Below are 57,671 nucleotides of genomic sequence, written 5' to 3'. Positions count from 1 at the left end.
ACATTTAAAATTTTCATCTGCTATTTTTTATATATTGTTAAGTTAGTTACTTAAAGTTCAGTTTCTGATATCTAAAAAAACTATAAATACGAAAATCTCATCATTATTTGTTACGATGAGTTTAAAAATGACGACGTTAAATAATGTACCTTCCCCACGCCCCAGTTCTATTACGAGAAAAGTCGCTTGGCTTAATATTTTTATACAATTAGCATTTCCTATTGTGACAACCATGCCTACGCAGACTTTTGCCAATGAGAATAATTTTAAAAAACATAATATTAGCGATATAAATCAACAAAATACTTATCAAGTCAAAGCGGGTGATACCCCAGAATCTATCGCAAAAAAATTTAATATAAAATTATTTAAATTGATTGAAGCTAATCCACAACATGTATCGTTAACGGGTGAGCTAAAAATAAATGATGGAACTATTCTTAATATTCCTAATGAATATTTATTAAAAAAAAAGTGGCTCAATAATCAAGATGAGGCAATCCCCTCAACAGAGGGCGAAGAGCTCGCTAAAATTATTGTTGATAATTCATTTTTACTCAATAAAGATATCGATGTAACACAATATGCAATTAGCCAAATCTCCAGTAAATCCAATCAGAAAATAGAACAATGGCTTAATCAATTTGGGCATGCGCGAGTTTCACTTTCAGCAGATAAAAATCTCACCTTAAAAAATAGCTCAGCGGAATTGTTAATTCCATTATATGAACAAAAAGAGAAGCTGATCTTTGCTCAAACTAACTATCATCGCAAAGATCTTCGTAGCCAATTTAATTATGGTATTGGTTATCGCTATTTTACTGAAAAATTTATGGTCGGCATTAATGGCTTTTATGATCATGATTTAACGCATCATCATAATCGTTTGGGAATTGGCGCCGAAATTTGGCGAGACTATTTCAAATTAAGTTCTAACCATTATCACCGTCTATCAAGTTGGCGAGCCTCTAATAATATCTTAGATTATAGTGAACGTCCTGCGAATGGTTGGGACATTCGAACAGAAGGCTATTTTCCAGCTTATCCACAATTAGGCACTAAATTAATCTTTGAACAATACTACGGTAAAGAAGTTGGTCTATTTGGCAAAGATAAACGGGACAAAAATCCACATACCTACACATTAGGGATTAATTATACTCCGATACCATTAGTCACATTAAATGCCGAGCGTCGTATTGGCTTACATGATCGTGCTGATAATAACTTGAATATCAACTTGTCCTACCGCATAGGAGAATCACTCGCTTCACAACTTAATCCTGATAATGTCAAAGCAATACGTACATTAGCAGGAAGTCGTTATGACTTTGTTAATCGTAATAACGATATGATTTTAGAATATAAAAAGGAAACTTTAGTTTTCCTTTCTATGGTTGATTCAATAAATGGTTATGCTAAAGAGGAGCGCGATTTACAAGTTCAAGTAAAAACAAAATATCCGTTAGCCAATATTGAATGGTCCGCAAGTAAGTTAAATGCCCAAGGCGGGCAAATAAAACATCATGGTGGAACTCACTACACCGTGATTTTGCCTCAATATCAAATTGGTGCAATTGAGAAAAATAGCTATATCATTAGTGCTGTTGCCATTGATACCCATGGCAATCGTTCAGCGCCTGTTCAAACAACGGTTATTGTAGATAAATCGTTAATCAATACGCGTAATAGCCTATTTTCACCTAAACAGAGCCAACTATTCGCTAACGGTGAAGCTACCCAAAGGTTAATATTATCCATCGTTGATAATGATAATTTACCCGTTGATATTGATAGTAAAGAAATTACTTTACAGCAACAGTCTGATACAGAAAAAGGCAATAGCCGTATTTCTACTTTCTCTCGTTTAGCTGCTGGGAAATATCAATTAACGGTTACAGCAGGAAGCATACCGGAAAAATTAACCCTAACCCCCGTATTCCGTGATAATACCTTCAACTCAGCAACCGTGACACTTATTGCCGATAATCAAACTGCCCATATTGCAAAAGGCAACTTAACGGTTACAAAAGATAACGCGCCAGCCGACGGTAAAAGTCAAAATAAAATCAAAGTACGAGTCACTGATAGCAACCACAATCCATTGGCTCATTATCCAGTCAACTTTACTGCCAGTAATGGTGCTAATGTCATTAGCTCAAGAAAAACGGATGAACAAGGTGAGATTATTGCTTCAGTGACTAATACTCAAGTAGGGAGTTCGCAGATTGGTGTACAAGTAAAAGGGATAACCTATTCGACTGAAGTCCATTTTAGTGTGGATAATGACAGCGCCTATATTCCACAACAAAACTTCACGATCACACCACCACTTTCTCTAGCCGATGGTAAAACAGAAAAAACCATTTCATTACAAGTCGTTGATAAGCAAAATAATCCTATACCCGCTACTCATGTGACATTATCGGCAGATAACCAAGCACAATTAAAACAAACCATATTAACCACAGACGAGCAAGGTAAGGCGACCACCACCATGATAAGTAAAGTCGCCGGTACGGTCACCGTGAGGGCCAAAATAAACGACAAGATGACTCACGCGACAACCCAATTTATCGCCAACCAAGCTAAGGGGGTTATTGTCTCCATAACCCCATCCTCTACAACTCATGTCGCAGATGGTCAAACCCCGGTCATCCTTACTGCATTAGTACAAGATCAGTTTGGTAAGCCGCTCCCTCATGCACAAATTAGCTGGGAAACTGAGCACGATAAAAGTATTGTTAACATTGAACATACCACAATGACTAATGAGCAAGGGATCACCACCAACAAGTTAACCTGTACACAAGCACTCAGTGTGCGGGTAACTGCGCGTATAAATAACAATGCCTTTACTGCTGAGCCAATTACTTTTATTGCTAATGGGCAACAAGCTTTGATTAGTGAATTATTGGTTAATAAAAATCAGATTGTTGCAGATAAGCAAGATCCCGCAGAACTTACTGCAATAGTAACAGATAAACTGGGTAATCAACTTCCTGATACTATTGTTAATTGGCAAGGGAGTGCTGGTACTCAATTTGCTCAGCAACAAACTAAGACCGATGCTCAAGGTATCGCCAAAAATACGCTAACAACATCACAATCAGGTATCACAACCATCACCGCGCGATTAAATAATGGTCAACATGCACAAACTAACTTAGTTGCCGTTGCAGATCTCAAAAGTGCCACTCTCACATTAACGACATTAAATAATAAGCAATCTGCCATAGCAGATAACCAAGATAGCATTACCGTAGTAGCAAACTTAACTGATGCTTATCATAACCCATTGAAAAATATCCCTGTCTATTGGCAATCAAGTATTAATCATATTGATGAAACTACTACTCAAACAGATGAAAAAGGCAGAACGCAAGTTGTCATTTCAGGAACCAAAGCACAGCCAACAACAATTACCGCCTATTTATCAAATAAAGAGAAAAAAAGCATTCAAGTAACCTTTGTTGCGGGGGCGCCAGTGCAACAAAATAGTTATTTGACGATTGAACCACAATCTATCATTGCCGATGGCAATGCCTTTGCTGTGGGTAAAATAGACCTGCGTGATAAATTTGATAATCCGGTAATAGGTCGTAGTAACGATATTGCGTTAATTGGGGATAACAGCACCATCCAATTCAGTAAAATCACAGAAACGGCTAACGGCAATTATCAAGCACATATTAGAGGTACAAAAGCGGGACTCAGTCAAATTACCGCCACTATTGATAGTATTACGGTAACGCAATCTTTAGGATTTTTAACAGATAATAAAACAGTCAAGATCCACTCCGTTAAGGTTATGGCACCTTATACCGTAACAGCGAATGGTAAAGACAAAGTCATTATTCAAGCACAAATCACCGATAAACATAACAATCCAGTATCAAAAGGCGTTACTGTCGGTTGGATAAGTGATCTCGGTAAGCTTGCAGCACCATTAAGCATGACCAATAAGCAAGGAATAGCTGAAATTACCCTCTCAAGTACTCAGGCAGGAAAAGCGAAAGTAACGGCAGTGCTCAATAACCAACAATCTGTCAATGCTGATCACATTGTCACCTTTACGGAAGGTGATATTTCGGCCTCTCTTTCTACTGTTGCCATATTCCCTGACACTATTGTCGCAGGGGCAAATAAAGCGACCGTAACAATAACCTTAAAGGATAAAGAAGGTAATTTATTGCCCAACTTAGCCAATAAAATCACCTTAACGCCACAGGCTAATTTACAAACAACGATTACGCCCTTTAAAGAGAAACAAAAAGGCATTTATCAAGCCCAAGTGAGCGCATTAAAAACCGGAAAAACCTCGTTATCGGCTCACGTTGCTCCATTAGCAATAAAACAATCCGTTTCTTTAACGGTGCTCCCTAATAACACAACAGCAAAGGTGAAAAACTTTACTATTAGCAATATGCAACCACATGCTGGGGAGTCCATTACTTATAAAGCCTATTTGGTTGATAACCACGATAATCCTGTCGGTATAGGTGTACCTGTCGCTTGGTCAACGAATGAAGGTAGTCAACTCGAAACACCATTAACTTTTACAGATGATAATGGTGTAGCAATAGTTGGATTATCTCGACGCTCTGTCGGTGTTGCCAAAGTCAGCGCAATATTAGAAACAGGTACTTATATAGCAGATGATGTTCACTTTTTAACGGGTCACATTGATGAAACGATGTCAGAACTGTCGTTGAACCCGAGTCAAATCATTGCTAATGGCAAAGATAAGGCATTATTGACATTTGTTATTAAAGATAAAAATGGAAATATCATCCCCAACCAACAAGTAAGCGGATTTTCTAAAAATCCAACCATCAAATTTAGTCAAGCACAACAAATATCACCGGGACGCTATGAGATTGAAATAACAGGAACTCAATCGGGCACAGCACAGATTGGTGTTATGGTAAATGGCACCCATTTCAAAAAACAAAAAATATTACAACTTAATGCCGATGTGACGACATGGAAAATACGCGCTGTTGAGGTTGATAGAACAACCATAACCGCAGGAGATAAAGGTGTTAACTACCAAGCAACTGTCGTTGATGCCAATAATAATGTATTACCTAATGTTATTGTGTCATGGAAATTACTCGGATCAGCAGATGATTATCATTACAGCACTTATACTAATGATAAGGGGATAGCAACGAATCGAGTGACTAGTCATGTCGCGGGACGCTTGAAGATGAGCGCTTATCTTGATTCTAATAATTATAAATCAACACAAGATATTACTGTAATACCGGCTGAAATAGATATTCATAAATCAACCTTTAATAGTCATCGTCGTTCTATAAATGCTGATAATAAAGATAGTACGTTATTAAGCGTAAAATTAATGGATAAATACGGTAATACCATTGATGGTAAGAATGTTGAGATTAAAACTATCAGTGGTAAGCCTAATTTTAGTGACAATCCATTAAAGTCAGTGGGCAATGGTGAATATCAAACAAATGTTACAGCAAATACGATGTCCGATATTATCTTAACCGCTCAAGCTGAAACAATAACTATCGCAGAGCCATTGACGATTAAAGTGGCTATCCCTAAATCTGAAATTACCTTTGAGAAACCTATCCAACAGGAAATCTACAAATCAACTGTGATTGATGCGTTAAGTTATAAAGGTGTACCACAAAATATGCAGGTAATATGGTCAAGCTCTGATCCTACTGTTGCTTCCATTGATACAACAAGTGGGCAAATCTCCATGAAAAAGGCTGGTACTACAATTATTACCTTACAAACCTTAGGTAATGAGCAATATCCATCAGCTAAAAATAGCTATCCTTTAGTGATAGAAAAAGCGCCACCCAAACTGAAAGTGATTTCTCCTCACACCATACAATCGATCTGGAATGATGGCATTACCCATCAAATAGCAGCGGAATTTGATAATCCAGAGGCTAAAAATATCCCCATTCATTTCTCTAGTAGCGATACCTTGGTAGCCACCATTGATAGTAAAGGTAACTTAACCGCCATTAAACCAGGAAAAACAAAAATAGTAATACAAAGTGATGCTACAGATAAATTCCTAGCGGATAGCCAAACTGTAGACTATCAGCAAGAAAAAGCCGCACTAAGTTATTATTTTAAAAAGAATTATATTGTATTAACACCTGATTCTGCTGCAGATAAATTATTGATGGCTCAAAGCCCTACGCCAGATGTCCCCGTTGAAGCGAATGCAACTTGGTATAGTAGTCAACCTAACATAGTTGAAATCACCCCAGATGGGATTATCAAAAACCTTAATATTGGGCAAACAACATTAACACTTGAGGTGAAAAATAATAATTATTTTCAAGATCATGAGCAAAGCTATAACGTCATTATACAAGCATCGCCTCGCATCAAAATTAACTCATTTGAGTTTCTATCTGCGGGAGAGAGCAAATCAAATACACATTTGGATGATTTAACTTGGCAACCTTTATACACTTCAGACGATCAGTTTATTGTTAAATGGTCTTCATCAGACACACCTAAAGCGATTAACTTCGAGTTATTTGATGAAAACGGCACTTCTATCGCCTTAGAAGAAAGACAAAACTATGCACCTAAATATAATATACATGACCCAGTAAAAATTCAGGTACCGAAACAATATCTAACCAGTCCAAAACAATTAACACTAGAAGTCACAACCTTTGATAGTAATAATCAGCCTTATGTCGATCCTAAAAAGTATAAAATTAATATTGACTATTTTCCTGCCAATAACGCATATAAAATAATCTCTCTTGATTATAATTCTAAATTTATCTATACAGATACAGGTACCCTTGCTTCATCTTGTCAAAATGGTTGGTCAACCACTACAACACATCTTATTTTAACGCCAAGATTAGTATTTAAAGGTGAGCCGAAAAAGTTACTTTATCCCATTTATATTACTACGGAATTATATGATGTAACATTAAATCCATCGGATAAACTCATCGGACATATTAATGAGAAATTAACTTATCCAGATAAGATTATATTTAGCGAGCATTCTAAAAAAATAGCTGAAATATCGCCGACATCAGCACACTACGCATTAGACGAAGAATGTAGAATTAATGATTCTGGTCATGGTACGTTAAAAGCAAATATAACCATAGGTAACAGATCCAGTTATCTTAAAAAAGAATTTCATTGGGATGGCCAAATAGGGGGATATTTTTAAAGACCGAGTGCTTGTACCACATATCTCACAACTTGAACAAAAATTGGGGGGAGGAAACCTCCCCCATCAAGCTATTGATGACACATCAAAATAGCTTGAACGACCATGTTTCCGTTACTAATGTTAAGCGAACATAATCGTTCACCGACAATTAAAGCAAACATAAGTACCGTCACACAGACAACCGTAATGCCAAATAAGGTTATTTTCGTCAATTTGATTGACTCCTTTTAATAAAGGAGGCAGAATCAAGTTGTTGAGCTTTGAGACTGCCTCGGATTTTATGAAAATAAAATTCGGGGCTTTTGTCTTTTTGGCTCTAGCGCAATGCTTGAACCAAAACGATCCAAGCACCCACCGCTATAGTAGCAGAATTTTCCCTCACCTCTATACCTTACTGGTAGTATTTTTTAAAATTAATCAAATTAAAACAACACGTTACATGAATAACTAATAAATATTCTTGTTGACACTGACATCTAAAAAAGACAAAATCAATCCGCTAAAACAAAGAAATTTACTTATTTTATTTTCTTGCCTCCATTCTTGAAAAAAGATCTGCACCCACCTCTTTGTTTTGCACTCGCCCTACATGTCGTTATGTGGGGCTTTCTTTTTTCTATTACATCGAAAAAAGAAAAATCCCGAATAGGTAATTAATACCTATTCGGGATTGGTATAACAACCACTAAAAAGTTAAGATTTTTTTATCTTTGCATGCATCTCTTGGACTGAAATAACATCAATAGTAGGATCAGCACTCAATGACAGTGTTGTCGCAAATCCCCCATTTAATGTAGTGTCATAGTGAACTTTATATTGTAATGCACTACGGCGGATCAGTTTTGAATCCTCAATAGCTTGGCGACCGGCAGTCGTATTGACAATATAGTCATACTCACCATTTTTAATTCTATCTTGAATATGAGGTCGCCCTTCATGCACTTTATTCACTAGGCGAGGATTGATACCGGCTTCCCCCAAGACAATGGCAGTACCATGTGTTGCATCTAACTCAAAACCATTTTTCAATAGCTTAGTTGCTAAATCAACGACACGTTTTTTATCACCTTCACGAACCGAAAGTAGCGCTCTTCCTTTTTTCTTCATGGTGGAATTGCTACCTAACATCGCTTTAGCAAAAGCTTGTGCAAAAGTAGCACCAACCCCCATCACTTCACCGGTAGATCGCATTTCAGGCCCTAAAATAGGGTCGACACCTGAGAATTTATTAAAGGGAAGTACCACCTCTTTAACCGAGTAGTAAGGAGGGATCACTTCTTTGGTAACGCCTTGCTGTTCAAGACTTTGTCCTATCATCACTCGAGCAGCAACTTTTGCTAATGGCACACCGGTTGCTTTAGAGACAAAAGGCACTGTACGTGCGGCGCGAGGATTCACTTCGATAAGATAAACATCATTACCTTTCACCGCAAACTGTACGTTCATCAACCCTTTAACGCCTAATTCAAAAGCAAGTTCACGTACTTGCTTGCGCATTATATCTTGAATATCTTGGCTTAAAGTATAAGCAGGTAGAGAGCAAGCAGAGTCTCCAGAGTGAACACCCGCTTGTTCGATATGCTCCATAATACCGCCTATCACCACTTGCTGACCGTCACAAATCGCATCAACATCTACTTCAATGGCATCATCTAGGAATCGGTCTAACAGTACGGGTGCATCATTAGAAACACTGACCGCCGTTTGGAAATAACGACGTAAATCAATTTCATCGTAAACAATTTCCATTGCTCGCCCACCAAGGACATAAGATGGACGTACCACCAGCGGGTAACCAATAGATTTTGCCTTCTCTACCGCTTCTTCTAATGTCGTCACTGTGGCATTTTCTGGTTGTTTTAACCCTAACTTATCCACGGCTTTTTGGAAACGTTCTCTGTCTTCTGCTTTATCGATTGCATCAGGACTGGTACCGATAACAGGCACCCCTTCAGCTTCTAAAGCTCTTGCTAATTTTAATGGTGTTTGACCACCATATTGCACAATCACGCCTTGTGGTTTTTCGATCCGTACAATTTCTAATACATCTTCAAGGGTGACTGGCTCAAAATAAAGTCTATCGGAGGTATCATAATCCGTTGAAACCGTTTCTGGATTACAATTGACCATAATGGTTTCATACCCATCTTCCCGTAATGCTAGAGCGGCATGAACACAACAATAATCAAACTCTATCCCCTGACCGATACGATTTGGCCCACCACCTAAGACCATCACTTTAGGTTTGTCTTGATTTGGATCCGACTCACACTCTTCTTCATAAGTGGAGTACATATAAGCGGTATCCGTAGCAAATTCTGCCGCACAAGTATCAACCCGTTTATAAACTGGGTGTAATTGATATTGTTCTCTTAATTGGCGAATGGTTTGCTCTTTCACATTCAAGATATTAGCTAGGCGCGCATCAGCAAAACCTTTACGTTTTAATTGACGCAAGAAATCAGCATTTAGACCAGCTAAACCAAGTTGTGCCACTTGCTCTTCTAGGCGAACAATCTCTTCTATTTGCACTAAGAACCAACGATCGATATTGGTGAGATTAAACACCCCATCAACCGACATTCCAGCGCGGAAAGCATCCGCGATATACCAAATGCGATCCGATCCAGCTTCTTTTAATTCACGACGAATTTTGGTGAGCGCTTCGGGATCGTCGAGGTTTACTTTAGGATCAAACCCAGTTGCACCAACCTCTAGTCCGCGTAATGCTTTTTGCATTGACTCTTGTTGAGTGCGCCCAATAGCCATCACCTCACCAACAGATTTCATTTGCGTGGTTAAACGGTCATTGGTACCAGCAAATTTTTCAAAGTTAAAGCGAGGGATTTTAGTCACTACATAATCAATAGAAGGTTCAAAAGAAGCAGGAGTTCTTCCTCCAGTGATATCATTCATCAACTCATCGAGGGTATAACCTACTGCAAGTTTTGCCGCGACTTTTGCAATTGGGAAACCTGTTGCTTTTGACGCTAATGCTGATGAGCGAGAAACACGGGGGTTCATTTCAATAACAATTAAACGCCCTGTTTTAGGATCAACGGCAAATTGCACATTGGAGCCACCGGTTTCAACCCCAATCTCGCGTAATACGGCCATCGAGGCATTACGCATAATTTGATATTCTTTGTCTGTTAGCGTTTGCGCTGGAGCAACCGTGATAGAGTCACCAGTATGAATACCCATCGCATCAAAGTTTTCAATGGAGCAAACGATAATACAGTTATCATTTTTATCGCGCACCACTTCCATTTCATACTCTTTCCAGCCAATTAATGATTCATCAATTAATAGTTCATTGGTCGGTGATAAATCTAAACCTCGAGTACAAATTTCTTCAAATTCTTCACGATTATAGGCGATCCCCCCCCCTGTTCCCCCCATAGTAAATGAAGGGCGAATAATACAAGGGAAACCCACTTGCTCAGCCACTGCAAATGCTTCGTCCATAGTATGAGCGATGCCTGAACGAGCCGTATCCAGACCAATTTTTTTCATCGCTTTATCAAAGCGTTGTCTATCTTCCGCTTTATCAATAGCATCAGCCGTTGCACCTATCATTGTTACGCCAAATTCAGCTAACACCCCTTGACGCTCTAATTCTAAGGCACAGTTTAATGCCGTTTGTCCGCCCATTGTCGGTAATATGGCATCAGGGCGCTCTTTCTCAATAATTTTTCTGACCACTTGCCAATGAATAGGCTCAATATAAGTGGCATCTGCCATTTCAGGATCTGTCATAATGGTAGCAGGATTTGAATTTACCAAAACAACACGATATCCCTCTTCGCGCAGTGCCTTACACGCTTGTGCGCCTGAATAGTCAAATTCACACGCTTGACCAATCACAATCGGGCCTGCACCTAAAATCAGGATTGTTTTAATATCTGTTCTTTTAGCCATTTTTTTCACTCCTGATTTATTTGTTTGTCACTGATTGCAGGTTTTGACGATATTGCTCAATAAGTTCAATAAAGTGATCAAAAAGCGGCGCCGCATCATGCGGCCCTGGACTCGCTTCTGGGTGACCTTGGAAACTAAATGCAGCTTTATCTGTGCGATGAATACCTTGTAGAGAACCATCAAATAGTGATTTATGTGTCACTCTTAAACAATCAGGTAACGATGCTTCATCAACAGCAAAGCCGTGGTTTTGGGCGGTGATCATCACACTGTTATTATCTAAATCTTTAACGGGATGGTTGCCACCATGATGACCAAATTTCATTTTTACGGTTTTTGCACCACTCGCCAAGGCTAATAATTGGTGCCCTAAGCAGATACCAAATACTGGAATATCGGTAGTTAAGAAAGTTTGGATGGCGTCAATTGCATAATCACAGGGCTCTGGATCCCCCGGACCATTAGAGAGAAAAATGCCATCAGGTGAGAGCGCTAACACTTCTTGGGCTGAGGTTTGTGCTGGAACCACTGTTACTCGACAGCCTCTATCCACCAGCATACGTAAAATATTACGTTTCACACCAAAATCATAGGCCACCACATGTAAAGGGAGATCTTGTGGTGATTGAGTGGCGGGCAACTCCCCTTTTAATGTCCAACTGCCTTGTGTCCATTGATAAGGTTGTTTCACTGTCACCGTTTTCGCCAAATCCATTCCTTTTAATCCTGGAAACGCTTTCGCTTTTTCAAGCGCTTGTTTAGCATCAAGATGAGTGCCTGCGATAATACAACCGTTTTGTGCGCCTTTTTCTCTCAATAATCGCGTCAATTTACGTGTATCAATATCAGCTATCGCCACAATCTGATGACGTTTAAGGTAATCGGCTAAGCTCTCTTCGGCACGATAATTACTCATCACTAGGGGTAAATCGCGAATAATTAACCCTTGAGCATGGATAGTTGCTGATTCTTCATCTGAGGAATTAACGCCGGTATTGCCAATATGAGGATAGGTGAGAGTAACAATTTGTTGGGAGTAAGAAGGGTCGGTTAATATTTCTTGGTAACCGGTCATGGAAGTATTAAAAACGACTTCACCGATAGCAGCGCCTTCTGCGCCTATCGACCTGCCGTGGAATTCGGTCCCATCTTCTAGAACCAGTATAGCTGATTTAATCAAAACGCCCTCCAGAGAATAATAAATCACATTTCATGCATATTAATTCAGATTTAAGACTCTAAATCAATGCCAAAAACATAAATTTGGGCAAATTTTTGGCAAATTGGGCGCATTCTAAAGATCCCATGAGCAGATGTCTAGAAAAAACACTCTTTTAATTAAAAAAATATCAATCATTAGCAATTTAATCAGCTAAGTGACAATTTCCATCACCCATCTTACAAATTTAACCGTTTTCTTACCAAGATATTTTAAAAAGATGATAAAAAAAAGAAAAAAAGAGACTTAAGCGAAATTTTAACTATAAAAACGGAAGAAAACAAAGGAAGTTATTAAAAAATAAAAACAACAAACAAAAAATAGACAAACAACAATAAAAACCCACAAATAATATAAATAATCATGGGTTTTCAATGAATTAAATATAAAAAAAATCATAATTCTTCTAAAGAAAGCACATCTTTCATATTATAAAGACCAGATTTTTTTTCACTTAGCCAAATAGCTGACTTAACCGCGCCATTTGCAAAGGTCATTCGACTCGATGCCTTATGGCTAATCTCTACTCGCTCACCAATATCTGCAAAAATAGCAGTGTGTTCACCCACAATATCCCCTGCACGAATAGTCGCAAAGCCAATACTGCTAGGATCACGTTCTCCTGTATGTCCAACTCGTTGATAAACCGCACAATCTTTCAGATCACGACCTAAAGTCTCTGCAATCGACTCGCCCATCGCTAAGGCCGTACCAGATGGTGCATCAACCTTATGACGATGGTGAGCTTCTACAATTTCAATATCACTATAAGATCCCATCACTTTAGCTGCCTTTTCTAATAATTTAAGCACTAAATTAACGCCAACACTAAAGTTAGCAGCAAAGACAATAGGAATAGTTTGTGCTGCACAATTAATGGCTTTTTTACCTTCTTCATCAAAACCGGTAGTTCCAATAATCATGCCTTTATGATGCTCAACACAAAATGCCAGATGAGACAACGTACCCTCTGGACGAGTAAAATCGATTAAAATATCAAATTGCCCGACTTGAGCTAATAAATTATCAGTAACAGTGATACCTATATGACCAACTCCCGCTAACTCTCCTGCATCAGCCCCTATCAATGAAGAATTAGTACGTTCAAAAGCAGCACCTAATACTACACCTTGTTGCTGATTAATCGCTTGGATCAGCTGGCGCCCCATACGCCCTCCAGCCCCCACTACCGCAAGACGAAGTTCTGTTGCAGACATAATCTATGTTCTCCTTAGTAACACTTATGATCTTTATTAATACTTTACAGATTAACGATGTCATTCGTTTGATGCCAGCATTTAACGACGATAATAAGAAAAACGAACAAAAGGATAGAGATCATCAGCAAAAGCGATGAACCGCATGATTATTCATTAAATTTTACGATTTATAAAAAAGAGATAAAAAAAGCAGAGCCTTGGCTCTGCTTGGTAAATTAAATGTTTATAACTATTGTTATTATTCGACTACTTTATAGTCAAGACGTAACTCTTTTGGCACTTCAAAAACAATGTTTTCTTCTCTGCCAGATAGCTCAATCACTTCTTCTGCACCAAAGGCCTTTAATCGTGCTAAGACTTGTTGAACTAAAATATCTGGTGCTGATGCTCCTGCTGTCACCCCAACAATATTGGCATGGCTTACCCATATTTCATCAATATCTTCAGCACTATCGATTAAATAAGAGGGTTTGCCTGCACGTTGTGCAAGCTCTGCTAATCGATTTGAGTTAGATGAGTTTTTAGAGCCAACAACAAACACGACATCGGCACGCTCTGCAAGCTCTCGAGCAGCTTCTTGACGATTGGTTGTCGCATAGCAGATATCATCTTTACGAGGCCCGATGATTTTAGGGAATCGTTTATTTAAGGCATCAATCACTTCGGAAGTATCATCGACGGATAATGTAGTTTGTGTCATAAAGCAAAGATTATCTTCATCTTTCACTTTTAGTTTCCATACATCATCTGGCGATTCAACCAAATACATTCCCCCTTCTGGGTTATTGTATTGCCCCATCGTCCCTTCAACTTCTGGGTGTCCGGCATGACCAATTAAAATGGCCTCTTTACCTTTACGGCTCGCCCTTGCGACTTCCATATGTACTTTGGTCACTAAAGGGCAAGTGGCATCAAAAAGCATCGTTAAATTACGAGAGCGTGCCTCTTGGCGAATAGCTTGAGAAACACCGTGTGCTGAGAAGATCAAAATCGCGTTATCCGGTACTTCGGAGATTTCTTCAATAAAAATAGCACCACGTTCGCGTAAATCATTGACTACATAGCGATTATGAACCACTTCGTGGCGTACATAAATTGGCGCGCCATAAATTTCTAATGCACGTTCAACAATGCTGATAGCTCGGTCAACACCCGCACAAAAGCCTCGTGGGTTAGCCAGCAATATTTGCATTTGTTGTTTCCTCCTGTGGATCAATACTGACGACTTCAATATCAAATGTGACATCTTGTAACGCTAATGGATGATTAAAATCGACAGTAACAGAATCTTCCGTCACTTCCTGCACAATGCCTGGCATTTCATTACCATTCATTGCCGTAAACAGCATAATGGTACCTGTTTCAGGAATACCGGATTGCGCAAAATCAGAAGGCATAAAGTATTGAATAAGATCAGGATTATATTTACCAAAAATATGCTCCCCCGCAAGCGTGAAGGTTTTCTTTTCCCCTTCTTTAAGTCCTACCAACTCTGCTTCTAAAGCAGGCGATAAGCTTTCATCACCAAGACGAAATAACGCCGGTTTTCCATGTGCTTGTGTAGATTCAGCAACAGAGCCGTCTGCCAATTTTAAGGTGAAATTCAGCAATACTGCACTATTATTGAGGATCTGCATACTCATACTAATACCTTCTATTAAGCGTAACCCCCGCCATTAGGCAGGGGTTATTTTAGTTAACTGATCTGTCAGATTACTTCTGCTTGTTGGTTTCTTGTGGGCTGGCAATCTTATCAGGGAAAAAGCTCTCAATGATAATTAAACCTGCACCAAGACAAATAGACACATCAGCAATATTAAAAGTAGGCCAATGCCAATCACCGACATAAAAGTCCAGAAAATCGATGACAAATCCATGGATCAGACGATCAGAAAGATTACCCAATGCTCCGCCTATAATAAGCGCATAAGCAATATTACTTAGCTTAGCACTCGCTTTATTTTTATACATCATCACCACTAAGACAATGCAGATTGCCAGTGCGATTAATGCAAAAAACCAACGTTGCCATCCGCCTTTATCGGCTAAAAAGCTAAAAGCTGCGCCATAGTTATGAGCATAAGTGAAGTTGAAAAAAGGCATGACAGCCACAGATTCATACAGACGGAATGTCTGCATGAAATACTGTTTTGTACCTAAGTCCAACACCACTACAGCAATAGCCAACCAGAGCCAGCGTAAACCTGTAGAGCAAAGTGTTTTCTTCATCAATTAAGCAAACTTACGTTCTTCACCGTTACCGGCTACGTTAGTAACACAGCGACCACATAAATCAGCGTGTTCCGCCACTTGACCAATGTCAGTTGCATAGTGCCAGCAACGTGGACATTTTTCACCTTGCGCTTTACTCAAGATAATTTTCAGCCCCGCCATATCAGATGCTAACGCGTTTTCTGGCGCATCATGAATATCAGCAACGGTCGCTTGAGAGGTAAGTAAAACAAAACGCAATTCGTTTCCTAATGCATTCAGTTTTTCCGCTAAGGCTTTATCCGCATACAGTGTTACTGCCGCTTCTAAAGAACCACGTAGTTGCTTATCGGTACGAGCTTGCTCTAACACCTTATTGACTTCACTACGAACGGCTAATAATTCCGCCCAGTACTCATCATTTAAGGTTTCAGATGCCTCTAAACCAAATAAATCTGTGTACCATTCTTGAGTGAAAACAAATTTCGCACGCTCACCCGGTAACTGTGCCCAAATCTCATCCGCAGTGAACGACATAATTGGTGCCATCCAACGTACTAATGCTTCGATAATATGGTATAGCGCAGTTTGACAACTACGGCGAGCAACACTGTCGCTTTTCGCAGTGTATTGTCTGTCTTTAATGATATCTAGATAGAAAGATCCCATTTCTACTGAGCAGAACTGCATTAGACGCTGAATAACATTATGGAAATCGTAGTTTTCATAGTGTTTGAGGATATCTTCCTGTGCCGCTTTCGCACGACCGACCGCCCAACGATCAAGTATTACCATCTCTTCAGGTTTAACTTGATGTTTAGCTGGATCAAAGCCATTTAAGTTCGCTAAGAAGAAACGCGCTGTATTACGAATACGACGATAAGTATCAGCAGAACGTTTTAAGATCTCATCGGAAACCGCAATTTCACCCGTATAATCGGTGGAGGCAACCCATAAACGTAAAATATCCGCACCCAGTTTGTTCATTACATCTTGAGGGCTAACAGTATTACCAATGGATTTCGACATTTTACGGCCTTGTCCATCTACGGTAAAACCGTGTGTTAATACTTCACGATAAGGCGCTTTGCCTTTAATTGCTGTTGAAATCATAAGAGAAGACATAAACCAACCACGATGTTGGTCTGAACCTTCTAAATAGAGATCAGCTGAATTGCCATGGAATTCAGGACGAGCATCAACTACGGTTGAGTGCGTTGATCCTGAATCAAACCAAACATCAAGTGTGTCAGGTGTTTTCATGTAGTCATCAGCTTCATCACCCAGCAGTTCGCGGATATCTAAGTCCCACCAAGCTTGAATACCACTCACTTCTACACGCTTAGCGACTTCTTCCATTAACTCTAGAGTACGAGGATGAGGCTCTTGTGTTTCTTTATGCACAAACAGCGACATTGGTGTTCCCCAAGTACGCTGACGAGAAATACACCAGTCAGGACGGTTTTCCACCATTGACTCAATACGTGCTTGGCCCCAATCAGGGATCCATTTAACACCTTTGATCTCTTTTAAGGATTGTTGACGTAATCCATTTTTATCCATACCGATAAACCATTGTGGAGTGGCACGGAAGATAACCGGTGTTTTATGTCGCCAACAGCAAGGATAACTATGTTGCATTGCTTCATGATGTAATAGAGCACCCTTTTCTTTTAGTAACTCAACAATCACATCATTAGCTTTAAAAACAAACACACCATCTAAGGTCGGATAAGTATTAGGAAGATAACAACCATTAGGTCCAACCGGATTAGCCACTTCTAAACCATATTTTTGACCAATAACAAAGTCATCAGGACCATGACCCGGTGCGGTATGAACAGCTCCCGTACCGGCATCTAATGTAACGTGATCGCCTAAAATGGCAGGCACATCAAAGCCCATAAATGGGTGATTGAAGCGCAATAATTCTAAATCACTACCTTTACATTCACCTAAAACAGCCCAGTCTGTGACACCGATACGTTTCATAACGTGTTCAACTAAGTCTGCCGCTAAAATGACGCACTCATCATCAAATGAAACTAATGCGTAATTAAATTCGCCATTTAATGCAATTGCACGGTTAGCAGGTAATGTCCATGGTGTGGTAGTCCAAATAACTAAAGAAATAGGTTTATCAGTGACGACACCAAATTTAGCCGCTACAGCGTTTGAATCAACCGCACAGAAACGCACATCGATAGAAGGAGAGGTTTTATCGTAATATTCCACTTCCGCTTCAGCTAGCGATGAACCACAAGCCGTACACCAGTGAACAGGTTTTGCCCCTTTTAATAGGTGACCATTAGCGATAATACGCGCTAATGCACGAATAGTATTGGCTTCCGTTTTGTAGTCCATAGTGAGATAAGGTTTGTCCCAATCTCCTAGCACACCTAAACGAATAAAATCTTTTTTCTGCGCCTCTATTTGCTCATAAGCATATTTACGGCACTCCTCGCGGAATTGAGCTGCAGAGACTTTTTCTCCTGGTTTACCTACAATTTGTTCAACTTTTAATTCAATAGGTAATCCGTGACAATCCCATCCTGGAATGTACGGAGAATCAAAGCCTGACAGCCCTTTGGATTTAATAATAATATCTTTGAGAATTTTGTTTACTGAGTGACCAATATGAATATTGCCGTTGGCATAAGGAGGGCCATCATGCAAAATAAATGTTTTCTTACCACTTTTAGCTTGACGAATAGCTTGATACAAACCTTCTTTGTACCAACGTGATAACATTTCTGGTTCGCGCTTTGCTAAATCCCCGCGCATAGGGAACCCTGTTTCTGGTAAGTTCAGGGTATTTTTATAGTCACTCATTCGATTCTCAGTTCCAAGTTTCCGCTAGTTTATGACTCCGACCGCTGCAATAAAAAATCCCTAGCAGCAGCCACATCATTTGCGATTTGCTGTTTCAACGCATCCAATGATGCAAATCGCTGTTCATTACGTAATTTCTTTCGTAACACAACATCAATACGACGTCCATATAAATCCATATTAACGTCGATTAAATGAACTTCTAATTGTACACCCTTACCTTTTACGGTAGGACGACTGCCAATATTAGCCACCCCCGCGAAAGGCGATTGATGGTCGGCTAAATAAACATCAACCGCATAAACACCAGCAACAGGTGCCACTAAGCGTTTCATGGGAATATTGGCGGTTGGAAAACCAATAGTTCTGCCTAATTGATTACCATGTACCACGCGTCCACAAACGCTATAAGGGTGTCCAAGCAATGATTCAGCTAATGCTAAATCGTCATTGAATAAGGCTTCTCGTACCGCCGTACTGCTAATACGTAATCCTTTGTCACAATAACTTTCGGTATTTGCCACCTCAAATCCGTATCGAGCACCGGCTTGTTGTAAAAAATGAAAATCACCTGCTCTATTTTTACCAAAACGAAAATCATCGCCAATGGCTAAAAACTTCACACCTAATTTATCAACTAAGAGTGATGAAACAAACTCTTCCGGTGTTTGTGCCGCAAATTGCTTATCAAATTTGACACATAACAGGTAATCAATACCACACTCTGCCAAATATTTTATCTTATCGCGTAGGCGCGTTAGACGAGCAGGTGCTTTCTCTGGCAAAAAAAACTCCAGAGGTTGAGGTTCAAATGTCATCACAACAGTAGGTAGGCCACGACGTGATGCTTCTTGCTTCAAGTGTTTTAATAATGCCTGATGACCGCGATGGACACCATCAAAATTGCCAATTGTTAGAACACAACCATGATGTTGTGCTCGAATATTCTGTATACCGCGAATTAGCTCCATAACTGGCTCAATACCGTGGAAATAATTGGATTATACCTTGTCAAAGGCTCGAGAGTAACCCAATATATCAATGTTTATTGGTGAGTAATATCTTGCTTTGTCAATTCACTATGATTGTTAAATTAACATGCTCACTGCTAACAAAAAATAAACGATTACTCACTTGTTGGTTATAAAATCGCACAAAATCAACCGTAGATCCGCTTAGAATCTATTATTTATTACTCATATACACGATTTTGATGATTTTTTCACTCAAAAGACTGTATTCTACCCGTCTTAACTGATAAAATCTTGCGCCATCACAACGAAACCAGTGTCGCGTACAACGACGCTAATTTTGTATAAATCCATTGACAAACTTAGGTTGAAAAGGCATATTCCTTCACCTTTGTATTGTCCTCGCTAGAATATATTTGGGAGTTGGAACTTGGCTAATATCAAATCAGCTAAGAAACGTGCGGTTCAGTCTGAAAAGCGTCGTCAGCACAACGCAAGCCGTCGTTCAATGATGCGTACTTACATCAAAAAAGTATACGCAGCAGTTGCTTCTGGTGATAAAGAAGCAGCACAAAAAGCATTTAATGACATGCAACCAATTGTTGACCGTCAGGCAACTAAAGGCTTAATTCATAAGAATAAAGCAGCACGTCATAAAGCTAATCTGCAAGCACAAATCAAAGCAATGTAATTATTGTTTTTGTGTTTAAAAAACCGGCTTAGGCCGGTTTTTTTACATTCTGTCTATGCAAACTCTACGTATTTCATTCGTTATTGGCTTTCTTTTCACCACTAAACAAAGCTGAAAAATCGGTATTACATACACGTTGTACTGCCGGATGCTGGATCATTCGTTCAGCAAAAATAACGTAATACTCTTCTTTTACCGAGTCTAATGTGCCTATTTCCTCAATATTACTTTGGACAAATGTCTCATTGGTATAAATAGAAGGTGCAACAAAGATAGCATTATGATTTAAACCAAATGCTTTCATTAATGCAGCATCATCAAATTCACCTAAAATTTCTACTTGAAGATTTTTATTGCGTATCCAAGTTAACAAATGACGACCTAACATAGAGCGTCGACCAGGGATAAGCAATTTTCTATCTTCTAAACATTCTGGGAATGGCTTTTCTGGTATTGGCTGACTACAGAAAAAACTGACACTACACTCACCCAATTTAACAGAGAACAGCCCCTCTTGTTGTGAGGAATCTACGGGACAATCAGATAAAATCATATCTAACTTATGCTGACTTAATTGCTCTAACAACAATTCGTGAGTCGATTCAAAACAGCGTAAATGTATTTGTTCATGATCAATAACCGCCGTTTCTAATACACGACTAACAAGTTGTTTGGATAACGCATCGGCAACCCCAACATCAAATAACAGATTAGATTCTCGACTATAGTTGACAATATCTAGCATCTCTTGGCTCAGCATAAACATTTTATCGGCATAGCGAAAAATAAGCTGACCTAATTCAGAGGGAACTAATCCGCGCCCTTGACGCTTGAATAATTTCCCCCCTAATCTTTCTTCTAATGCTTTAATTTGCCCTGTAATTGTCTGAGGTGTCAGATACAGCGCTTCCGCAGCCCCTACAACAGAGCCTTCTTTACACACATGCCAAAAATAATAAAGATGATTAAAATTGAGATGTGACACACGCATAGTGATTTTCCTTTCAACTTCTGTGATCTCATCACACAGACTTCGTTAACAACGCATTAGCGATTGGTGTTCCTTTCTCCAATCCTCATAAAAACACCTACGGCACAATACAAAGTATTGCGCCGTAGGTTTATGTTTATAGCTCGGTTTTTATTGTGTTTAGAAAACGAGTTCCCTACTCAATTTCGCTATTTTTGCTTCTGCTTCAACTTCGGTAAAACAGAGTTAAGCAATAAATATCCCACAACAGCAGCCATGGTTGAGCCAACTAAAATACCCAGTTTAGAGTATGTATTATAGGCTTCTATAGCACCTTCAAACGCAAGACCTGCGATAAAGATAGACATAGTAAAACCGATACCACATAAAACAGAAACGGCAAATATTTGCTTAAGATTAATCGCATCTGGCAATTTTGCAATCCCTAGTTTTACCGAAACCCAACTAAAGAGAAAAATCCCAATCGGCTTACCTAAGAAAAGCCCTAATGCAATACCAACGGGTAAGGTCGATAACATGCCATCAAGGGTAACGCCATTTAAAGAAACCCCCGCATTACTAAATGCAAATAGCGGTAATATTAAATAGGCAACCCACGGGTGTAAAACATGCTCTAACTCTTCCGACGGTGAAGCCCCCTCTTTATCTCTTAATGGGATCAAGAATCCAACAATCACTCCCGCTATTGTGGCATGTATACCTGATTTCAAAATACACACCCACAAAATAAAGCCTAGGACTAAGTAAACTGCTGTATTACTCACTTTACGCCAATTAAGAATAAACAACATGATGGTGATTAGCGCTGCCAATAATAACGGGACTAATGCCACACTCTTAGAATAAAAGAGAGCAATAATCACAATGACACCAAGATCATCAATAATGGCTAGCGCTAATAAAAAGACTTTCAATTCCACAGGAACGCGACGCCCTAGTAACGCCATTACACCTAGAGCAAAAGCAATATCTGTTGCTGCCGGAATAGCCCATCCTTGCTGACCAATCGCATCGCCATGATTAAAAAATAGATAAATCAAAGCAGGTGCTAACATTCCTCCTACTGCTGCAATTGCAGGAAAAATAGCGCGATCACGTTGCGCTAATGAACCTTCTTTTAGCTCCCGTTTGACTTCTAATCCTACCACTAAGAAAAAGATGGCCATGAGTGCATCGTTAACCCATAAGATCAACGGTTTATCTAGCTCTAATGCCCCAAATTTAATCATTATTGGGATAGATAAAAACTCATTATACAAAGCACTAAGAGGTGTATTCGCCATTATTAATGCGATAATAGCAGCAACAATCAGAAGAATACCGCCTGATGCCTCTAATCTTAAAAATTGTCTAATAATTGCTGTCATATTGTTAACCTAAAAATGTCTATTTGTGTTAATAATATGCTAATTATGAATTCGTAAAAAACAGATTATTTAGCAAAAATAATTCGTCTTTTTCGATCTCAATCGCTTATATCAAGAGTAAAGAAGGGATTATGTAAAAAATAATCAATAAGTAATATCACGAAAGATAAAAAACAAAAATAAAAAAATAAAATACAACCTATTGATACAATTATTTTTTATGATAAACATAAGCAATAATTCACATTTAAAATAAGAATTGATAGAAAACAGGTAAATATTCTATTTTTTTATCCATATTATTGTGACTATAGTGTGCTTTTTATTAAGAATAGTTGATAATTTACTCACAAGAATAATAAGAGGTGAAGATAATATTGTTCAACCTTTTTTGTTACCAGAGGATACCTAATGAAATAAGAGGGGAATGACTATTGAAGATAACAGAGGATAAGTTTCTAGGTATTTTTATGAAATTAATAAGAAAAAGCCTGATAGGCAATACATTATCAGGCTTTTTGGGAATGAAGATAACGCAAAAATTATTTGGTTAAATCATCAAAGAATTTCTTTACTCCATCTAAGAAACTCTTAGAGCGCGGTGTATTTTTTTCACCACCTTTACCACCAAATGATTCACCTAGCTGTTCCATAAGCTGCTTTTGTTTTTCATTCAGTTTCACTGGTGTTTCAACAACAACACGGCACATTAAATCACCGACACCATGACTACGTACAGATTTAACACCTTTGCCTTTCATGCGGAACATTTTGCCAGTTTGTGTTTCTGCTGGAATTTTTAGTTTCACACGACCATCGAGAGTTGGCACCTCAATTTCTCCCCCTAATGCTGCAACCGCAAAGTTAATAGGCACTTCGCAATAGAGGTTATTACCATCTCGTTCAAATATATGGTGCTGACGAACATGAACCTGTACATACAGATCGCCTGCCGGTGCGCCTTGCTCACCCGCTTCACCTTCACCACTTAAACGAATACGATCACCGGTATCCACTCCCGCCGGGATTTTAACTGATAAAGTTTTATAACGCTCAACACGGCCATCACCATGACATTTAGAGCAAGGCTCTTTAATTACTTTACCGCGACCATGACAGGTAGGGCATGGTTGTTGAACGGTGAAGAAACCTTGACGTAAATGAACCTGACCTGCCCCATGACATGTTGAGCAAGTTTCCGCTGATGTGCCTTCTTTTGCCCCACTGCCGTGGCATTTATCACAGGTTTCTAAGGTTGGAATGCGGATCTCTTTGGTAATACCACGAACAGCTTCTTCTAGCGTTAAGTCCATGTTGTATTGCAAATCTGAGCCGCGTGTAGCACGTTGTTGACGACGACCACCACCAAAAATATCGCCAAATACATCACCAAAGATATCGCTAAAGTCAGCGCCACCAAAGCCGCCACCGCCTTGACCACCAAAACCACCTTGTTCAAAGGCAGCATGACCATATTGATCATAGGCCGCACGTTTTTGTGGATCGCTAAGAACTTCGTAAGCTTCTTTAATTTCTTTAAATTTAGATTCCGAATCTTTATCACCTTGATTACGATCTGGGTGATATTTCATCGCTAAACGCTTATAAGCACGTTTGATCTCTTTTTCATCGGCTGTTTTACTTAACCCGAGTACTTCGTAAAAATCTCTTTTCGCCATTCTGGATTACCCTTGACATAAGCACACGGGCGTAGAGTTGCCTCGACGCCCGTGTTTCGGTATCAGTAACTGTTCATCATTGAGTTACCGCGGCCCGTTAAGGGCATTATTTTTTATCTTTGCCGTCTACTTCTTCAAACTCTGCATCGACAACATCGTCATCTTTCTTCGCACCTGCATCAGTTGCATCGGCAGTATTACCTGCACCCGCTTGAGCTTGTTGTTGTGCAATTTCTAACAGAGGTTTTGAAGCTTCAACTAACGCTTGCAGTTTTGCTTCAATAGCAGCTTTATCTTCACCTTTAGAAGCAATTTCTAATTCGCTTAACGCTTTTTCGATAGCTTCTTTATCGTTAGCCGCTAATTTGTCACCCGCTTCTTCAATTTGTTTACGTGTACCGTGAACTAATTGATCTGCTTGGTTACGTGTTTGCACTAACTCTTCAAATTTACGGTCTGCTTCTGCATTAGCTTCTGCATCACGTACCATTTTTTGGATTTCTTCTTCATTTAAACCTGAAGAAGCTTTAATGGTGATGTTTTGTTCACGACCACTGTTTTTATCTTTTGCAGATACATGCAAGATACCATCAGCATCGATATCAAAAGTCACTTCAATTTGTGGCATACCACGTGGTGCAGGTTGAATACCATCTAAGTTAAATTGACCCAGTGATTTGTTATCACTCGCACGTTTACGCTCACCTTGTAATACGTGAATAGTTACAGCTGATTGATTATCTTCAGCGGTAGAGAATACTTGGCTATGTTTAGTTGGGATAGTGGTATTCTTCGCAATCAGCGAAGTCATCACGCCCCCCATAGTTTCAATACCTAAAGACAGTGGAGTCACGTCAAGTAACAGAACGTCTTTAACATCACCTGCTAATACACCACCTTGAACAGCAGCACCCATAGCAACAGCTTCATCTGGGTTAACGTCTTTACGTGGTTCTTTACCGAAGAACTCAGCCACAGTTTTTTGTACCATAGGCATACGAGTTTGACCACCAACCAGAATAACGTCGTTTACTTCACTGACTTTCAAGCCCGCATCTTCTAATGCAACTTTTACTGGCTCCATTGAACGTTTTACTAAGTCTTCAACTAAAGATTCCAGTTTTGCACGAGTCACTTTGATATTTAAGTGTTTAGGCCCTGTCGCATCAGCAGTAACATAAGGTAAGTTCACATCTGTTTGTTGAGCTGAAGATAATTCAATTTTTGCTTTTTCTGCAGCTTCTTTCAGACGTTGCATTGCCAATGGATCATTACGCAGGTCAATGCCTTGTTCTTTCTTAAACTCATCAACTAAATAGTTAATTAAACGGCTATCGAAGTCTTCACCACCTAAGTGAGTATCACCATTGGTTGACAGAACTTCATAGGTTTTTTCGCCATCAACTTCATCAATTTCGATGATAGAGATATCGAATGTACCACCACCTAAGTCATAAACAGCGATAGTGCGGTTACCCACTTCACGATCTAAACCATAAGCCAATGCCGCAGCTGTTGGTTCGTTAATAATACGTTTAACATCTAAGCCCGCGATACGACCCGCATCTTTAGTTGCTTGACGTTGCGCATCATTAAAGTAAGCAGGAACTGTAATAACAGCTTCTGTAACTGGTTCACCTAAGTAATCTTCCGCTGTTTTTTTCATTTTTTTCAATACTTCAGCAGAAACTTGTGGTGGAGCCATTTTTTCGTTACGTGCTTCAACCCATGCATCACCATTATCAGCTTTAATAATTTTGTAAGGCATGATAGAAACATCACGTTGTACTTCCGCGTCTTCGAAACGACGACCGATTAAACGTTTGATGGCAAATAATGTATTTTGTGGGTTAGTCACAGCCTGACGTTTTGCCGGTTGACCAACTAGAATTTCACCATCTTGTGCATATGCAACAATCGAAGGAGTGGTACGATCGCCTTCACCGTTTTCAATAACCCGGGCATTCTTACCGTCCATTACAGCAACACAAGAGTTAGTTGTACCCAGGTCAATACCAATAATTTTACCCATTTAAACGCCTCCAAAGAGAATTCTTTATCAATTTGATTACCAATCTATATGAGGATGAATATTCATTTTTCAAGTCAAAAAATTAATGGACTCAATATCATCACAAAGCGGATAAACATCAACGCAACTCAATAGTGGTAATTGCAGTTGAAAAATAGATGGGGTCATAAATACATTCATCAAGGGGAAAAATAAAAAAAAATAGTAAAAAGATAAAAAAAAGATCTAGTAAAATAACAATATAAAAAATAAACATTATATATCAATAGGTTATGATAAATATTGTCTTTAACCCATTATGATGATGTAAAACAACAACGATAATCCATTAATATAAAAAATAACTAATTGAAATATAACAGTTTCAATCAATTATTACACAAAGTGGGTTATCTCAATGATCAATAAATCATCAACAGAAGCATCACTCATAGGTAAAAATAGCAGGTTGTTCTTATTTAATCTTATTAGGGCAAAACGTACTCACATTCAATATTAATAACAAAAACAACCGATGCAATGTATTAAGCAGATGTAGAACGGCGTGCTGATTTAGGTCTAAAGGCAACCACAATTTCTTCGTTAGTTTCGATATAAGGGCCATCCAATAATTGAATACAATAAGGAACACTGGCAAAAATACCACTGACAATCACCTGTCCCTCACTGTCTTTTAATCCCTCTAATGTCTCTGCGATCGCTTTAGGCTGTCCCGGTAAATTTAAAATTAAGGCTTGATTACGAATCACTCCCACTTGACGAGATAAAATCGCCGTAGGAACAAATTTCAAACTGATTTGGCGCATTTGCTCACCGAAGCCTGGCATCTCTCTATCAGCAATCGCCAATGTTGCATCAGGCGTAACATCACGACGAGCAGGCCCTGTGCCTCCCGTTGTTAAAACCAAGTGACATCCTGCTTCATCAACCAGTTCACATAATGTTTGTTCAATCATCAGTTGCTCATCGGGGATCAAACGTGATTCGATATGAAAAGGGGTTGTGATTGCTTTTTTTAGCCAAGCTTCTAAAGCGGGCAGGCCTTTATCTTCATAAACACCACTGGATGCACGATCAGAAACAGAAACCAGTCCTATACGTAATTCATTCATATCAACCTCAAATTAATCAATAACTGCCAATTAGCGTGCTGATATTAACACGAGAACACGAGTGAATTAAAAACAATCTCAGTAAAAGCTATTATGTTATTTTAGCTATAAAAAAACGGGAGTTTTATACTCCCGTTTTTTATCACATTGATGATTTAATCTTAGTCATCAAGATATTTAGCAATATAAGAAGCAGCTAAAAGTTTAGCTTCTGCTAATTGGGCAGCGTTGAGGGCACGGGCGGTTCGTTTTAGCATAGCCTCATCACCTTCTCCATTTTCTACAGCAACAGCAAACCATGCATAGGCTTCTTTCAAATTACGTTTAACCCCTTTGCCATAATAATAGTTTATTGCAAGGTTATTTTGTGCCAAGCCATTACCTTGTAGCGCAGCTTTTTTATACCATTCGTTCGCTTTACGTTGATCTTTTGCTACACCATCACCTTCGTCATACATTACACCAAGGTTATTTTGTGCATCTCGATTACCTTGATTCGCCGCTTTGGTATACCAGAATACCGCTTTGCTACCATCACGCTCGACCCCTTCGCCTTCATCGTAAGAGACAGCTAAGTTGTATTGTGCATCAGCATGGCCTTGCTCTGCGGCTTTAGTGTACCAAGTCACCGCTTTTTCATGATCTTGTTCGATACCGATACCTTCATCATATGAAATCGCTAAATTATACTGCGCATCGCTATCACCTTGTTCACCGGCTTTTGTATACCAATATACTGCTTTTTCATGATCTTGCTCTACACCATCCCCTTCATCAAAAGAGACGGCCAAATTGTATTGTGCTAAAGAGAGTCCCTGAACAGCCGCTTTGTTATACCAATAAACCGCTTTTTCAGCATCACGCTCAATATCATCATTCATATCATACATTAACGCTAAATTTAATTGCGCTTCTGCATGACCTTGTTCAGCCGCTTTTGTGTACCATTCCAATGCTTTTTGTGTATTTTGTTCTACACCTTCGCCACCTTCATATTTAACACCAAGTTGATACTGAGAAGCGGCATTCCCTTCTTCCGCACTTTTTTCAATCGCAGGTAAAGAGAAGGCTGTTTTATCTTCTGACATAGCAACACTACTAAAAAAGAGCGATGCCAGTACTGTTGCCAAAACCATCTTTTTCATAATTCACCAATAATAAATAGGATGTTTTTAATAATTAATTTTTATAATTATTACCGGATAAATTATTTATTCAAATCAATTTAATCTTAAAATTATTTTAAATATTATTTTGCAATAAAAAAAAAGACAACACCCCCCTATTTAAAGTGGGTGTTGTCAGTTTTTATAAGAATTAAACGCCAGATTATAATAAATCTGCAATCATTTTCTCTAGTTTTTCCTGATCAACCGCAAATTTACGAATACCATCAGATAATTTATCAACGGCCATTGGATCAGCATTATGTTGCCAATAAAATTCAGCTTCAGTGATTGGCGCAGGACGTGATTTAACTTCACCATTAAAGGATAGTTTATGCTCTACTTCACCTTGTGCTTCTGATAACTCTTTTAATAACGCAGGAGAAATAGTTAGGCGATCACAACCTGCTAATTCTAAAATTTCACCAATGTTACGGAAGCTTGCTCCCATAACGACGGTGTTATAACCATGCTCTTTATAGTAGTTATAAATTTCAGTTACAGAAATAACACCTGGATCTTCTGCTGGTGCAAACTCTTTTTTATCTGTATTGGCTTTATACCAATCCATAATACGGCCAACGAATGGAGAGATCAGGTATACACCAGCTTCTGCACATGCACGAGCTTGAGCAAAAGAGAACAGTAAAGTTAGGTTACAGTTGATACCTTCTTTTTCTAATTGCTCAGCTGCACGAATACCCTGCCATGTAGAAGCAAGTTTAATCAGGATACGATCGTTACTAATACCCGCTTCGTTATACAGTTTAATTAAACGACGCGCTTTGACGATACAGGCTTGGGTATCATAAGAAAGACGTGCGTCAACTTCTGTTGAAATACGACCTGGGATCAGTTTTAAGATTTCTAAACCAATATTGACAGCAAGTTTATCACACGCATCAACGATTTGTTGCTCGCGAGAATCGCTTTGTGAACGCGCCCATTCAATCGCTTCATCGATTAATTTACGATATTCAGGAATTTGGGCTGCATTTAAAATTAAAGAAGGGTTGGTAGTTGCGTCTTGAGGTTGATACAGTTTCATTGCTGCAATGTCACCTGTATCAGCTACAACTGTAGTCAGTTTACGCAAAGAAGTTAATTTGTTGGTCATTTTGTTTATCTCATCTACTAGGTAAATCTGTTTGCAGTCACCTGCGGATATCTATTGATAATAACATGGACTGCTCACACTACAAGATGCTTAGATTCATCGAAAGCAATTATTTGAATGCCAAACGATTTCGCAAAACAAAAGTAGCAAAAAACAGAATAACAACTTAGGCTGAATCGTTTAATATGTCTATTTTATGGCACATTGGTGAAAGTATTGTTTTTTCCTATTATTATGATTTAACTTATCTACCAAACAATTTGCTATAGTAGAACTAAATCAAAATAACTATTGAGGGAATTATGCTAATTACTATTTCACCAGCTAAAACACTGGATTTCGAATCGCCTTTAGCAACAACGCAGTTCACCCAGCCTGAATTGCTAAAATATTCCCAACAACTTATTGCAGAATGTCGAAAACTGTCGTCCAGTGATATCGCAAGCTTAATGAAAATTAGTGATAAATTGGCAGGACTAAATGCGGCTCGCTTTGGTGAATGGCAACCTGACTTTACACCCGATAATGCGCGACAAGCCATTTTAGCGTTCAAAGGTGATGTTTATACCGGAATGCAAGCCGCTGAACTTTTCACAGATGACGACTTTCAATTTGCACAACAGCATTTACGTATCCTTTCCGGTTTATATGGCGTATTGCGCCCACTCGATTTAATGCAACCTTATCGCTTAGAGATGGGCATAAAACTGAACAATAAAAAAGGCAGTGATCTATACCAGTTTTGGGGTAACATAATTACTGAAACGTTAAATAACGCCCTTGAAGCTCAAGGGGATAATATCTTGGTTAATTTAGCCTCTGATGAATATTTTAAATCAGTCAATCCAAAAAAACTCAATGCTGAAATTATTAAACCTGTTTTTCTTGATGAGAAAAATGGCAAATATAAAGTGATTAGTTTTTATGCTAAAAAAGCAAGAGGCTTAATGAGCCGTTTTATTATTCAAGAAAGATTAAGTGATAAGGCACAACTTAAAGAATTTAATCTAGAGGGTTATCAATTTAATGCCGCCGAGTCTGAAGGAAATACCCTTGTCTTTAAACGTGCAGAACATCTAGCAAAATAAGCCTCATTTTTTGCTATCAAATGATAGTAATTCATAAAAATAGCCCTGAAACCAGGGCTATTTTTATTGGGTCACAAGGGAAATTATAAATGCTTAACGACCACAGCCAAAGGCGACCAGTTTGATGAGGGAATAACATCACTGCCTTGCATCGTCGATAGTTGTTGCTGATTAAATTGAGCCATTTGTTGAATAATTGTCGCAAGGGATCCCATTGATAATGTCTGTTCTTTTTCGATAACCTTCACAGGATCAGTTTCTATTTTCTCTACTCGGTTTGTTTTAACAGTCAAGACAAATTGATTATCAGCCGTTCGATACTGTTTATCTTCACCTGCTTGAGAGGATATTAATTTTTCATGCTCAGATAATCCTGATACAAAAATATGGCTCATTTCACCTTCATCATATACCGTCACTTCACCATGACGTTTTTGTACCACATAAACATTATTACCACTTCCTCCACCTAGATAATCATTTCCTGAGGTTGAAATAAACAGATCATGTCCACTTCCGCCATTAAGATTATCATTACCTTCTCCAGCAATTAAAATATGGTGCCCTTCATTGACAACAATATGATCATCACCTTTACCCCCATCAATCACTGAGCTACTTTGATTATGATTAACAACAATATCATCACCATCCATTAATTCTATCATTGGTAATAAATCTATGGCTTGAGAGAATATATATTGTGATCTGTTTGAAAATAGTTTATTGAGAGACAAAATAGAATTAACAGGTTGATTATCATTAACGGCAATATCATCTCTCAGTAATTCTGTTACCTTTAATGAATGAGGCTCTAGTGTTTGAGTGGATATAATACGCTGTAATTGCGTTGAACGTGATGATAGTTCTTCTCTACGAAAATACTTAGGATACAATGATAATGCCTCTTTATTTAAACGTAGGGAGGGTGGGATCATCAGAACATCACTTTGATGACTCAACCTAACATCCAAAGTGATAGTGGGGATCAGTAAACGCTGACCGCTGTCTGGCTTAGGCAAATGAAAAACTCGATTATCTTTATCAATAAATTGAAGTGTCATTCCTGAGTTAAAAATAGCACTAACACTTTCCGTATCGAAAACAAGTTTAATATGAGCATCAGGATTATAGCGATGAGATAAAACGCCATCACTAAACATCAAATCAAATCCACTCACATCGGATAAAAAGAAATGACTAGTACAATCAGATGTTAATTGTTTATCATTATCACTCAGAGAAATAATGATCTTTTCATTTCTATTTTTAGCTAGCAATGAGCTTATTTGATAATTGTCATAACCGCGACTCAGTTTAATTGATGAATGAGCCGCAATTCCAGCATAATGATTATTCTCGCTATTACCCTGTAGATTAAGCTTTAAATGTTCTCCAGAAGAGAAACCACTGTATTGTAGCTCAGGTAATAATTGAATAAGTTTAGTTTTATTTTCAGATTGAATAGACAATGTGTGTTTATCGTCATTAATAGAAAGCTGTTGAAGCTTCTCTTGCTGATTATACTTTTCTAAATAACTAAAGTTATATGATACCTCTCTTGGTTGATTATTATTTTCATTAATAGTAAGTATAAAACCATCCATAGTCACAATGGTATATCGATGGGCTAATAATTGACTATTTTTATCTTGGTATACATGACTTAATGCAATTAAATGCTCGATAAATTGATCAGGATCTTTATCATTACTAACTTTAAGCGTAAAAACAATATCTGTTTCACGACGAGAAATAGCGGTAATTTCATCAAAAGTATAATTTAACTGGATAAGACTAGCTTCTGTATGCGTCTCTTCATCAATAATAGTTTCAAGTTGTTTAACATTATTATCCGTATTTGATGCTCTTAGAATCGTATAACTATCATTCCCCGCCCCTCCTTGTGCATAACCTTCCCGTAATACCAGCGTATCATCTCCAGCTAATCCATATAATGAATCTACCCCTCCCATGCCATTTAAATAGTTATTTTTTTGGTCACCATAAATAATATCATTACCTATTTCACTGCCTACTACATTTTCAATACTCTCTAAATAGGCAATAACGGGTTGTTTTTGTAGTGTTATATTAGGCATTGTATCCGCTAATTTATGGGTATAGATTTGTCCTTGCTCTTGAAAGATAAAAAGTCTGGCATGAAAACTCTGGCTATTGGATTTATTTTCTCCCCCGATAAATTTAATATAATTTTTAGATAGATTAACTTCATACCCTATATATTTTTTTTCTGTCTGAATAATACGTAATGTATCATTACCTTCTCTACCATAAAAACGGCTGGCATAACGAGGAGATTCAGAAGTGAACACATTAAAGGTGTCATCTTTTTCTCCTCCACTTAATCGTTTAGTCCCATTATGAACATCAAATATATTTTGTGTTATTAATGGTGCAGCAATAATATCATCCCCATTATAAGTATTAAAATAAAATAGCTCATTCTCACGCCAACTTGGCTCAAAATATTGTTTTTCAGCTGTTGATTTAATTAAATCATCTGTTAATTCTCCTGATGATAAATTTTGCCATGTTTTTTCTTTTGTTGTTCTTATTTTATCAAAAAAAGAGATATCCACCTCATCCTCAAAAACAGGATTATCATCTTCAAATGCAAAATTAATCGTATAACGATTTAATTGATTAACATAAAAATCCATATCAAAAATGAGAATTTCATCTGTTGCGATGGCTTCTTTAGGAACATAGTATTTATATTCCGTTCTTTCGACACTAAGATAATGAGAAAGCGCAGCTATCTTTTCTGCTTCTTCTTTACTTAAATTTTTCGCCACTCGTTGTACAACAATTTCTCCAAACGGATTAAGTATATTATCTAATGTTTTCCCCAATATACGAGGGATCACTTTATAATAATGATGTTCTTCATAAAATTGTTTCTCATTCGAATAAAAATAATAACTGTGAGGCTCCTGTTTTTTTATTTCTTTAAGATGTTCTTGCGCATTTTGGTCAATCATGGTTTCTAACTGTGATTTTGTCTCTAAATAGACGATTTCATTCTTTTTGCTTGGTAAGATATCCCCCATTAAAAATGCATAAAAACCATTATTAAGTTCTTCTAGTGGTGTAAATCCTATTTTTTCTTTCGCTTCTTCTATCAGTCTTGCGGCATTATAAATTGAAATGGCTAAGGCGATAACAGCGCCCGCGACAATACCAATAGGCCCCGCGACCGTCGAGCCAGCAAGCATTGCGATAGAAACCCCCAAAGTAACCAATCCGGAAACTATAGCTAAAGAGCCATTCACAATATAGTCAATCCGTCGTTTTTCATTTTTTTCTACTGAGATACGACTAAAGTTATCGTAGATATTATAGATATCAAATCCAATAGACAGGATATTAAGCCCGATACCTATTCGAGTGCTGGTTTTACTAATATACTCCAAAGGATTATTACGGTACTTTAATAATCCTTTAGCTAAAGCGATTTCAATGAGTTCAGATAAGCCATTATAGGCCATTTCTGACCATGTTATGGCAAGATTATTGATGGTCTCTCTATGCTCTTGAGGGGTTAATAGCGGATTATTAAGTTGCTCAGCAAGCATAAAGGTTGAATTGATTGATTGCCATATACCGAAGCTAATATTAGCGTAACCAATTTTACTGATAACTCTCATATGTCTGGGAATTTTTAATGAAGGTATTCTTAAATTTTCCCAATCTTGCTGATTATACTGTTTACTACCTAATGCTATTATTTTCATTAATCTTTCATGAGCCGCGACATAATCAGCTCTACTGGCCATATGAGAAAGAAAATATTTAATTTTATCTTGTTTGTTATTTAATAGATAACGTAATAATGCAATAACTTCTTTATCTTTTTCATTGCCCGTCACAGATAAAAAATAATCATTAAGATGCTGAGGATCAAAAGTAATTTTTTTATCCCAGTTCTCTATCTGATTAAGATCTATCGCATCGATACTTTCACCATTTATCTTTGCACCTAAATAACAGAGTAATCTTTTGTCAATGACAAGATTATTAATTTCCACTTTAGAAGAAATGGTAGAGCTATCTTCACTTGTGGCTAAGTTAACTTCACCTTTAAACTCATTGAGTTTATTTAATGCTTCTACTGGTGATAAAGCGCTAATCTCTTCATCAGACTGACTGATAACAGCGAGTTTTTTTAAATTATTTATGGTCTCTTTATAGAGTTCAAAGCTTGAAATTTTGCTCAATAATACTCGTGATAAAATACCTTTATTACCCTCATCAAAAAAAGCATTAAGCCTATTTTTAGATAGTTCACTTAAATTATCTATTAAGTGAGGAGTATCATAAATTGCATGAATAATTTCAATAACTTGATACGTTCTTTCCGTTAAATTATAGTTTCCATAGTCTTTATTAGTTATTTCTTGCCACTGTTCAAAGTTCGTTCCATCCATTAAAAATTGGTTAAATTCTTTATTAACAGAGGGATCATAAAGTGATTGAATTAAATTCCTTTTTATTAAACTATTATCTGACGTATTAAATATTGCCGATAATTCAACAAAATATTTCTCAATTGCATTATCAATAAGTAAATCGTGATTTATTATTTTATCACTGAACTCTGCAAGTTTTTCTTTATGATATTTAAGGTTAATTTGATCGACTTTCCTAATAATTGCACCTAATTGAGCATAATTGATCTGATAGCGATTTAACTGAATATAGTTTAAAATATCAGCAATGGTCATATTGTCAGAATAGTCAGGAAAAATAGTGCTAATCTCATTCTGATAACCTAACTTAAACTCTTGATTATCTCTATAATTAGTGTAATTGTGTGAGACGAATTGATAGATTTCTGCAGCATAGTTTTTATTTTCAATATCTACTCTTTGCCTATTAGACATTGTATTAGGCTCATTAGGTACTGTTTCAGTAAGTAGCGTATTAGATGCACCTGTATCAGCAAGTAAAGGGTGACCAATAAACTGACTTTCAGTCGTCGGTTTTACCATAATGTATTCATTTTCAAGTATAAGATTGTTATCCGTCACAGTATAAATAGGCATATTTAGCCGCTGAGCAATCCCTTCAATAAATAAATGACCACTTTGATAACTAAATAAAGTCTCCTTATTGGCAAAAACAATTGTTCTTTCACCAACAAATTGATGTTGTAAAATAACATTTTGTAGTGATTCAACACGGCTTTTCTGCTTAACAAGCGCATTGGTGGCAGGAAAGTATTCTTCATTTCCAGCAGCAATCACTCTTATTTCATGTTTTAAACAATAATCAAGAAAACGGCCTATTTCTGGTTTATCTTTTAAGTATTGTGTTAATTGTTCACTTTTTACACCATTATAGAAATAAATGACGATATCATCTTGATAAACGCCACTAATGCTTTCAATAATAATATTATCTACAAAATCTCTAGTAATAAAATTATTATCAACAAATAAAAAATCAAAATTTTCTTTACTTTCATTAAATAACAGATAACTACCATCTATTTCATTTTTGTTCTGATTAAATGACTTTTCTAGTAGGGTAAGAGGATCATTTTCATTAATATAAAAATTACTAGGATGATAGCCATGGTTTCGCTCCTGATAATTATTATTAAAATAACTTTCTAATTGTGCTATTTCATGAATAATCACTCTATTATTAAACTGATGATTGCTAAAAAACTCCAGATATAAATCACGATAAATACCTGTATCATCTGCTTTTTTTATAGAATCAATTTCATCTTCAATCAAATGAAGAAGCTTATTAACATACTTGTTGTTTCTATATTCTGATAATCTTTGATAAGTTAATTTTAAGTGCAGTCTATTTTCATCATCTAAAAGAAAAATATTTTTTATTTCAGAAACATCAATACCATCAATAATTTCTTTTAACGCTTTATAATTATTTTTAAAATTAATCGTATAATCATAACCAACAACCCCAACATTTCTATTTTTATCTAATATTAAAAAAGGGTTATCAATAATTTGCTCATAAATAAAATTACTAATTCCAGTATAACCTTCATTGATTTCATTAACCATCATTCGATAAAAAATTGCTGCTACTAGGCTATTTTTTTGTGCTAATGCAATTAACTTTTCCTTTCCATAAAGGAGATCGCCATAGAATAATTTATCTTCTATTTTCTGTTTCACTTGATTCAGGATATCAACAAGAGAAATATTTTCATTGTTTTGATTAAATAGTATAATTTCATCAATTATAGAAAAACTGGCTGTTATTTTATCAAAATAAATATTCCCCCTTAGTGTATCAATTAATGAAACAATTTTATTCAATGAAAATGATTTTTTACCATTTAATAAATAACTATTAATCTTAATTAAATCTCGATAATAAACATCATTAAATTCCAGATATCCTTTTGGCTTACTCATTTTTTGATGTGCATTAAATTCAGTAAATTGAATATCAATACCATCACTATTACTCATTATAATTACTTTACTGGATTTATTATTCTCAAGAATTTTATCTAAATTATTTTTAACTAAAAATATTCCCTCATCAACAAAAACATTTTTGACCACGACTTCAACTAATTTACTATTTATTTTAAGTTCTAAAATGAGATCACGCTGTTCACTGTAATGAATAACTCGTCCAACAACACCATCTTTAAAAGGCAATGAAAAACCAATTTTTTTTATATTTTCAGCAATACCTTTATGTAACTCGATTTCATTTTGATCCCATAAACTACGATATTTTGTTGTAGGATTTCTTTTATATTCATCAATTATAAAATATTCTTTTCCATCAGCTTTATTTAGAGTATAAGAGCCCATTGTTTTTATTAAAGCGTCTTTTATTGATTCTATATTAGAAAATTCCGTCAATTCAGAATTAGAATCAAATAGCGTAAATTTATAATGATTATTAGAATATCTCTTATAAGCAAGAGCAATGGCATGTGTTTTAAATGCAATAATCGCATAATATTCATTATAATATTGCATTATATATTCTAAGTGATAATTTATTTGTGAGAGACTACTTTCTAGCCTATTTGCATTCGATGCTTTCAAGCCATTTTCTGCTAAAATTTTTCGGTATTCGGTCGCCTTTGTTAAATCAAAAATTGTATAATTTATTTTTTCATATATTCTCTCCATTTGAAAAATCTGTGCGAATTTAATTTCCTTGATCTCTTTAATCAATTTTAATACTTCATATTCTTGTACACTATCAAATATAATTTTTTCAAGCTTATCAGATATCTTTTCTTTTTTGTCCTTGTAAAGGTTAATATTTTCCTTTAGCCAATGTAAATATTTATTCCCTCCTTCTATACCATTATTTCTAACCTCCAATAAATATTTCAAACTTATTCCATAACATACCCCTGAAAGTGGATCAAAATGGCTAAAATTATAATTATTTTCAGCTGAAGCGACAAGATTAATTCTGCCCATTATCTTTTCTAATGGTATTAATAAATCAGAAGTTTGTGAAAAATATTTAACGGATTTATCTTTCATTTTAGTAAAGAACCAATCCTTATTTAATTTATAAAGTAAATGTTCACCATTTTCTTTTAGCTGACGATGTTTAGCTACGGCAATCAAGAATGCTTCATCAATATTATTAAGATATATATGGAGTATTTTTTCTGAGTTTTCATTAGAGTCTCTAACAATAAAAATATTTTTATATGAATAGCTATCTATTAATTCAATAGTTAAATGACTATCAATATGTACCTGTTTTTTTGCCTTAATATCATTAATAACTTCGGCATAAATATCTTTAGGTGTTACTTGCCAATATTTATCGAGAGTAAAGAAATTAAAATATTCGTTCTTAGCGTAAAATCGGTAAGATATAGAGTTATCAGCAACACTGTTTTTAACCATTTGATTAATAGTATGAATAAGGTCATCTTTTTTAGAAAAGAATTCCACTGTACCTTCAAAGTCAATGATTTTAAATAATTGATTGGTATTATCTATCTGTATAAATAAGTTTTTATTTTCTATTTTTAAGTGAAAAAATCCTGATGGGTAATGCTGAAATACTGAATTAATACGTGTTTTATTTAGCTTTTGATAATTTTTGTTTGTAAGATAAGAATTATTAACAAATAAATTTTCTATACTTGCATTAATCTCTTTTACAATAAAATCAATCGCTTTAGTAAATTTATCCCGATTATAAAGAGATAAATTACTTTCTATTTTTATTAGAAAGTCATTAGCAGCATATTCATTTTTATAAGTAAGAATATAAATATAATTCTCAATTAAAACACGTCTTACTGAATCAATATTAAAAGGTAATTCAACACTATGCTCTTTAATATATTTCACTATTTCTAGTGTAATTCTTTCAATATCATCATTGATATTAATTTTCTTAAATCTACCCATAGTCTACCTCTTTATTGTTAATTACATTAAGAGATAAAAACTAGTGTAATTCTCCTTAGCATTAAATGATTATTTTCTTATTTTTATTTGGGTATAAAATTATTTAAAACAATAAAAAAGCTCACCCTTATAGTGAGCTTTTTAATAAAAACAAAATTAATTAATATAAATAATTATATTTATTTAGGTGCTCGTTCTAACAAAAATGCTCTTAATTGAGAAAAATCTGCCGGTAAAAGATGCGATAGTAATTTTTTATCAGCACGCTCAGCTAATTCTTTTGGTAAAGGTAATGTATCACCTAAAATACGCTCGACATTTTCTTTAAATTTCGCCGGATGAGCTGTACCTAAAAATACCCCATATTCTCCTTCTTGTAGCTCATCACGTAATAGACGATAAGCAACCGCCGCATGAGGCTCTGAAATATAGCCTTTTTGTGCCAGTTCACGTACGGTTTCTTCCGTCGTTTCATCGCTCACAGCCCCATGCGAAAGATCAGACAACAGCCAACCTTTGCGATGATATAACTCTTCAATACGAGGCCAATTATTAGGCTGGCTAACATCCATCGCATTTGAAAGTGTTGCTATTGTCCGATGTGGTTCCCATTTACCACTATCTAAATAGCGAGGAACGGTATCATTCACATTGGTCGCTGCAATAAAGCGTTTAACAGGTAATCCCATAGATTTAGCCAGTAATCCTGCAGTGAGATCACCAAAATTACCACTTGGTACAGAAATGACTAATTGTTGACGTTTTTCAGCTGGAATTTGTGCAACCGCTTCAAAGTAATAGCAGATTTGTGCCAGTAGGCGGCTAATATTAATCGAGTTAGCCGAGTTTAAATGCATGGTGTTCTTTAAATATTCATCATCAAATGCCTGTTTGACTAATGCTTGGCAAGCATCAAAGTCATCTTGAATAGCAACAGTATGAATATTTTCCCCTAATGTACAAAATAGTTTTTCTTGTAATGGGCTGATTTTTCCTTGGGGATAGAGGATCACGACTTGGACATTATCTAACTTGTAGAAAGCATGAGCGACCGCTGCTCCTGTATCACCGGATGTCGCCGTTAAAATTGTAACAGGCTGGTCACCCGCGACTTCTGATAACATTTGAGCCATAAAACGGCCACCAAAGTCTTTAAAAGCCAGTGTCGGTCCGTGGAAGAGTTCAAGACAACTAATATCCTCTTCTACTTGTGTCACTGGCGCAGGAAAAGCAAATGCCGTATTCACACGTTTTGCTAACACATCAGCAGGAATTTCATCACCGATAAAAGCACTTAAAATACGGCTACTGCGTGTTGCAAAGTCTAATTTTAATAGCGCATCAATTTCTGCTTGAGAAAATGAAGGCAAGTCTTTGGGAAAAAAGAGTCCTTGCTGTTTTCCTAAACCTTGTTTAACCGCTTGAGCAAAACTGACTTGTTCTTGGTTATCTTTTAAATTATATAATTTCATTACTTACCCTATCTCTCTTGCGCCACGAGTATCTAAACGGCAGATGTGTACAAAGCCTTCATCGTTTTGTACATAATGTTGTTGTAACCATTGCGCCACATCTTGGGCAATAGCCAATGAATCAGTAATAGAAAACAGCGTTGGCCCTGAGCCTGAAATACCGCATGCAAGCGCGCCTTTTTGTAATGCAGCCTCTCTCGCTTTATCAAAACCAGGGAGCAACTGTGTTCGATAGGGCTCTGCAATCACATCTTTCATTAAGCTTGCGGCAAGTTTTGGTTGTTGTGTATGACAAGCATGAATAAATCCAGATAAATAACGACCATGATTAATAATATCAGCTTTATCGTATTGTTTAGGGAGGATAGCCCTTGCTTGTGCCGTTGAGACTTTGATCCCCGGATAAGCCATCACCCAATACCAATCGTCAAAAGCTGGCACAGGCTGACAAATAATGTCGTTTTGTTCCAAAATAAGTTGTAAACCACCTAAATAACATGGCGCGACATTATCGTAATGCACACTACCGGAAATACGGCCTTCCAGCTCTCCCATCATTAATAATAAGTGGCTTTCACTAAATGGTTTGTGAGCAAATTCGTTTAATGCAACGAGTGCAGCCACAACAGAGCAAGCACTTGATCCTAATCCTGAACCTATCGGCATGTTTTTTTCAAGTGTCATTGAGACAGGTAATTGTTTACCTAATTTTTCACAAAATAGCTCCCAACATTGATAAACAATATTTTGCTTAGCATCAGAAGGTAATTTGCTAACAAAGCGTCCTTTGCTGTGAAGTTGAAATTCTTGCGCCGCTTCAACGGTTACGCAATCTCCTAATAATTGACCATCAATAGGCGAAACCGCGGCTCCTAACACATCAAAACCGACACTCACATTGCCAATTGACGCCGGTGCATAAACTTTAACCACCTTTAAACTCCTAATTTCCATGATAGTGTACGTAATACATCTGCAAATACCCCAGCAGCAGTGACATCATTTCCTGCACCATATCCACGTAAAACTAAAGGAATTGGTTGATAGTAGCGAGTGTAGAAGGCTAGCGCATTTTCACCATTTTTTACTTTAAAGAGAGGATCGTTAGCATCAACGGCCATTATTTTGACTTGGCATTTCCCCTCATTGATGATCCCCACATAACGTAATACCTTCGCTGACTTTTGGGCTTCTTCGACTTTAGCATCAAACTCAACATCTACTTGAGGTAAGCGGTTTAAGAAACTCTCGACATCACCTGTACTATCAAATGAACTAGGTAAAACAGGCTCTACATCAATATCACTCAACTCTAATTGATAGCCCGCTTCACGAGCGAGAATAAGCAGTTTACGTGCAACATCCATTCCCGAGAGATCATCTCTTGGATCTGGCTCTGTAAACCCTTTTTCTTTCGCAGAAAGTGTCGCTTCAGACAAGCTTTTTCCTTCATCTAGCTGACCAAAAATATAAGAGAGTGAGCCAGAAAGAATACCATTAAATTGTACCAACTCATCGCCAGCATTAAGCAAGTTCTGTAAGTTTTCAATAACAGGTAAACCCGCACCAACATTAGTGTCATATAAGAATTTACGACGTGATGCTTCCGCTGATTGGCGAATTTGATGATAGTAATCCATCGACATCGTATTGGCTTTCTTATTAGGCGTAACAACATTAAAGCCATTTTGTAAGAAATTGGCGTATTGCTGTGCAATCATTTCGTTTGAAGTGCAATCAACAATCACAGGATTGAGGAAGTGGTACTCTTTTTCTAAGCGAATAAGCTGACTAAAGCTAAAAGGCTCTTTAGCTGCTTGTAGCGCTTGTTGCCAATTATCTAAATCGATACCTTGCATATTGGTTAGCATCGCACGTGAATTGGCAATCCCACAAACACGTAGGTCGATATGTTTGTTTTTTAGCCATGCTTGTTGACGATGGATCTGCTCGATTAGCGCGCTGCCAACACCACCGACACCGACAATAAAGACTTCTACGATTTGGTTAGTGTTAAAGAGCATTTGGTGACATAAACGCACCGCATTCGTCGCTGCATCATTGGCAATAACTGCAGAGATAGAGCGTTCAGAAGAGCCTTGAGCAATAGCAACAATATTAATATTGCCTCGAGTTAAAGCAGAGAAGAAACGGGCTGAGATCCCTTTAAGGGTGCGCATACCATCACCGACAACCGAGATGATAGCAACATTGTTCATAATATCTAACGGATCAAGTACGCCATCTTTTAACTCTAGATAGAATTCTTCTGACAGTGCTTTTTGCGCTCTAATTAGCTCTTTTTGCGGTACACAAAAACTAATACTGTATTCAGATGAAGATTGAGTAATTAATACTACCGATATTCCTGCTCGCGACATCACGGAAAAGACACGAGCCGCCATACCCACCATTCCCTTCATACCTGGCCCTGATACATTGATCATTGCCATATTATTCAGGTTAGTGATCCCTTTTACCGGCGTGCTGTCATCTTTTTGACCATCACCTATTAACGTACCCGGTGCTTCTGGATTGCCCGTATTTTTAATTAAACAAGGGATTTGAAATTGAGCAATAGGTGCAATAGTGCGTGGATGAAGGACTTTGGCACCAAAGTAAGAAAGTTCCATCGCCTCTTGATAGGACATGCCTTTTAATAGGTGTGCATCTGGGACGAGGCGTGGATCACAGGTGTAAACACCATCAACATCCGTCCAAATTTCACAACATTGTGCACGTAAACACGCGGCTAATACGGCGGCTGAATAATCTGAGCCATTACGACCGAGAACCACAAGCTCATTTTTTTCATTACCGGCAGTGAAACCTGCCATCAAGATCATATGATCTTTCGGAATATTAAGGGCGGAAATACGGCGAGTTGATTCAGGAATATCCACTGTCGATTCGAAATAATGACCTTGAGCAAGGAGATTTTTAACCGGATCAATGACGGTAACGTTATATCCTCTAGCTTGTAACACCGACTCCATAATGGCAATCGAAAGCTTTTCACCACGACAAATCATCGCAGCATTGATGCTATCAGGACATTGCCCTAATAGGGAGATACCATGCAGGATATGTTTAATCTCAGCAAACTCACGCTCAACTTTGTCTTTTAAACCTTGGTAATCAAAACCAGGTTGATTTTCTCGTAAACCTTGCAATAGATTAGCGAAGATTTGCTCTGCTTCTCGTACTTGAGTGAGAGGTTCTTCTCCTTCTGCCGTTTTTTCAATCATTGCCACCAAGTAATTCGTTATCTTGGCAGGTGCTGATAATACCAGAGCGACTTGTCCCTGCTCTCGTTTTTTCTCAGCGATATCAGCAACATTCAGCACCCTTTCTGCATTGGCAACTGAAGTTCCCCCAAATTTTAACACTCGCATACAGCTCTCCTGATTTTTCGCCAAAAAAAAGCCCGCATTTCTCAATGCGGGCTTTTTCGTTTTTTGTTTTTTATATGCGACAGCCCGCCCCGCAATATAAAATTCCGGTGGTGGTGGTGGTAATAATTGTATTCATAGTCACTGGGCTGTAAGTACGCATAACAATCCTGTCTGTCTCAAAATTAGTTTGACCCTATACTGGTTAAAGCAAAGCGAGAGAGATGTCAAATTTTTTCTTTTCTATTGCCTCAATTTACCTACAATTTAAATAAAATTTATTCGAGCATTACTTATATTGTAGTATACATATTACTACTAATAAGGGGGAGTTACAGAAAATAACGCTACCATTTAAGAGTTACTTAGACATTTGTACTTTTACAAATAATAAGGTATTTTATTTCACTTCTTTTTTTGTAACAAAACTGGTAAAAAGATAAAATCTCACTATATTTAACATATATTTTTCTTTTGCATTACATAAATCAAATTATATAGTTAACTATTGAAATCAAGGTTAAGCTGTTATCTTGATTTTGATATGTGTCAACAAAAGTTAGCTTTTTAGATGGTATTTAATACAACAGGTGTTATATTGCTGTTAATAGACTATGGGCATTTTACATTCTGATTTTAACGTCCATTGTCAGTAAAATAGGTCATGTTTGTAATTAATAACGTGATGGTTATTTATCGAATTTTCATCTGGGTCTAATTTTGGCGTGCTAATAACAAAAATGAATAACCACACACCTTGCACACACAGAAGTTACACACAGATATCCTTTTTCTATTTTTGGTAATTTTAGGTAGCAAATATGCAAACCCCGCACATTCTGATTGTTGAAGATGAAGTAGTTACTCGTAATACCCTGAAAAGCATATTCGAAGCTGAAGGGTATATCGTACACGAAGCCACTGATGGCAACGAGATGCATAATATTCTGTCCGACCATGATATCAATCTGGTTATTATGGATATTAATCTTCCTGGTAAAAACGGTCTTCTATTAGCCCGTGAATTACGTGAACAGGTAAGTGTTGCATTAATGTTCCTAACAGGTCGTGATAATGAAGTTGATAAAATCTTAGGCCTTGAAATTGGTGCCGATGATTACATCACTAAACCATTTAATCCTCGTGAATTAACTATCCGTGCTCGTAACTTATTGTCACGCACTATGAATTTAGCGAATGGCACAGAAGAGCGTCGTCTAGTTGAAAGCTATAAATTTAATGGTTGGGAGCTAGATATTAATAGTCGCTCTCTTATTAGCCCTACAGGTGAACAGTATAAATTACCTCGTAGTGAGTTTCGTGCGATGTTACATTTCTGCGAAAACCCAGGAAAAATCCAAACTCGTGCAGAATTACTGAAAAAAATGACGGGTCGTGAATTAAAACCTCATGATCGTACTGTAGACGTTACCATTCGTCGTATTCGTAAACACTTTGAATCAACCCCTGATACACCTGAGATTATCGCCACTATCCATGGTGAAGGTTATCGTTTCTGTGGTGATTTAGACGAGTGATATCAGTGTTACCCTAGTAAAAAATAATGCTAAAAACCCCGGATTTCAGTTTCGGGGTTTTTCTTTATTAAAGCATAAAAGATAAAAATTGATCTTAGCAACTATTTTAAATAGAAACTAATTTATCAACTAAAAAAATTTCTTACACTTAATCTTATTAATTTTGTTAATTAATTAAAAAAATTACTCTTTCCATGGCATGATGGGTACTGCACTAATGGCATTTTTCGGTGAGCCATCGATAACCTTATCAGAGTAAGTAAGATATATCAGTGCATGGCGGTTTTTATCGTAAAAACGCACCACTTGTAGCTTTTTAAAGACTAGTGACGTTCTTTTTTGAAAAACAACATCACCACGATTTTTACCTTTTAAGACTTTTTCGCTTAATTCGATTGGCCCTACTTGTTGGCAAGAAATAGCTGCATCGGCGGTATCTTCAGCAAGCCCTAAACTACCGGAAATGCCCCCTGTTTTAGCACGGCTTAAATAGCAAGTGACATTTTTGACTTCAGGATCATCAAAAGCTTCAATGACAATTTTATGATTGGCACCAAAAAACTTAAAAACCGTATCGACATAACCAATTTCTTCAGCTTTCACCATTATTGACATAGGAAGCAAGATAGAAAGTGCGAGTATCTTTTTGAAATTAAACATATTAAATTTATTCCATAAAAAGAAGAAAGAATGATTTTGTCTAGGATAAAGCAAACTTTTGTTAACTGGTAGAATAATTTGTATACATGACTCATTGAAAAAGACTATATTTCATCTTTATCTAACAATATAACTTGTTATAGACGTTCAGGCTATTTACCATCTACAGCATAAATAAACGAATATGACTAAGGGAGATGTATGGATCAAACCAACATCATACGTGATTTACTCGCTTGGCTTGACAATAATCTGGATCAGCCACTATCCCTCGATAATGTCGCAACTAAAGCGGGTTACTCTAAGTGGCACCTACAACGCATGTTTAAAGAAGTAACAGGGCAGGCGATTGGTTCTTATATTCGTTCGAGGCGTCTATCTCGCGCGGCTGTGGCATTGCGTTTAACAAGTCGTCCTATCTTAGATATCGCTTTACAATATCGTTTTGATTCTCAACAAACATTTACTCGCGCCTTTAAAAAGCAGTTTGATAGAACTCCAGCCCTATATCGCCGTTCTGATGAGTGGTGTGCTGTAGGTATTTGTCCTCCAATAAAATTAGATCCTCAGCCTTTGCCTAAATGGGAATATGTGCAATTACCGGAGATAAAATTGATTGGTATTGAACAAACTTGTAGCCATACACTAGAACAATGGGCCAATGCTTGTTCCGATATGCGTCAGACATTTTGGCAAAATTATATTACTAAGGTAAACACTATCCCCCATGAGGTTTATGGTTTGCACCATACACAACACAGTGATGAGCATGAAGATGAACAGCGTGTTATCTACACCACCGCCGTTGAGCCTGCTTATGCGAGTTTTGTAGAAGATGATACTGCTTATGAAGTCATATTGGAGGCTGGCGATTATATTCGCTTTGACTTCGAGGGAGAGGCAAAACGAGGCGCCATGCAGGAATTTTTATTCTTAATTTATGGTGTTTGCTTGCCAACCATGGGGCTTACTCGCCGTAAAGGACATGATATTGAAAAGTATTATCTTAAAGAAGTGCACTATGACAATGTGATGACCGCCGAGCCACAAGATCATATTAAGCGTTTTGAGTATTATATTCCCATTAAACGCGAAACGGCCTAACAATAAGACTCTCTTTTACAGCGAAGAGAGTCTGTTATTGTCATTAACGCTGTACTTCATCAAGAGCGATATCAGTAAGATGACTCACATCCCCTGCTGTTTCGATTACCCATCCATTAGCGAGCCAAGGACTGTTTTGATAGTCCACTCGTGAAATTGAACAGTTACGTAGTCTTAAACGTCGTTCAGCGTAAGCAGGTAGGCCTAACACCGTACTTAGCAGGCAACCTAATGCAATACCGTGACTCACCAGTAAAGGACGGCTATGCTCTGGTAACGCCAAGCAACTGTTTAAAGCAGCCTGCATACGATTAGCTAATTCCACCATGGATTCTCCTTGGGGAATTCGTCCATCAGGTGTACCATCAATTAAACTCTTGCGCCAAGCTTCTTCTTGTGTATTTAATGTGGCGATCTCTCGCTGTTCAAGAACGCCCATATCAAGTTCACGCAAACGGGGATCCGTGATTACGTCACAGCGACAAGCTTGTGCAATAATCTCTGCCGTCTGACAAGTCCGGCCAAGATCACTAGAAATTATGTGGGTAATACCTGCTGATTTTACTCTTTCAGCAACTTGTTGTGCCTGTCGCACACCCATTGCTGTTAGTGGGCTATCAGATTGCCCTTGTATACGTCTCGCCACGTTCCACTCAGTTTCACCGTGGCGAACAAGATAGACCTGTAACATACATTTTTTCCGTTATACTGCTCTAATTTTTCAAAGGATGATTAACTCATTATGTATCATGTCATTGCAGCCACTACGAATCCAGCAAAAATCAACGCGATCAAACTCGCCTTTGAGCAAGTGTTCGGTAAAGATACCTTTGATATTGAAGATATTAATGTCGATAGCCGCGTTCCACAGCAACCTATTGGAAATACAGAAACGAGAACTGGCGCACGCCAACGTGTGATGGCCGCAAGACAAGTACGTCCAGAAGCTGACTTTTGGGTAGGTGTTGAAGCGGGTATTGAAGACGATATGACTTTTGCTTGGATTGTTATCGAACACGAGCAAATTCGCGGTGAATCTCGCTCAGCCAGTTTAATGCTACCGGAACAGATTTTAAAAGGCGTTCGTGAAGGTCGTGAACTTGGCGATGAAATGGCATTTTTAACCAAGATTGATAATATTAAGCAAAAAGGTGGCGCTATTGGTTATTTTACTGATGGTTTATTAAGTCGCACTTCTGTTTACCAACAAGCGATTGTATTAGCTTTAGTCCCCGTCACTCATGATATTTATAAACAACTTAACAAAAAAGATGATGAATGAGTGATTAAATAGTTCTCTTGTCGCTATTTTAGAAAAATGCCATTTAACCAACTGATTAAATGGCATTTTTATTTCTAACGAATAGGCAATTATTTTTTTATCATAAGCTCTTTTTCAAGCCATAATTTCACATCATGGGGTGCTGTTTTTAAGCTATTAGAACCTCTGGTAATAGTGGCGATGCCAACCCCTAATAGCTCTTTTAGCTCTCGTTGACTTAATTCCCCACGCATTAATTCTTGAACAATACGCACTCTTGTTGCTAATGCACTGCGCTCATCTGGCGTCATTAAAAGTTGTAAAACAGGAAATTCAACTCCCTGTTCAAACGCTTGGCGTAATAACTCAACAAAACGTACCCAGTGTTCATTCTCTTCTGGTGATAATGCAGGATCTAGCATAGTGGGAACCTCTTCTAGCCACACTCATAAACTAGTACAAACTATAGCATATTTTATCCTGTGACAAAGAGGTTCCATTAATAAATCGCTTAATTATCTCATTAATAACGACTATTCCACTCAGTTTGAGTTAATACCGGTTGTTGCTCTCCGGCAAAATAGCTATAAAACACCGCAAATGAGAGTACATTTTTGACATAACCACGCGTTTCTGCGAATGGAATACTCTCAATAAAAGCAATAGCATCTAGTTGGTTATTAGCATCAGATAACCAACGGTCAACCCGTGCAGGACCTGCATTATAGGCTGCACTAGATAAAATACGGTTTTGATTAAAACGCTGATAAACAGAATCAAGATAAGCGGTACCAATTTCAATATTTTTAACCGGATCTGTCAGTTGCGCACTACTTGCATACCCGGTAATACCTGCTTGTTTTACCGTGAACTCTGCGGTTTTCGGCATCACTTGCATAAGACCCGTTGCCCCAGCTGAAGAGCGAGCTTGTGGGTTCCATGCACTTTCTTGGCGAGCGATCGCCATCGCATAATTGCGATCTATCGCTTTATCTTTCGTATATCGTTCAAATTCATTTTGCCATGCAAGTGGGAAGCGCTCTTCTAAATGGTTCCACATTTTACCAGTAATCGTTGCTTGTACTGCTAAGTCAGCCCATTGTTGCTCAAAAGCATAACGCGCTAGTTGAGATTGTGTGGTAGCAGGCTGGGTGGCAACATAATTTGCCCACTCAGTACGCGCTAAATTATCCATTTGCCAATACATTAATTCGCGTACTCGTTGCACTTCAGGTTGCTGTGGAATTGTGGGTGAAACACTTGGCGCTTTATCTATTACCATAACATAAGGTTTACCTAGCTTTTCAGCCGCCACCATAGGATAAAAACCGCGATGTTGTGTTAGTTCTTGTAAAAGCGCTTGTGCTTCACTGTTTTTACCTTGCGATTGCAACACCATCGCTCGCCAATAACGCCACTCCTCTTTATTTTTACTTTCAGGTGATAATCTTTCTAACCATAAAGCTAATTCTGCGGGCTGATTTTGGCTTAACGCTAAACGCACACGACGCTCACGCAGGGTATCTGAAGCGGTATCTTGTATCACACTATCACGCCATTTAGCCTGCTCTGGTGTGGCATATGGCATATATTGCCAAGCGACCGTATCACGCATTAATTGGCGTTCAGCTGTCGTCATTTTTTGAGCTCTGGCAATACTATCAAGCTGTGCTCTTGCACTATCGGCATCTTTTCGCGCCCAACGTGAAAATGCGGCTTGTACAATATTACGCGTAAAATCTGTTGGTGAAAGTTGTGTAGCATAACGAGCAACCAGATTAGGGTGATCTTGTAGTTCAACAATGGCATCGTTAATCGTTTGATAATCCATCGGCAATCGCTTAGCTAAATAAGTTGCTAACCCAGTATTACCACTTTTTATTGCTAAATTAATCCGCTCTAACACTAATTCAATACTTAAATTTCCTGCTTTTTGCCACTCATCAAATAGCGGATCACAGCTTGAAGGCATAGAAGTACCGTTTAACCACGCTTCTTTTGCACCAACCCACGCCGTTTGTTTATCCCCTGTCGCCCATTTAGCATAATAGTAGTTACACCTTGCTGCTTTAGGCTTAGGAGGATTAGGACTAAAAGTCAGTAAGTTTTGCCACTCTTGACGTTTTGCTAACTCATTAACAAACAAAGAAGGTAGTGCTTTCGCGGGTGGCAAAGTTGGATATTTTTCGACAAATTCAGTCACCACAGCCGGAGCGACCACATCAAGATTATCGGTAATTTGGCGATATTCAAGATAGGGATAAAGAGGATAATCTTGTAATGTCGGTAATAATTTTTCAACTTGTGCTGTATCTTTAGCATCCCAAGCTGCTTTAATTTCTTGGTAACGTGTTCGTTGTTCACTTAATGAATCTGCTTGTGCCCACGCAGAGAAACACAATGTACTAATTGCCAAGACGAAGGACCACTTTTGCTTAACCACGTTACCTCTCCCACCTCAAATTTAAACATCCAAAGAATAAATACATTAGCTAATATGATAATCATTAACAATGTTAGTTCCCTCTTTAAATGAAATTTTCCTCACTTTTCGAACAAGCACTCAAGGATGATAAAAACCTCTCTTTTACCTAAGGTTTTCTTTTATAAATCGGGTATACTGGCGACTTTCATCGTTTTCGGGTCTTTGGCAAAATACTGACATTGACTTTACTATTGTTCATTTAGGTGTCATATATTCATTGCTTATTTACATTCTTTTGTGTTTAACGCAAAAACTGACACTTCAGATAAAATCTCTTTTATAATCAAAGGGTAATTATAGTGGCTCAATACGTTTATAGTATGTTGCGTGTCGGGAAAGTTGTTCCCCCTAAGCGACATATCCTTAAAAACATCTCACTCAGCTTCTTTCCGGGCGCGAAAATTGGTGTGCTTGGTCTAAATGGTGCCGGTAAATCAACCTTACTGCGTATCATGGCCGGTATCGATACCGATATCGAAGGTGAAGCACGTCCACAACCGGGTCTAAAAATTGGCTACTTGCCACAAGAGCCAAAATTAAACCCACAACAAACGGTTCGTGAAGCCGTTGAAGAAGCGGTAAGCGAAGTCAAAAATGCACTCAATCGTCTTGATGAAGTGTATGCAGCTTATGCTGATCCTGATGCTGATTTTGACCAACTGGCAAAAGAGCAAGGTCAGCTAGAAGCGATTATTCAATCTCACGATGGTCATAATCTTGATAACCAATTAGAGCGTGCAGCAGAAGCACTACGTTTACCAGATTGGGATGCCAAAATTGAACATCTTTCTGGTGGTGAACGTCGCCGTGTGGCTATCTGTCGTTTACTGTTAGAAAAGCCAGATATGCTGTTGTTAGATGAACCGACTAACCACTTGGATGCTGAGTCTGTTGCTTGGTTAGAACGCTTCTTACATGATTATGAAGGCACTGTTGTGGCGATTACCCACGACCGTTACTTCCTTGATAATGTCGCAGGATGGATCTTAGAACTTGACCGCGGTGAAGGTATTCCGTGGGAAGGTAACTACTCCTCTTGGTTAGAGCAAAAAGATGCGCGTCTTGAACAAGAAGCAGCCACTGAAGCCGCTCGCCATAAATCAATTCAAAAAGAACTTGAGTGGATCCGCCAAAATCCTAAAGGTCGTCAGGCTAAAGGTAAAGCTCGTCTTGCTCGCTTTGAAGAGCTCAATAGCGTTGATTACCAAAAACGTAATGAAACCAGTGAGCTATTTATTCCACCTGGACCTCGTTTAGGGGATAAAGTGCTAGAAGTGAGTCACCTCACTAAATCTTATGGTGATCGCGTTCTGATTGATGATTTAAGTTTCTCCATTCCTAAAGGCGCTATCGTCGGTATTATCGGGCCAAATGGTGCCGGTAAATCAACGCTGTTCCGTATGATCTCAGGTCAAGAACAACCCGATTCAGGAACCGTGACTTTAGGGGAGACCGTGAAACTGGCCTCTGTTGATCAGTTCCGCGATAGTATGGATGACAGCAAAACGGTTTGGGAAGAAGTTTCTGGTGGTCAAGATATTATGCGCATTGGTAACTTTGAAATCCCAAGTCGCGCTTATGTGGGCCGCTTTAACTTTAAAGGCGTTGACCAAGGTAAACGCGTTGGCGAACTGTCCGGAGGTGAGCGTGGACGTTTACACCTTGCGAAACTTCTCCAAGTCGGCGGCAATATGTTGCTGCTCGATGAACCGACCAATGATCTGGATGTTGAAACGCTACGCGCCTTAGAAAATGCGCTATTAGAATTCCCAGGTTGTGCTATGGTCATTTCCCATGACCGTTGGTTCCTAGACCGTATCGCCACTCATATCATCGATTATCAAGATGAAGGTAAAGTCGAATTCTTTGAAGGTAACTTTACTGAATATGAAGAGTATAAAAAACGGACATTAGGTAACGAAGCTATCCAACCTCGTCGCATGAAATATAAACGCATCACTAAGTAATCATTATTTAGCTGAACGCAAAAAAAGCAGAGCTCACCCTCTGCTTTTTTATTATCTCTCTTTACGTTTTATTGGCTCACACTATTCAATGACGATATTAACTACTTTGCCGATAGTCAAAGCTCAAGGGCGCAATAAATGAAAAAGAGCCGTTAACTAAACGGTGGCTTTCAGGTGCCGGAAATGGCGATGCCCGTTTAATAGTGTTAATCGCTTCTTTATCAAGGATACGATTACCAGACGAGGTTTGTATACTCACATCTAATAACTCACCTTTTGCATTGAGCGAAATTTCAACTTGTGTCACTCCCGTCGCTTTAAAACGTAATGCTGCACGAGGGTAACGTTTATACATATCAATATGGCTATGGACTAAACTTTCCCACCCCATTTGGCCACTGCGAGATGATGAAGCGGTACTGGTAAAATCGGCACTACTGGTCGCGTTTTCACCTGATAAAGGGGCGGTTGTAGTATCTGCTGGCGCTTCTGAAACGGGAAGATCATCAGGTACTTTTACCACGACAGGCTTAGGCTTAACCACGGGTTTCACCTTTGGCTTTTCCGCAACTCGCTCATAAGTTCCCTGTTCGACTACAGGCATTTTAGGCACATCAAGTTGCTCTTTCATCGGCTCTGGCTCGGCAGCTTCTGGAACTGACATCACCTGTTCAGGCCCAACAGGAACCTCTTTAGGTTCTGCTTTTGCCAATTGATAAAGCCCCACTTGCATCGTCATTGCTGGAGGTAAAACCGCATATTGCTCATCTTTCGTCGTTATCCAACCTATAGCAACAACAACCAAGGTGACATGAAACACAATACTGGCAGTTAACCCACCAATAGAAAAGGACCAACGGCGTGGAAAAGTCGCCGACATACTACTCATAATTCTTGCCTCTGATTTTCTTTCTAATGAATTATAGGCATAATACAAACACAAATGATATTGCTTATTATTAATAATACAACAAAAAATTAGCTAAATATTGATTATAAAAATTCCTTATTAGAAGCAGTAAGAGCTTATTATTTCACTCTTTTTTAGACACCAGAGACTATGACTAGCGATAAATCATTAGCACAAAAAATCAGTTGTGCCTACCAATCAACCTATGGTCAACTTGTACGTTTTTTCCAAAAACGTACGGGTAATCACCATGATGCGGATGATTTGTCTCAAGATGTGTTTACACTATGGCTAAATCGAAAAGAACAAACTCCTGTCCAAGAGCAGCGTGCTTTTTTATTTAAAATAGCGAACCACGTTTTGATCGATCATTGGAGGAAAAACCAAAAACAAAAAAATATCTATCAAGAAGATTATCAATTAGAAGATGCGGTACAGACCTATACGACAGAGCTTGATCCCGGGCACGTCCTTGAGCATCAACAGCGTTTAGATTTACTGACACAAGCTATTGATACTCTTCCTCCCCGCCGTCGAGAAGCTTTTATTCTTTATCGCTTTGATGGATTATCACAAAGCGAAATTGCAGAACAAATGGAAATTTCGATAAGCATGGTAGAGAAACATATTGCCGCAGCACTATTACATTGTAAAAGATATGTCGATGCAGGACAGGAGAAATGCACCAATGACTAGTAAGTCGGGAAATCAACCTCACACAGATGAGGCGCCTGCAACGCTTTTGGCAGATACCCATGATCAATTAAGCCAGCAATCTATTGATGAACAAGCTGCGCTTTGGTTCACCCGTCAACATAGTCAGCAAATGAGTTCACAGCAACGACAAGCCTTTAAACAGTGGGTAGCAGATAAAGATAATCAACAAGCTTATCAAGCTATCGCGGAAATTTGGCATAGTTGTGAAGCCTTACCACGCCCTACTATTGTGCCTATAGAAAAAAGGAAATCTTCACTCTGGCGCCCCTTTATTCACACTACAGCCGCACTCTGTTTAGTTGCTGTGTTATATCTTCCTTATAGTCATTTACCTGCCCTGTTAATGGATAATATGACCTTAGCCACCAGCAATTTTCCTAAAGAGATGACCCTCGCTGATGGCTCTAAAGTTTTTTTAAATAGAAATACACAGGTACGCGTCTCGTATGTCCAAACCCAAAGACGCCTTTGGTTAGATAAAGGTGAGGCTTATTTTAAAGTAAAACCCAATCCTTATCGGCCATTTTATGTCCATGCTGATGAGCGATTAATTAAAGTTGTCGGTACTGAATTTGAAGTGAGTCGTTATCAAAATAATCAAATTAGTGTCGCCGTACATGAAGGCATTGTTGAAGTTAAAGCCACAGAAAAATCCCCTGCGACTTACCTATATGCTGGCTCTCAAGCAATTAGCCAATCAACTGATAATCAATTTGTCATTTCCTCAGTCAATGCTGATTCTGTAGGAAGCTGGCGTTTTGGGCAACTCCATTTCTTTGAACAACCACTTGGTGACGTGATCACTAAATTAAAACCTTATCTGGATATCAACGTTCATATCTCATCAGCCGATGTAGCCAAAATAAAGGTATCAGGTGTGGCAAATATTAATGACGCGAAAAGCTTTATTACTGCACTTCCGCTACTTTTACCGGTTAATGTTATTTTTACTGATAAAAATAATGTGTTAATTATCAATAAGTAAAAACAAACATGAAAAATATTCTTTTTTACAGGTGAGGATAATTCTCATTTCATCCTCTTACTTAGTAACAAAAATTATTAAGTCTATGAATGGGATTGGTGAAATGAGAATAAATAATAAAAAAAGGCCTCTAAAAAGGTCGCTACTCACATTATTAATAACGGCTACCGTGGCAGCCCCTTATAGTTATGCGGCAACGCTATCAGTCTCTTTACCAGAGCAATCTTTAGCTGATTCTTTAAACACTATTGCTAAACAAGGTCAGGTACAAATTCTGTTTGATGCCAACGCAATAAAAAACTTACGGGCTCCTGCACTCTCTGGTCAATATGAAACCCATACCGCATTACAAAAGGTGTTAATCGGTAGTGGTATGGAAATTATTTCACAGGGAAATGGCTTTGTTATTCGTCCATTAGCAACAAGCAGTACGATTGTGATCCCTGAAGTTAAAGTCACAGGGGTGGGAAGCAGTTATCATCCTGCTACAGATGTTGTTTCAGCACCACAATACATCACCTCTGAAGAGATAAAGCAACGTAATACTGGTGATGGCAATGTCACCGACTTACTTAAAAGTAACCCTGCGGTTCAATTTGCAAATAACGATAGCAACTCGATGAACCAAGGTGAAATTAAGCCCTCACGTATTTCTATTCATGGCTCCAGTAGCTATCAAAATGCCTATAAACTTGATGGCGTCAGTTTTAATAATGACTTTGATCCGGCCAATTCGGGCAATGGTGAAACCAATACCCGTATTACCAGTGATGAGCAAGGGATGTATCTTGATAGTCGACTTATTGATAGTGTCACCGTTTACGATAACAATATTCCCGTTGAATTTGGCGGATTTACTGGAGGCACAGTTGAAGTACAAAGTCGTCGTTGGTCTGGTGAAACCCATGCCAATGCCTATTACCGTACTACCCGTTCAAGCTGGAATAATATTTTCACCGATCCCAAATTAAAATTTGATACTGCAAATAATGATTTTAGTAATCCAGCCCGTTTCCAGAAAAAATATGATAAACAAAACTATGGCGGTTGGTTTGAAACAGGTTTAACGGAAAATACAGGATTAATTTTCTCAGCTTCTCGTCGGGAATCAACCATTCCGATGATGATAAGTGCTGAAGGGGGTATTGTTCACACCCCTGAAGGCGAATTAGAGCATGTATTACAAAGCCCACATTATCGTGATCAAACGCGTACTTCAGATAACTACTTTATCAAATATTCTTGGAATATCTCTGATAAACAATCTTTTGATCTATCAAGTAATATTGCCCGCTATAAGAGCTATCTGTTCTCCAGCTCTGTGTATAACTCCGGTTATAATAATGAACATAATGGACTCAGTTTTACCGCCCTTTATAAGCATCAACTTGCGCTAGGAACCTTAGAGTTAACCGCAGGTTATCAAAATCTGGAAGATAAACGCACCAATGATCAAGACTACTTTATCAAAGTAGAAGATTACACTGATTGGCAACACCCTAATCAAGTCTCCAGTGGTGGTCAAGGTGATCTGCGTAGTAAACAAGAAACCTATAGCGCCAAGAGTATTATGCGTTTTGATCCCATCGTGTGGGGTGTCGTCACTCATCGTCCCACCACCGGATTTGAAATTAGTCGCACCAAAGGCGCTTATATTCGTGATAAAACCTATTACAACTATACCTATCGCGGCATGACGGTCAATGATGAATGGATGGGAAGCTTATCACAAACGACGCGTTTTCTAGCGGGTACCCATAATGCGTCTTATACCAATTATTCATTTTTTATTGACGATAATATTCAATATAAACGCCTCACCTTACGTCCCGGTGTACGTTTAGATCGTGATGATTTTGTACAAAAAAACAACCTCTCACCGCGTTTAAGTGCTACTTACGATATTTGGGGCACAGGTAATACTTTAATTATTGGTGGGGTA

At 37.9% G+C, this 57,671-nt stretch carries 35 protein-coding genes and 1 other annotated feature (1 of these 36 only partly in view); of the genes, 10 read left to right on the top strand and 25 right to left on the bottom strand.

Annotated elements, in window-relative coordinates:
• The first annotated feature begins 127 nt into the window (after positions 1 to 127).
• Positions 128 to 7,204 (top strand): Ig-like domain-containing protein, encoded by a 7,077-nt coding sequence (locus AACV00_RS08175; protein ID WP_161679938.1) that lies wholly within the window; start codon positions 128 to 130, stop codon positions 7,202 to 7,204.
• 71 nt (positions 7,205 to 7,275) lie between these two features.
• Here AACV00_RS08175 and AACV00_RS08170 read toward each other — a convergent pair whose 3' ends face one another.
• The 9 genes from AACV00_RS08170 to ribF form a co-directional block, all read right to left on the bottom strand.
• Positions 7,276 to 7,419, bottom strand: coding sequence for a Hok/Gef family protein (locus AACV00_RS08170; RefSeq protein ID WP_012367444.1), 144 nt, complete (start codon positions 7,417 to 7,419; stop codon positions 7,276 to 7,278).
• Between the two features lie 481 nt (positions 7,420 to 7,900).
• On the bottom strand, positions 7,901 to 11,128 hold the full coding sequence (gene carB / locus AACV00_RS08165) for a carbamoyl-phosphate synthase large subunit (protein WP_036919736.1): 3,228 nt from the start codon (positions 11,126 to 11,128) through the stop codon (positions 7,901 to 7,903).
• A gap of 16 nt (positions 11,129 to 11,144) precedes the next feature.
• Positions 11,145 to 12,308: a glutamine-hydrolyzing carbamoyl-phosphate synthase small subunit gene (gene carA / locus AACV00_RS08160; protein ID WP_017628247.1), complete on the bottom strand. Its 1,164-nt coding sequence runs from the start codon at positions 12,306 to 12,308 to the stop codon at positions 11,145 to 11,147.
• Positions 12,309 to 12,742: 434 nt separating this feature from the next.
• Positions 12,743 to 13,564, bottom strand: a complete 822-nt coding sequence (gene dapB, locus AACV00_RS08155) for a 4-hydroxy-tetrahydrodipicolinate reductase (protein WP_104459377.1) — start codon at positions 13,562 to 13,564, stop codon at positions 12,743 to 12,745.
• A gap of 241 nt (positions 13,565 to 13,805) precedes the next feature.
• Positions 13,806 to 14,759 (bottom strand): 4-hydroxy-3-methylbut-2-enyl diphosphate reductase, encoded by a 954-nt coding sequence (gene ispH, locus AACV00_RS08150; protein WP_012367440.1) that lies wholly within the window; start codon positions 14,757 to 14,759, stop codon positions 13,806 to 13,808.
• On the bottom strand, positions 14,740 to 15,210 hold the full coding sequence (gene fkpB / locus AACV00_RS08145; protein ID WP_004245205.1) for an FKBP-type peptidyl-prolyl cis-trans isomerase: 471 nt from the start codon (positions 15,208 to 15,210) through the stop codon (positions 14,740 to 14,742). Before fkpB ends, ispH begins: the two co-directional genes overlap by 20 nt.
• Positions 15,211 to 15,280: 70 nt before the next feature.
• A complete protein-coding gene (gene lspA / locus AACV00_RS08140; RefSeq protein WP_161679940.1) occupies positions 15,281 to 15,796 on the bottom strand; it encodes a signal peptidase II in 516 nt (171 codons plus the stop codon).
• Between the two features lie 3 nt (positions 15,797 to 15,799).
• Positions 15,800 to 18,610 carry an isoleucine--tRNA ligase gene (gene ileS, locus AACV00_RS08135; RefSeq protein ID WP_161679942.1) on the bottom strand — a complete coding sequence of 937 codons (2,811 nt, stop codon included), beginning with the start codon at positions 18,608 to 18,610 and terminating at the stop codon, positions 15,800 to 15,802.
• Between the two features lie 29 nt (positions 18,611 to 18,639).
• Positions 18,640 to 19,581 (bottom strand): bifunctional riboflavin kinase/FAD synthetase, encoded by a 942-nt coding sequence (gene ribF / locus AACV00_RS08130; protein ID WP_161679944.1) that lies wholly within the window; start codon positions 19,579 to 19,581, stop codon positions 18,640 to 18,642.
• Between the two features lie 430 nt (positions 19,582 to 20,011).
• Here ribF and rpsT point away from each other — a divergent pair, with 430 nt between their 5' ends.
• The gene (gene rpsT, locus AACV00_RS08125; RefSeq protein WP_004248964.1) at positions 20,012 to 20,272 is read left to right on the top strand and encodes a 30S ribosomal protein S20; all 261 of its coding nucleotides are present in this window, start codon (positions 20,012 to 20,014) and stop codon (positions 20,270 to 20,272) included.
• A gap of 73 nt (positions 20,273 to 20,345) precedes the next feature.
• Here rpsT and nhaR read toward each other — a convergent pair whose 3' ends face one another.
• From nhaR to tal, 7 genes are all read right to left on the bottom strand, one after another.
• Positions 20,346 to 21,263: a transcriptional activator NhaR gene (gene nhaR / locus AACV00_RS08120; protein ID WP_004245210.1), complete on the bottom strand. Its 918-nt coding sequence runs from the start codon at positions 21,261 to 21,263 to the stop codon at positions 20,346 to 20,348.
• Positions 21,264 to 21,451: 188 nt separating this feature from the next.
• Positions 21,452 to 22,630, bottom strand: coding sequence for a Na+/H+ antiporter NhaA (gene nhaA, locus AACV00_RS08115; RefSeq protein ID WP_004245211.1), 1,179 nt, complete (start codon positions 22,628 to 22,630; stop codon positions 21,452 to 21,454).
• 542 nt (positions 22,631 to 23,172) lie between these two features.
• A complete protein-coding gene (gene dnaJ, locus AACV00_RS08110) occupies positions 23,173 to 24,309 on the bottom strand; it encodes a molecular chaperone DnaJ (protein WP_161679946.1) in 1,137 nt (378 codons plus the stop codon).
• Positions 24,310 to 24,415: 106 nt separating this feature from the next.
• Positions 24,416 to 26,341, bottom strand: coding sequence for a molecular chaperone DnaK (gene dnaK, locus AACV00_RS08105; protein ID WP_017827374.1), 1,926 nt, complete (start codon positions 26,339 to 26,341; stop codon positions 24,416 to 24,418).
• Positions 26,342 to 26,865: 524 nt separating this feature from the next.
• Positions 26,866 to 27,453 carry a molybdopterin adenylyltransferase gene (gene mog / locus AACV00_RS08100; RefSeq protein ID WP_004245215.1) on the bottom strand — a complete coding sequence of 196 codons (588 nt, stop codon included), beginning with the start codon at positions 27,451 to 27,453 and terminating at the stop codon, positions 26,866 to 26,868.
• 161 nt (positions 27,454 to 27,614) lie between these two features.
• Positions 27,615 to 28,598: an SEL1-like repeat protein gene (locus AACV00_RS08095; RefSeq protein WP_004245216.1), complete on the bottom strand. Its 984-nt coding sequence runs from the start codon at positions 28,596 to 28,598 to the stop codon at positions 27,615 to 27,617.
• Positions 28,599 to 28,782: 184 nt separating this feature from the next.
• Positions 28,783 to 29,736, bottom strand: a complete 954-nt coding sequence (gene tal / locus AACV00_RS08090) for a transaldolase (protein ID WP_004245217.1) — start codon at positions 29,734 to 29,736, stop codon at positions 28,783 to 28,785.
• 302 nt (positions 29,737 to 30,038) lie between these two features.
• Here tal and yaaA point away from each other — a divergent pair, with 302 nt between their 5' ends.
• Positions 30,039 to 30,824: a peroxide stress protein YaaA gene (gene yaaA, locus AACV00_RS08085; protein WP_161679948.1), complete on the top strand. Its 786-nt coding sequence runs from the start codon at positions 30,039 to 30,041 to the stop codon at positions 30,822 to 30,824.
• Between the two features lie 83 nt (positions 30,825 to 30,907).
• Here the strand turns inward: yaaA and AACV00_RS08080 are convergent, their stop codons facing one another.
• The 4 genes from AACV00_RS08080 to thrA all read right to left on the bottom strand — a co-directional run bounded on the left by AACV00_RS08080 (position 30,908) and on the right by thrA (position 44,105).
• Positions 30,908 to 39,238 (bottom strand): calcium-binding protein, encoded by an 8,331-nt coding sequence (locus AACV00_RS08080; RefSeq protein ID WP_161679950.1) that lies wholly within the window; start codon positions 39,236 to 39,238, stop codon positions 30,908 to 30,910.
• Positions 39,239 to 39,417: 179 nt separating this feature from the next.
• Positions 39,418 to 40,710 (bottom strand): threonine synthase, encoded by a 1,293-nt coding sequence (gene thrC / locus AACV00_RS08075; protein WP_004248957.1) that lies wholly within the window; start codon positions 40,708 to 40,710, stop codon positions 39,418 to 39,420.
• A 3-nt stretch (positions 40,711 to 40,713) separates the two neighbouring features.
• Complete coding sequence (gene thrB / locus AACV00_RS08070) at positions 40,714 to 41,643, bottom strand: homoserine kinase (protein ID WP_004248956.1); 930 nt, start codon at positions 41,641 to 41,643, stop codon at positions 40,714 to 40,716.
• Positions 41,644 to 41,645: 2 nt separating this feature from the next.
• Positions 41,646 to 44,105, bottom strand: a complete 2,460-nt coding sequence (thrA, locus tag AACV00_RS08065; protein ID WP_161679952.1) for a bifunctional aspartate kinase/homoserine dehydrogenase I — start codon at positions 44,103 to 44,105, stop codon at positions 41,646 to 41,648.
• Between the two features lie 21 nt (positions 44,106 to 44,126).
• Positions 44,127 to 44,245 (bottom strand) — a sequence feature (Thr leader region).
• 678 nt (positions 44,246 to 44,923) lie between these two features.
• On the opposite strand from thrA, the gene arcA reads away from it, so the two are divergent.
• Positions 44,924 to 45,640, top strand: coding sequence for a two-component system response regulator ArcA (gene arcA, locus AACV00_RS08060; protein ID WP_004245226.1), 717 nt, complete (start codon positions 44,924 to 44,926; stop codon positions 45,638 to 45,640).
• Between the two features lie 183 nt (positions 45,641 to 45,823).
• On the opposite strand, the gene creA is transcribed toward arcA, so the two are convergent.
• The gene (creA, locus tag AACV00_RS08055) at positions 45,824 to 46,300 is read right to left on the bottom strand and encodes a protein CreA (RefSeq protein WP_004248955.1); all 477 of its coding nucleotides are present in this window, start codon (positions 46,298 to 46,300) and stop codon (positions 45,824 to 45,826) included.
• A gap of 201 nt (positions 46,301 to 46,501) precedes the next feature.
• Here creA and robA point away from each other — a divergent pair, with 201 nt between their 5' ends.
• Complete coding sequence (gene robA, locus AACV00_RS08050; RefSeq protein ID WP_012368859.1) at positions 46,502 to 47,404, top strand: MDR efflux pump AcrAB transcriptional activator RobA; 903 nt, start codon at positions 46,502 to 46,504, stop codon at positions 47,402 to 47,404.
• Between the two features lie 43 nt (positions 47,405 to 47,447).
• Here the strand turns inward: robA and gpmB are convergent, their stop codons facing one another.
• Positions 47,448 to 48,095, bottom strand: a complete 648-nt coding sequence (gene gpmB, locus AACV00_RS08045) for a 2,3-diphosphoglycerate-dependent phosphoglycerate mutase GpmB (RefSeq protein ID WP_004245229.1) — start codon at positions 48,093 to 48,095, stop codon at positions 47,448 to 47,450.
• 51 nt (positions 48,096 to 48,146) lie between these two features.
• Here gpmB and yjjX point away from each other — a divergent pair, with 51 nt between their 5' ends.
• Entirely contained in the window at positions 48,147 to 48,686 is a 540-nt protein-coding gene (gene yjjX, locus AACV00_RS08040; protein WP_004248953.1) for an inosine/xanthosine triphosphatase, read from the top strand.
• 89 nt (positions 48,687 to 48,775) lie between these two features.
• Here the strand turns inward: yjjX and trpR are convergent, their stop codons facing one another.
• Positions 48,776 to 49,087, bottom strand: a complete 312-nt coding sequence (trpR, locus tag AACV00_RS08035; protein WP_004248952.1) for a trp operon repressor — start codon at positions 49,085 to 49,087, stop codon at positions 48,776 to 48,778.
• A gap of 101 nt (positions 49,088 to 49,188) precedes the next feature.
• Complete coding sequence (sltY, locus tag AACV00_RS08030) at positions 49,189 to 51,108, bottom strand: murein transglycosylase (protein ID WP_004248951.1); 1,920 nt, start codon at positions 51,106 to 51,108, stop codon at positions 49,189 to 49,191.
• 341 nt (positions 51,109 to 51,449) lie between these two features.
• On the opposite strand from sltY, the gene ettA reads away from it, so the two are divergent.
• Positions 51,450 to 53,117, top strand: coding sequence for an energy-dependent translational throttle protein EttA (ettA, locus tag AACV00_RS08025; protein WP_004248950.1), 1,668 nt, complete (start codon positions 51,450 to 51,452; stop codon positions 53,115 to 53,117).
• 97 nt (positions 53,118 to 53,214) lie between these two features.
• Here ettA and AACV00_RS08020 read toward each other — a convergent pair whose 3' ends face one another.
• The gene (locus AACV00_RS08020) at positions 53,215 to 54,006 is read right to left on the bottom strand and encodes an energy transducer TonB (protein WP_004245235.1); all 792 of its coding nucleotides are present in this window, start codon (positions 54,004 to 54,006) and stop codon (positions 53,215 to 53,217) included.
• 171 nt (positions 54,007 to 54,177) lie between these two features.
• Here AACV00_RS08020 and AACV00_RS08015 point away from each other — a divergent pair, with 171 nt between their 5' ends.
• From AACV00_RS08015 to AACV00_RS08005, 3 genes are all read left to right on the top strand, one after another.
• On the top strand, positions 54,178 to 54,723 hold the full coding sequence (locus tag AACV00_RS08015; protein ID WP_161679954.1) for an RNA polymerase sigma factor: 546 nt from the start codon (positions 54,178 to 54,180) through the stop codon (positions 54,721 to 54,723).
• A complete protein-coding gene (locus tag AACV00_RS08010) occupies positions 54,716 to 55,729 on the top strand; it encodes a FecR family protein (protein ID WP_012368855.1) in 1,014 nt (337 codons plus the stop codon). The genes AACV00_RS08015 and AACV00_RS08010 overlap by 8 nt, the downstream gene beginning before the upstream one ends.
• Before the next feature lie 103 nt (positions 55,730 to 55,832).
• Positions 55,833 to 57,671, top strand: the 5' portion of a protein-coding gene (locus tag AACV00_RS08005) for a TonB-dependent receptor (RefSeq protein ID WP_161679955.1). The gene runs 912 nt beyond the window's last position; only the first 1,839 of its 2,751 coding nucleotides appear in the window; it begins with the start codon at positions 55,833 to 55,835; its stop codon lies off the right edge, out of view.

Origin of the sequence: Proteus sp. G3927, from assembly GCF_963894685.1 — a bacterium.
Lineage (GTDB): Bacteria > Pseudomonadota > Gammaproteobacteria > Enterobacterales > Enterobacteriaceae > Proteus > Proteus mirabilis.
Note: the sequence above shows the minus strand (reverse complement) of the source record. Positions and strands in the feature narration are given on the sequence as shown.

Bases quoted from the DNA above. Each gene is read 5' to 3' on its own strand.
- dapB (WP_104459377.1), bottom strand. From the start codon at position 13,564: ATGTCTGCAACAGAACTTCGTCTTGCGGTAGTGGGGGCTGGAGGGCGT.
- arcA (WP_004245226.1), top strand. From the start codon at position 44,924: ATGCAAACCCCGCACATTCTGATTGTTGAAGATGAAGTAGTTACTCGT.
- AACV00_RS08020 (WP_004245235.1), bottom strand. From the start codon at position 54,006: ATGAGTAGTATGTCGGCGACTTTTCCACGCCGTTGGTCCTTTTCTATT.
- robA (WP_012368859.1), top strand. From the start codon at position 46,502: ATGGATCAAACCAACATCATACGTGATTTACTCGCTTGGCTTGACAAT.
- thrC (WP_004248957.1), bottom strand. From the start codon at position 40,710: ATGAAATTATATAATTTAAAAGATAACCAAGAACAAGTCAGTTTTGCT.
- tal (WP_004245217.1), bottom strand. From the start codon at position 29,736: ATGACCAACAAATTAACTTCTTTGCGTAAACTGACTACAGTTGTAGCT.
- ileS (WP_161679942.1), bottom strand. From the start codon at position 18,610: ATGAGTGACTATAAAAATACCCTGAACTTACCAGAAACAGGGTTCCCT.
- dnaK (WP_017827374.1), bottom strand. From the start codon at position 26,341: ATGGGTAAAATTATTGGTATTGACCTGGGTACAACTAACTCTTGTGTT.
- ribF (WP_161679944.1), bottom strand. From the start codon at position 19,581: ATGGAGCTAATTCGCGGTATACAGAATATTCGAGCACAACATCATGGT.
- trpR (WP_004248952.1), bottom strand. From the start codon at position 49,087: ATGCTAGATCCTGCATTATCACCAGAAGAGAATGAACACTGGGTACGT.
- lspA (WP_161679940.1), bottom strand. From the start codon at position 15,796: ATGAAGAAAACACTTTGCTCTACAGGTTTACGCTGGCTCTGGTTGGCT.
- AACV00_RS08010 (WP_012368855.1), top strand. From the start codon at position 54,716: ATGACTAGTAAGTCGGGAAATCAACCTCACACAGATGAGGCGCCTGCA.
- fkpB (WP_004245205.1), bottom strand. From the start codon at position 15,210: ATGAGTATGCAGATCCTCAATAATAGTGCAGTATTGCTGAATTTCACC.
- AACV00_RS08080 (WP_161679950.1), bottom strand. From the start codon at position 39,238: ATGGGTAGATTTAAGAAAATTAATATCAATGATGATATTGAAAGAATT.
- carB (WP_036919736.1), bottom strand. From the start codon at position 11,128: ATGGCTAAAAGAACAGATATTAAAACAATCCTGATTTTAGGTGCAGGC.
- mog (WP_004245215.1), bottom strand. From the start codon at position 27,453: ATGAATGAATTACGTATAGGACTGGTTTCTGTTTCTGATCGTGCATCC.
- yjjX (WP_004248953.1), top strand. From the start codon at position 48,147: ATGTATCATGTCATTGCAGCCACTACGAATCCAGCAAAAATCAACGCG.
- dnaJ (WP_161679946.1), bottom strand. From the start codon at position 24,309: ATGGCGAAAAGAGATTTTTACGAAGTACTCGGGTTAAGTAAAACAGCC.
- ispH (WP_012367440.1), bottom strand. From the start codon at position 14,759: ATGCAAATATTGCTGGCTAACCCACGAGGCTTTTGTGCGGGTGTTGAC.
- gpmB (WP_004245229.1), bottom strand. From the start codon at position 48,095: ATGTTACAGGTCTATCTTGTTCGCCACGGTGAAACTGAGTGGAACGTG.
- yaaA (WP_161679948.1), top strand. From the start codon at position 30,039: ATGCTAATTACTATTTCACCAGCTAAAACACTGGATTTCGAATCGCCT.
- AACV00_RS08015 (WP_161679954.1), top strand. From the start codon at position 54,178: ATGACTAGCGATAAATCATTAGCACAAAAAATCAGTTGTGCCTACCAA.
- AACV00_RS08175 (WP_161679938.1), top strand. From the start codon at position 128: ATGACGACGTTAAATAATGTACCTTCCCCACGCCCCAGTTCTATTACG.
- nhaR (WP_004245210.1), bottom strand. From the start codon at position 21,263: ATGCGTGTGTCACATCTCAATTTTAATCATCTTTATTATTTTTGGCAT.
- AACV00_RS08095 (WP_004245216.1), bottom strand. From the start codon at position 28,598: ATGAAAAAGATGGTTTTGGCAACAGTACTGGCATCGCTCTTTTTTAGT.
- thrA (WP_161679952.1), bottom strand. From the start codon at position 44,105: ATGCGAGTGTTAAAATTTGGGGGAACTTCAGTTGCCAATGCAGAAAGG.
- creA (WP_004248955.1), bottom strand. From the start codon at position 46,300: ATGTTTAATTTCAAAAAGATACTCGCACTTTCTATCTTGCTTCCTATG.
- nhaA (WP_004245211.1), bottom strand. From the start codon at position 22,630: ATGACAGCAATTATTAGACAATTTTTAAGATTAGAGGCATCAGGCGGT.